This window comes from Nocardia sp. NPDC052254, assembly GCF_040679495.1.
GTDB lineage: Bacteria > Actinomycetota > Actinomycetes > Mycobacteriales > Mycobacteriaceae > Nocardia.
Map to the genome: position 1 here is coordinate 57,672 of NZ_JBFAUW010000015.1, position 57,671 is coordinate 115,342.

The following is a 57,671-nucleotide window of genomic DNA, read 5'->3' on the forward strand; positions in this document are numbered from 1 at the left end:
TGGCGCGAACAACTGGCCGGGTTGTCGCCGTCGACGGGATTGAGCGGGACCGGTGCTCCGCCCGCACCACAGCCGCATCGGGTCGGCGGACAACTACCCGAGACGACCGCGGAACGACTCGCGGCCGTGCGCGATCGCACGGGCGCCGGTTTCACCGAGTTGACCATCGCCGCCTTCGCCGCCTACCTCGCGGCGATGACCCACCGCGATGATCTCGTCGTCGCCGTCCCCATGGCGGTGCGCCCGACCGCGGCGTTGCGCAACTCCGCCGGATCGGTGTCGAACGTGGTTCCGTTGCGGCTGCGGGGGCTGGGCGAGACCACCGTGGGCGCGCTGACCGATCAGGTCCGCGTCCGGCTCATCGGCGCACTGCGGCATCAGCGTTACCGCTATGAGGACATGCAGCGGGATCGCGGTGAGAACCGGGTCGCCCGAGGAGGTTTCGGCCCGGTCGTGAACGTTCTCGGTTTCGTGGAACCGCTGCGCCTGGGGCCGGTCACCGGCGCGGCGGTGCTGCTGGCGCTGGGGCCGGTGGAGGATCTGCTGGTCAACGGGTATCAATTGGGCGCCGATGAGCGCACCGCCCGCATCGACCTGCAGGCCAATCCGGCGCTGTACTCGCGCGGTGCCGTGGTCTGGCACCATGAACGATTTCTGCTGTACTTCGATGAATTTCTCGGTGCGGCACAGGATTTCAGGGTGGCGAAGCTCGGGTCGGGCGCGATTGTCGACGCGGCGCCGAAGGGGGAGGTGACGCGGGTGGCCGCGCCGACCGTCGGGGAGTCGGCGGTCGGCGCCGAGCATCCGGGCGCGGCGGCGCGACCACGGGACCATCGGGCGTCGGATACGGGCCCGATCGCCGATGGCCCGCCGGATACGGTGCCGGTGAGTGGCGTTCCGGTGCTGTGGTCCGGGGGTGGCGCCGAGGTGGTCGGGCTGCTTCCCGAACTGTTGCGCTCTTCCGGTGCGCCGGACGCGGTCGCGGTCTGTGCGGGTGCGCGGCAGTGGACGTGCCGGGAGTGGAACGTGTGGTGTGCGCAGTGGGCGCGCGAGCTCCTCGAATACGGTGTCGGGCCGGGGGATTCGGTGATCGTGGCGGTGCCGCGCTCGGCGGAGTCGCTGATCGCGATCCGCGCGGTGGCGGCCACGGGCGCCGCCTTCGTCCCGGTCGATCCGGCGGATCCGGACGCGCGACTGGATACCGTGATCGCGAATTCCGGTGCACGCCTGGGACTGACGGTGGCATCGGTGCGGGAGCGGTTGCCGCTCGGGCCGCTGTGGCTCGAGCTCGACGATCCCGATCTCTCGCAGCGCGTATCGAGTCGGTCTGCCGCCGAGGTGCGCGATGGCGACCGGATCCGGCCGCTGCGTCCGGACCACATCGCCTACGTCATCCACACCTCGGGGACCACCGGACGGCCGAAGGCGGTCGCGGTGACCCATCGCGGTCTGAGCGCACTCACCGGATACATCGTCGAAACCTATGCCGTGCGGACAGATTCGAGGGTCCTGCACGCGCACGCACCCTCATTCGACGCCCACCTGCTGGAACTGCTTGCCGCGTTCGCCGGCGGTGCTCGCCTGGTCGTCGAACCGGATACCGTCGTCGCCGGTGCCGAGCTGGGCGATTTCCTGACGGCGAAGGCGATCACCCATTTCCTCACCACGCCGGCCGTGCTGGCGACTCTGGGGCCAGAGCGGTTGCCGGATCTGCGGGTGGTGGTCGTGGGTGGGGAGGCCTGTCCGGTGGAGCTCGCCCGGCGATGGAGTTCGCGTGTGCGATTGTTCAACGGATACGGGCCCACCGAGACAACGGTCATGGCAGCGCAATTCGAGATTCCACCACGACGGGGGCCGGCCGCGGTGGTGCCGATCGGGCCGCTGCTGCCGGGGGTGCGCGCGCGGGTTCTCGACGATCGTCTGCTGCCGGTGCCACCCGGCGGAATCGGTGAGCTCTACATCGGCGGAGACGGCGTGGCGGCCGGCTATCGCGATGATCCGGCGGCGACCGCTTCCTGTTTCGTCGCCGACCCCTCGGCGCCGGGCCGGCGCTGTTACCGCACCGGCGACCGGGTTCGCATCGATGCCGGGGGAGTCGTCGAATTCCTGGGCCGGGCCGATGCTCAGCTGAGTCTGCGCGGCCGCCGGATCGAGCCCGCCGAAATCGAATCGGCCCTCACCGAACTGCCGGAGATCGTGCAGGCCGTGGTCACCGTGGATCGTGCGCCACAGGGCGAGCGATTGATCGCGTATGTGGTGATGAATGCCGAAGCAGTTGCCACCGAAGACGATTCGATCGACTCCCATCGACTGATCCGCAGTCTGCGTGAACGACTGCCCGCCGCACTGGTTCCCGCCCAGCTGGTCCGGCTGCCGGCGCTGCCGGTGACCCCGCACGGCAAACTCGACCGCACCGCACTACCGCCACCACCGCCCGTGACGCATCGATACCGGCCCCCGGAAACGGCGGCACAGCGTCTGGTCGCCGCGAGTTTCGCCGCGGTCACCGGCGCCGACCGGGTCGGTATCGACGACGACTTCTTCGAACTGGGCGGCAATTCGCTGTCGGGAGTGGCCGTCGCGGCGGATATCGCGAACACCACCGGGCAGCCGGTCACGGTCCGGTGGCTCTATTCCACGTCCACGGTGGGGGAGCTGGCCGACCGGCTCGAGGCACCCGATCCCGATGACGGCGACGATGGTCTCGGTCCGATTCTGACTCTGCGCCGCAACGGAATACGGCCGCCCCTGTTCTGCGTCCACTCGGCGGTGCCATTGGCCTGGTGCTACAGCGGCCTCGCGGCCCATATTCGGGACCGGCCGGTGATCGGACTCCAGGCCCCGGTGCTCGATGATGCCGAAACTCCCGGCGCCGCAGTCGATATCGCGGATCTCGCCGATCGCTATATCGAGCAGATGCGCCGCGTCCGGCCCACCGGCCCCTACCATCTGCTGGGCTGGTCGCTGGGCGGGCAGATCGCGCATGCCATCGCGGTCCGGCTGCGCGAGCACGGCGCGGAGGTCGAAACCCTCGTGATGCTGGACAGTCTGGTGTTCACCGACGAGCTGCCGCCGCCACCGACCCCGCGGATGCGCGATCTGCTGACCCATCTGCTCGGGGACGAACCCGAGGACGCCGATCTGCTCGACGACGTCACCGCCGAACAGGCCGTGGACCGATTGGCCGCTGCGGCACCGTCGTTCGGCACCGGACTCTCGGCCGCTCAGCTGACCCGATTGCACCGCGCATACGTCGACGGCGTCCGGCTCTCACACAGGTATCGGCCCGGCGTCTTCGAGGGTGATCTGCTCTATTTCTCGGCCACCCGTGGGCCCACCGAACTGTTCGACGCCTCGCTGTGGCGCCCCTACGTCACCGGCGCCATCGTCGAACATCCCGTCGAGGCCACCCATGCCCAGCTCACCAACAGCGATGTGGTGGACCGGATCGGCCCGCTGCTGGCGGGCCATCTGCGTGCGGGGCGGTGATCCGATGGTCTCGGGTACCCGAACCGCGACACTGTGGTGGGACATGTACGGCGACGAAAAACGCTGGCACGATTGCCATCCCGACGCCCGCGTGTTGACCGACTGGATCGACTCACATCTGATGACGCCGCACCCGGATCTCGGCCGCGACGGCCCGGTCTGCCCGTTCGTGCAGCACAGTGCGGCCCGGCACGCACTGTGGGCTGCGATGGTATCCGGCGAAGCGACCGTCGCGGCGATGCACTCGGTGATCGACGACGCCATCGACGCGTACGGCGAACTGGTGGGTGACGGTCGTACCAACACCGCGCTGGTCACCGTATTTCCCGGCCTCACCGACTGCGGCCGCATCGACGATGTGCATCGCGCGCGCAAGACCGAGGTGGTGCGGCGCGGCTGGATGCTCGGCCAGTTCTATCCCGGCTGTATGGTCCCGGGGCTGTGGAATCGGCAGTTTCATCCGCTGGACGCGCCATTGCCGATGCTGGTCCTGCGGCCCATGATGAGCACCGATTTTCCCTTTCTGGTCGCCCGTGCCGAATGGTTGTACGCCTATCTGACCCGGCTGGCGCCGAATCTGCCGCGGCGATTGCGTTGGGAGATAGCCGAGCGGATGCGTATCACCGGGCCCGAGGCCGCCGATATCACCGCCTTACGGGCGCATGCGCCCGGTGAACACGCCAGCTGAGTGTGCTGCGGTGATCGTGACGGGGTGCGATACTCCACGCATGCACCGGCTACCACGCTGTTTTGCTGTCCTGCTCGCCGCCTCCGCCATGATTGCCGCCATTGTGCCCGCGGTCGCGTCGGCCGATCCCGGTGGTCCGGCCATCGTCGACGTGCGGCCGCTGGGTGGCCGGCAGTATTCGGTGGTGGTCTACTCCCCGGCGATGAACAAGGAGATCACGGTGTGGATGTCGCACCCGGATTCCGCGGCGCCGGCGCTGTATCTGCTCAATGCCGTCGACGGTGGCGAGGACGGCGGGCCGTGGACCAATCGCACCGACGTCGCGCAGTTCTTCGCCGACAAGCCGGTCAATGTGATCGTCCCGATGGGCGGGCGAGCCAGCTACTACACCGACTGGAAATCCGACGATCCGGTGCTGGGGCGCAACCAGTGGACCACCTTCCTCACCCGGGAGCTGCCGCCCCTGCTGGAGTCCCGCTTCCAGATGACCGGCCGCAACGCCGTCGCGGGAACATCGATGTCGGCCACCTCCTCACTCGACCTGGCGATCGAGGCACCCGGTCTGTACCAGGCGGTCGGTGCCTACAGCGGATGCCCGGTGACCGCCGGCGCCCTCCCGCAGGCGTACGTGTATTCGCAGCTGGGTGTTTTCGGCGCGAACGCCGGCAACATGTGGGGTGGCCCCACCGATCCGGCCTGGGCGGCGCACGACCCGGTCGCCAACGCCGACCGGCTGCGCGGCACCGCGCTCTACATCTCCTCCGGCAACGGAGCTCCGGGAGCACACGACACCCTCACCGATCCGTCGATCAACGGTGATGTGGGCAAGCTGATCAACCGTGTCACGGTGGGTGGAGTCATGGAGACCGTGGTGGCGGCCTGCACCCGCCAGCTCACCGATCGTCTTGCCGCCCTGGGGATCCCGGCCACCGTCGCCCACCACAACGGCACCCACGCCTGGGACTACTGGCAGGACGATCTGCACGACTCGTGGGCGGTGTTCGCCCCGGCGCTGGGTGTGTAGTTCCGGCGCGGGAGAGCGTTCTCGTGGCAGCAAGCTCCACCGATCGACCGGCGAGATCTGTTGCGGCCGCGGGGGGCCGGTATCGGGCGGTCAGTCCGCTGTGAGTGCGGTGTATGCCGCGGCCGCGGCGTTCTGCTCGGCTTCCTTCTTCGATCGGCCGGTGCCCTGGCCGTAGGGGTTCCCGGCGACCACCGCGGTGGCGGTGAACTCCTTGTTGTGATCGGGGCCGGTCGAGGTGATCTCGTAGCTGGGTACGCCCAGGCCGTGCTCGGCGGTGTGCTCCTGCAGGCTGGTCTTCCAGTCCAGGGCGGCGCCCATCTTGGCGGCGCGTTCGAGCAGGTCGGCGAACAGCCGCAGCACCACGACGCGGGCCACCTCGAGGCCGTGTTGCTGGTGCACCGCGCCCAGCATGGATTCCATGCCGTCGGCGAGGATGCTGTTCTTGTCGCGTCCACCGGTGAGCTCTTCGCCCCGGCCCAGCCGCAGATGTGCGCCCAGTCCGCCGGGGCCCAGTCCGCGCGCGACCTCCGCGCAGGCATGCATGTTCACCACGCGCGAGCGGATCTTCGCCAGATCCCCCTCGGAGCGTTCCGGGTACGTCAGATACAGGAATTCGGTGACGCTGAGCCCGAGTACCGAGTCGCCCAGGAATTCGAGTCGTTCATTGGTCGGCATCCCGCCCTGCTCATACGCGTAGGAGCGGTGCGTCAACGCCATGGTCAGCAGGCCCGTTTCGATCGGAACACCCAGGGCGGCAATCAGGTCGGCGTGCTCGTTCGGGTCGGCACCGTCGCCGGCCGCTGTCATAGCGGATGGCTCCAGGGCTCTCGAGCAGTGCCGGCTGCCCCTGTCCGAGCCGGCAACGGCATGACCATCCTCGGCGAACGCCTCCCAGTACCTTGCTGCACCGGCGGGAGCTTACCGGACAGACCGGTTGCTACAGCGCGAGGCAATGGCGTCGGCAACCCGATGCGCATGTGGCGGCCGTCGGGGGTGTGCGTGTTGCCGAGGACGCCGGAGTGTCCAGGTCGGGCGGCCGCGCCGTCGGCGGCGGCCGCGTCGCGAGATCTAGCGGCCGACTTGTCGGCGGTAGGTGAGTTTGTCGAATTCGCGGCCGTATTCGTCCACGGCGACGACATCCATTTCGCTGGAGAAGAAGCCGGGGCGTACGTCGACGCGGATGAACGAGTAATTGCGGAAGCGGACGCGCGACCACGGTGCGGCCTCGTCCTGTTTGCCGCCGGCCGGGGTCCAGACGTAGCTGTTGGGCACGGTCGTGTCGGCTACCTCGTGGCCGCGGTAGGTCTCGGGGGAACCGGGCTGGAAGCCGTAGCGCGGCCGGCCGCCGCCGCCGACCGTGTAGTAGACGGTGCCGTCGACGTCGGGGTAGACGATCGCGTTGTCGCCCGCCGCCTTGGTGGGCCGGCCGGCGCGGATCGGGTCGGTGCGCTCGAAGATGTGGTTGTGGCCCTGTAGCACCAGATCGACCTGGTAGCGGTCGAACAGGCCGCACCAGGCGTCGCGCAGACCACCGTCGCTGGCATGGGAATCGGTGGTGGAGTAGGCGCAATGGTGGAAGAAGCAGACGATGAAGTCGATATTCGGATTCGCCCGGTAGTCGGCGAGAGTGCGCTCCGCCCAACCGGTCTGGGTCCCGCCCGAATATCCGGTGTTGGCCTTGATCTCGTAGGAGACGTCGTTGGCGTCCAGTGACAGCACCGCCACGTTGCCGTAGGTGAACGAGTACGCCGACGGGCATCCGGCCGGACCGTTGCCCGGGAAGTCCAGGCGCGCAAGGTGTCCGCCGTAGCCGTGGCTGTCGTAGGCGGCCTCCATGTCGTGGTTGCCGGTGGCGAACATCCACGGCGTGGTCGAGGCGCCGGCCTCGATCGCGCCGAGATACACATCCCAGACGAAGGGGTTGAACTTGTCGAAGCCGCTCGGCGCGGTGCCGCCGGCGGCAACGTATTCGGGCTTCTTACCCGCACCCGACGGATCGGCGTAGGCGATGTCACCGGCGAGGACGTGGAAGTCCGGCTTGCACGCCACGATCTGGTTCAGCACGTTGTCCGCGTGCGGGACCGCCGGATCGTTGTCGGGCTTGTAGTACTTGTCGTCGTAGTCACCGGGCGCGACACCCGCCGGCTGCGCGGGGGTGGCATCGGTGCCCTGATCGCCCATCATGGTGAATCGGAAGGGCACCACGGCATTTCGCACACTCGGCATCGCGGTGGCGGCCGCGCGGATGTCACCGGTGAAGCCGTCGGAGGTGCGCCAGCGATAGAAGTGCGGAATCCGCCCGGGCAGACCGTCGACCGGCGCGTGCGCGTAGAACTGCTCGGCGGCGAGAACTCCGCCGTCGCTGGTGGGGATCTGGGTGACCAGATTGCGGACCTCGGCCTCGAGTGTCCCGCCGAGTGCGGGGGTGGGGCCGTGATCGAGGAAGACCTTGGTACCGGCGGGATTACGCGACAGCTGCGCGCCGAAGCGGAGCTGACTGGCGGCATCGCTCCCGAAGCCGACGTGCCGTCCGCCCACCGCGAGTTGAGCCTGATCGGCGTAGGCGCGGGCACCGAACGGTGTGGTTCCCACCGCCGCCACGGCCGCCGCGGCCGCCGAACCGCGCAGGAAGTTGCGTCGCGAAACCGACCGCGACCGTAGGTACCCCCGATGCCACTCGTGCTGTTCGGCCATCGTCATGGTGGCGGCCAGCGCCTCCGGAATTCCGGTATCGGGAATATCACCGGCAGGATTCAAGCGATTCCGCATGAGGTTGGATGCTGGTTCAACCTCGTGCCGGGAGCAACCGCTGCGGGTTCCCATAGGTGCAAATTCTCGGTGAATTCTTCGCTCCGCCGCGCTCGCGGTGACTCTGTCGGTGCCCGGAGGGACAATGCGGTATGGCCTATGACGAGGTGTTGGCCGATCGGATCCGGGACCTGCTCGGGCCCGCGGTGACCGAGACGGTCGAGAAGCGCATGTTCGGTGGGCTGGCCTTCCTGGTCGGCGGAAATATGGCGGTGGCGGCCAGCGGGAAGGGCGGGCTGCTGGTGCGGGTCGACCCGGCCGAGGCGGCGGAGTTGATCGACGGTGTGGCGGTGGCGCCGATGGTGATGGGTGGCCGTGAGATGCAGAACTGGCTGCATGTGACGGCGGAGCACCTGGCCGCCGACGAGACGCTGGGAGTCTGGGTCGAACGCGGCATGGATTACGCGCGTTCGCTGCCGCCCAAATAGCCGCCCGGGCCGCCGCTCATTCCTGCGGTGCCTGCAGGGCGGGGAACCAGATGTCGGTGAGGACGGCCGCGGCATCGGCCACGTCGACCTCGATCGTGCCCTGCATCGCCCAGCGGGTGAAGAAGCGCTCCAATTGCGCCACCAGGAGTTCGATGCGCAAGCGCGCCTCGTGGTGGCGCTCGCGCGGCCAGCGGGACAGATAATCCGGCATGCTGTCGGCGAGCTGCATGATGCCCTCGCGGGCGAGATCTCGGAACTCCGGTTCCAGTGCCGTCGCCTCGTCCCAGGCCGGCAGCAGATCCTTGTTGTCGACGAACCATTCGATCGCCTGGCGCACCCAGGTCGCGAACGCCTCCCGGGAATCGAGGCTCAGGACTCGATCCAGATCCCGGTAATAGAACTGGACACTGGTGAGCGTCCCTTCCTGGGCGATGGCTCGCAGCACCTCGGGCTTGCCCGTGAAATGCAGATAGAACGTGGCCCGGCTGCAGCCCACGGCCGCCGCGATGTCGTCCACGCGCACACCCGTGTAGCCCTCCCGGCCGAACAGACCCCGCGCTTCCTCGACGATGCGCTGACGTGTCGCGCGCTTCTGCTCATCGCGCAGCGACCCACGCCGGGCGGTCGATTCGGAAGGCATGCCCTCGATGATAGACGCATGATTACTCACTGGACGCCATGTCCAGCGAGTGCTACCGTGTGTGCCACGTCACGTCCGGCCGTGCGCCGAACAGGAGATCGACTTGGATACACGCGAACTGCCCCGGGTGTGCGTCATCGGCGCCGGTCCCTCGGGAATCACGGCCGCCAAACGGCTCGCCGAATACGGCATCCCCTTCGATTGCTACGAGGCCTCCGACGAGGTCGGGGGCAATTGGTATTACAAGAATCCGAACGGGATGTCGGCCTGCTATCAGAGCCTGCACATCGACACGTCGAAGTATCGGCTGCAGTTCGAGGACTTCCCGGCGCCGGAGGAATGGCCCGACTTTCCCCATCACTCCCAGTTGTTCGAGTATTTCAAGGACTACGTCGGACATTTCGGGTTGCGTGAGCACATCCGCTTCAACACGAAAGTGGTCGGCGCGCAGCGCGATGCCGACGGGCTGTGGACGATCACCACCGAATCGGGCGAGACCGAAACCTACGATGCGCTGATCGTCTGCAACGGGCACCATTGGAATCCGCGCTTCCCCGATTATCCGGGAGAATTCGACGGCGTGCTCATGCACAGCCACGCCTACAACGATCCGTTCGATCCGGTGGATATGCGGGGAAAGCGGGTCGTGGTCGTCGGTATGGGCAATTCGGGGCTGGACATCGCCTCGGAACTGTCGCAGCGCTTCCTGGCCGAGAAGCTGTTCGTCTCGGCCCGCCGCGGCGTGTGGGTGTTGCCCAAATATGTGAACGGCGTGGCCGCCGACCGGCGCACCACCCCGGCCTGGATGCCGCCGAAGCTGGCGCTGAGGCTGCGACAGCGCTTCATCCGCAAATTCCTCGGCGCGATGTCCGGCTACGGGCTGCCCGATCCGGATCATCAACCGCTCGAAGCGCATCCGTCGGCCAGTGAGGAATTCCTGCACCGGGCGGGCTGCGGCGACATCACCGCGAAGCCGGCGATCACCCGGCTGGACGGACCGCGGGTGCATTTCGCCGACGGCAGTGTCGAAGAAATCGATGTGGTGCTGTGTGCCACCGGCTATCACATCAGCTTCCCGTTCTTCTCCGATCCGGCACTGCTGCCGGACGAGGCGAATCGGATGTCGCTGTATCAGCTGATGATGAAGCCGGGCATCGACAATCTGTTCTATCTCGGTCTGGCGCAACCGCTGCCGACGCTGGTGAATTTCGCCGAGCAGCAGTCGAAGTTCGTCGCCGAATATCTCAGTGGCCGCTACCACCTGCCGGCCGCGCCGGAGATGGCGACCGCGATGGCCGAACGGGAGGCCCGGCGCGCTGCCCGCTACTACGATTCGCCGCGGCACACGATCCAGATCGAATTCGTGCCCTATGTGCGGGAATTGACCAAGGAGATGGAGCTCGGCGGCAAGCGCGCGGCCGCCGCCGGAAATGCGCTGCCGGTGCGTCCCCGGACCGCAGAGGGTGCCCGATGAGCAGCGCGGGGGTGTGCCTCGACGAATTTGCCGCTGTGCGTGCGGTTTTCGACGAGCGGCTCGACTCCGGGGCGGAACTGGGCGCCTCGCTGTGTGTCGTCCGTGACGGCGAGCCGGTGGTGGACCTGTGGGGCGGATGTGCCGACTCCGACCGCGAAACGCCCTGGGGTGCCGACACCCTGGTCAACGTCTTCTCCATCACCAAGACCATGACGGCCCTGTGCGCGCTGCTGCTGATCGATCGGGGAGAACTCGATCCGTACCGCCCGGTGGCCCACTACTGGCCGGAATTCGCCGCGGAGGGTAAGGGCGGCATCGAGATTCGGCATCTGCTCTCGCACACCTCCGGGGTATCGGGCTGGAACCGGCCGATCGAGCTGGCCGACATCTACGATGTGGAGGCCGCGGCCGCCCGGCTGGCCGCGCAGGCGCCCTGGTGGGAACCGGGGACGGCCTCGGGCTATCACGCCCTGGCCTACGGTCACCTGATCGATGCCGTGATCCGCCGGATCACCGGGCGCTCGCTGGGCCGATTCTTCGCCGGGGAACTGGCGGAGCCGCTCGGGGCGGACTTCCACATCGGCACCGGGCCGGAGCATTTCGGGCGCATCGCGACCCTGGTGCCGCCGCCGCGTCGAGCGGTCGATCGGACGAAGCTGGATCCGGACAGTATCGGGATCCGGACGCTGACCACCCCCGCGCTCGATATCGCCGAGATCTCCTCGCCGAGTTGGCGCCGGGCCGAATTGGGCGCGGTCAACGGACACGGCAACGCCCGCTCGATCGCGCGGGTGCAGTCGCTGATCTCCTGTGGCGGCGAACTGGACGGCCGGCGCCTGCTCTCCGAGCGCACCATCGAGCTGATCTTCGAACAGCAATCCGACGGTATCGATCTGGCGCTGGGAGTGCCGGTGCGCTTCGGCATCGGATACGGGCTGGCGCATCCGCGCACCACACCGGCGATGCCGCCCGGCCGGGTGTGCTGGTGGGCCGGTTACGGGGGAGCGCTGGTGGTCAACGATCTCGAACGCCGAATCACAGTGGGATACAGCATGAATCGAATGGGACCGTCATTGCTGATCGACGAGCGCGCCGACGCCTACCTGCGAGCCGTCTTCGCCGCGGCCGGGGTGTCGGCATGATGCGCGCACTGCAGCTGACCGGACCTGGCACCCTGCAGATGCGAGAGGTGCCCGTCCCGGAGATCGGCCCCGCGGATCTGCTGCTGAAGGTCGGCGCGGCCGGTATCTGTCATTCGGACTCGTTCGTCCTCGGCCTGCCCTTCGCGCTGCGTGCGGACCCGTTGACCATGGGGCACGAGATCGCGGGCACGATCGAGCGGGTCGGCAGCCAGGTCGAGGGCCGGCACGAGGGGGAGCGGGGGCTGGTGTACCTGTGCTGGTCCTGTGGTGTGTGCCGGGAGTGTGTGAGCGGTAACGAGAATGTCTGCCTGGCGGCCGGGCGCACCGCGATGCCGCCGTGCCCCGGACTGGGCCCCGACGGCGGGATGGCGGAATACGTTCGGATACCCGCGAATTCGTTCGTGCCGATCGGCGATCTGGACTTCGCCGCGGCCGCACCGCTCGCCGATGCGGCACTGACGCCGTACCACGCGATCCGTGGCGCGGCCGATCAGCTGCGGCCCGGAGCCACCGCTGTCGCGATCGGCATCGGCGGACTGGGGCATGTGGCGGTGCAGATCCTGAAGGCCGTCACCGCGTGCCGGATCATCGCGGTCGACATCGCCGCCGAGAAACTGGATCTCGCCACGCGATGCGGTGCGGACATCGCACTGACGGCCGATGCCGGCACCGCCGAGCAGATCCTCGAATGTACCGGCGGCCGCGGCGCGGAGGCGGTGTTCGACTTCGTCGGCAACGACGCGACCGCGAAGCTGGCCGTCGAATCGGTGGCACCCAACGGCGCCTATCGCATGGTCGGCCTCGACGGCGGTATCCCCGGTATCGATGCCGGACCCGCCGGTGGCCCGGGGCTGCCCTGGGGCGCCACCGTCCGAAAGTCCTACGGCGGCACCCGCGGTGATCTCCACGCCTCGGTCGCGCTGGCGCAGCGCGGCGCCATCGGGGTCGAGGTGGAACGCTTCGACCTCGCCGAGGGGCCCGCCGCCTTCGAACGTCTCGACCAGGGTCTGATCCGTGGTCGCGCCGTGCTCATCCCGTAGACGCAGAAAGTGGACGATATGACAGCCGCCGCCGACCCCCAGGCCATCGCCGCCCGGATCACGAACGACCTCACCGGACCCGGTGGGCCGTTCGAGATGAGTGTCGAAGAGGTTCTGGGCGCGCCGATTCCGCTCATGCGCACTCGGCGGCGCAGTATGGCCGAGCTGTTCCACGCGGGGACGGCATGGGGCGATCACGACTATCTCGTGACCGCGGACCGGAGCATCACCTTCGCCGAACACGGTGCTGCCGCGATCGCTCTGGCGCGGGCACTGGCCGACCGCTACGGCATCGGGAAGGGCGACCGGATCGGGATCCTGGCCGCGAACACCCCGGAGTGGGTGATGACCTTCTGGGCGGCCCAGCTGCTCGGCGCCATCCCGGTCGGATACAACGCGTGGTGGGCGCCGCGGGAGATCGCCTACGGACTCGAGCACACCCGGCCCACCGTGGTGGTGGCGGACACGAAACGCGCCGCGCTGCTGGCGGACGCCGGCACCACCATCCCGGTCCTGAGCATGGAAGCGGATCTGCCTCGCCTCATCGCCGAATATCCCGGCCCGGCACCTCGGACGGCGGTCGACGAGGACGATCCGGCCGTCATCCTCTACACCAGTGGCACCAGCGGGCAGCCCAAGGGTGTGGTGCATTCGCATCGAAATCTGCTGGCGGTCTGCGACTATCACCGGTTCACCGATGCCATGATGGCGGCCTTCCGCGGACAGCAGCTCGGCTCCGGGCCCAGTGCGCGGCGATTCCTGCTCACCTCACCGCTGTTCCACATCGCGAGCCTGCACAATCTGATCGTGCCCCGGCTGGCCACCGGCGCCACCGTGGTCATCCACACCGGCGGCTTCGACCCGGATCGGGTCCTGGCACTCATGCAGCAGCAGCGGGTCACCAACTGGGGTGCGGTGCCGACCATGGTGAGCCGCATGCTCGAGCGCGATCTGTCCCGCTACGACCTGTCGAGCCTGGTCGCCTTCTCGCTCAATGCCGCACCGTCCTCGCCCGCCTTCCATCAGCGGTTGCGCCGGGAGCTGCCGATGGCCGAGGTGGCGCTCACCACCAGCTACGGACTCACCGAAAGTGGTACGGCGGCAACGGTTGCCACCCCGCCGGTGCTGGCCGCGCACCCCGACACCGTCGGGACGCCGATCATCGGCGTGCGTGTCGAGATCCGCGATCCGGACAACGCGCCGCTGCCGGACGGGCAGGAGGGCGAGATCTGCGTGCGCAGCCCGTACGTGATGCTCGGCTACTGGAACGATCCCGCCGCCACCGCGAACGCCATCGACGCCGAACGCTGGTTGCACACCGGTGATTTCGGTGTCCTGGAGCAGGGACGGCTGCGGTTGTCGGGCCGGCGATCGGATCTGATCCTGCGCGGCGGCGAGAACGTCTATCCCACCGAGATCGAGAACGCGCTCGACGAACACCCCGACGTAGTGGAGTCGGCCGTACTGGGCGTGCCACACGAGGATCTGGGCCAGGAGGTGGCCGCGGTCGTGGTCGTCACCGATCCGGGCGCGGTCACCGAGGAACAACTGCGCGCGTTCACCGCCGACCGGCTGGCCTATTTCAAGGTGCCGGCGCGCTGGGTGATCACCGCGCAACCACTGCCGCGCAACGCGACCGGCAAGGTCGTGCGCCGCGAGATAGAGATCTGACCGCGCCCCAGCCCGGGGCCGGCGGGTGGAACAGGAGCAACGATGACCGACAGTCGCGTGGCGGGTCGTCGATGTGACCGGGTGCGGGTGTCCCGCAGAACAGAGGGAACTGGCATGTACGACAGCATCATCTCCGGCGGAACCTGGTTCGACGGTACGGGCGCACCGTCGGCGGTGCGCAACGTCGGAATCCGCGACGGACGGGTGGCCGCCGTGTCCGCCGAGCCGCTCGACGAATCCGGTTGCCGGACGGTCGTCGACGCCACCGGCAAGTGGGTGATCCCCGGAATGCTCGACATCCACACCCACTACGACGTCGAGGTGCTCCTGGATCCGTCGCTGTCGGAGTCGGTGCGTCACGGCGTCACCACAGTCCTGCTCGGTTCCTGTTCGCTGTCGACCGTCCACGCCGATGCCGAGACCGCGGGTGATCTGTTCGGCCGGGTCGAGGCCATTCCGCGCCGACATGTGATCGAGGCGGTCGACGGGGTCAAGACCTGGCACAGCGCCCACGACTACGCCGCGGCGCTGGATGCGATGCCGCTGGGACCGAATGTTGCCGCGTTCCTCGGGCATTCGGATATCCGCGCGGCCGAGATGGGTCTGGATCGCGCCACCCGGCCCGAGGTGAAGCCGACCGCCGGTGAACTCGCCGCCATGCGCCGGCATCTGGCGGAGGCTCTCGATGCCGGGTTCGTCGGTATGTCGTCACAGCAGTTGTTGTTCGACAAACTCGACGGAGACACCTGCCGATCCCGCACCCTGCCCTCCACCTACGCGACCATGCGCGAACGGCACCAGCTCAATTCGATCCTGCGGCGGCGCGGGCGCGCCCTGCAGGGCGGACCGGATGTGGCGCATCCGCAGAGCCTGATCGCGATGGCGCTGTCCAGCCTCGGGGTGGGACAGCCGCCGTTGAAGGTGAGTCTGCTCTCGGCGGCCGACATCAAGGCGATTCCGCTGGTGGCACATGTCTTTCCCGCGCTGGCGCGGGTGATCGACGCCCTCGGTGGTGATTTCCGGTTCCAGCATCTGCCGGTGCCGTTCGAGGTGTACGCCGACGGTATCGACCTGGTGATATTCGAGGAATTCGGTTCCGGTGCAGCCGCTTTGCATCTGGCGGAGCAGCTCGACGAGCGGCAGCGGATGCTGCGGAGCGAGAGCTACCGGCGCCAGTTCCGCAAGGACTACGACCGGAAATTCGGTCCGCGCGTATGGCATCGCGACTTCTTCGACGCCGAGATCGTGGAGTGCCCGGACCCCTCGGTGATCGGAAAGACCTTCGGGCAGGTCGGGATGGCGCGCGGCGGAGTGCATCCGGTGGATGCCTTCCTGGATCTGGTGGTGGAGTACGGGACCAAGGTGCGCTGGCGCACCACGATCTCGAATCACCGGCCGCGGGTACTGGATCGCTTCGCCACCGATCCCGGTATGCAGCTGGGCTTTTCGGATGCCGGGGCACATCTGCGGAACATGGCCTTCTACAACTTCGGATTGCGGCTGCTGCGCCGGGTGCGCGATGCCCAGCGGGCCGGGCAGCCGTTCATGACCGTCGAGCACGCGGTGCATCGGCTGACCGGCGAACTCGCCGACTGGTACGGACTCGACGCGGGGCATCTGCGGGTGGGTGATCGAGCCGATGCGGTGGTGATCGATCCGGCCGCCCTCGACGCCCGGCTCGAGCGGTACACCGAGCAGACGGTGCCGTACTACGGGAATCTGTCCCGGATGGTGAACCGCAACGACGAGACGGTGAGTGCGGTATTCGTCGGCGGGGATTACGTTTTCGGCGACGGTGCGGCGGCGTCCGGGTTCGGGACGCAGCGTTTCGGGAGGTTCCTCACGGCAGCATGAGGGCGCGTGGCCGGGCCGTGGTCAGGTGAGGGCGTCGAGTTTGCGGCGCAGGACGGTTCGTTCGCCTTCGTTGCCACAGAGTTCCATGGCTCGTTCCCATTCGGCGCGGGCCTGCTCGGCCCGGCCCATCCGGGCGAGCAATTCTCCTCGAACCGTCGGGAGCAGGTGCGAATTGGGCAGGGCGCCATCGGATCGCAGACGGTCGACGATCTGCAGGCCGGCGGCTGGGCCGTCCGCCATGGCGACCGCCACGGCCCGGTTCAGCTCCACCACCGGTGAGGGTGCGAGCCGGCCCAGCGCCGCGTAGAGCTCGACCACCCGCTGCCAGTCGGTATCGCTCACCGAGGGCGCGACGGCGTGACATTCGGCGATCGCCGCCTGTACGCCGTAGGCGCCGAGGCCGCGTCCCACCCGGGTGGCCTGTGCCAGCGCGGCCCGGCCGCGCCGGATCGCCGAGCGGTCCCAACGGCGGCGGTCCTGGTCCTCGAGCAGAATCGGCGCGCCGTCGGGCGCGGTGCGCGCCGGAAACCGGGCCGCGGTCAGTTCCAGGAGTGCGAGCAGCCCGTGGACCTCGGGTTCGTCGGGGACGAGCCGGGCAAGGACCCGCGCCAGCCGTTGTGCCTCGGCGGCCAGGTCGAAGCGGATCACATCCGAACCCGAACTGGCCGAGGAACCCTCGGTGAAGATCAGATAGAGCACGCTCAGTACCGAACCCAGCCGCTGTGCCCGGTCACCGGCCGGCGGAACCGCGAACGGGACATGCGCCGCGGCAAGGCTTTTCTTCGCTCGCGTGATCCGCGCCTGTACGGTGGCCGCCGGAACCAGGAAGGCCCTGGCGATCTCGTCGCTGGTGAGACCGCCGACGACCCGCAGGGTCAGGGCCACCCGTGCCTCGCGTGACAGGACGGGGTGGCATGCGGTGAAGATCAGCGCGAGCACATCGTCGTCGATGTGGTCGGGATCCCACAGCGGTTCGGTTCCCGCCGGCGCCGGACCCGTACCGGGACCACCGGTGAGTATGCCGCCCTCGCCCAGTCCGTGGGCCAGAGCGGCATATCGTTCGTCGAGTGCGCTGCGCCGGCGGAAGGCATCGATGGCCCGGCGCCGGCCCACCGTGAGCAGCCAACCGGCCGGATTACGCGGTGTTCCCTCGCGTGGCCAGGTCACCAGAGCCTCGGCCAGCGCCTCCTGGGCGAGATCCTCCGCGAGCGCGAAGTCGCCGGTGTAGCGGGCGAGGGCGCCGACGATATGCGCCGACTCGATCCGCCACACCGCGGCGACGGCTTCGCGACCGGTGGGATCGGCCACTACCCGGCCCGGCCGTTCAGAGCTGGCCGTTGGCCTCGCGCCAGGCCCGCTCCTTCTGAACCCACACATTGTCCTGCGGGAATTCGTCGATCGTGGGGACCCGCCGGATCTCGGTCTTGAAACCCTTCCCGAGTACCGGCATCCGCTTGGCCCATTCGACCGCCTCCTCCTGTGAGGCCACATCGAGAATGTAGAAGCCGCCGAACAGTTCCTTGGTCTCACCGTACGGGCCGTCGGTGACCACCGGGGTCTCGGAGTCGTAGTCGACGACCACGCCCTGGGCGGCGTCATCGAGGCCCTCGGCCGCGAGCAGGACACCGGCCCGGATCAGCTCGTCGTTGAACTTGCCCATCGTCTCGAGCATGGTGTCGAAGTCGATATCGCCCATGCTCGCGTAGGCCTCGTCGGTGGCCCGCATGATCAGCATGTATTTCATGGTGTGTCTCCTTCGGTTCACAGATCCTGTCCGGACCCTCTCGCACACAGGTCGAACGGGACCCACTGTGGATCGACACGGCGGCCGAAGTTTTTTCGAAAGAAATTTCCCGCCCGCGATTATCGCAGGTCAGCTCATTCGAATGCGATCGGCAGGGTGGCGTACCCGTGCAGGAAGTTCGAATACAACGGCCGCGGGGTCCCCGTGGCGACGATCCGGCGAGTGGTGCGGCGGAGTTCGTCCAGCACGATCGCGATCTCCAGCCGGGCCAGCGGTGCGCCGATACAGAAATGCGGGCCGTAGCCGAAGGCCAGATGCGGGTTGGGTCTGCGATCGAAGACCACCGCGTCCGGGTCCGGGAACCGGTTCTCGTCACGATTGGCGGACACGTTCCACATCGTGACCACCTCGCCCGTCCCGATGCGCACACCGTCGATATCGACGTCGGTCTTCGCGATCCGGCCGAAATGCATGGTGGGGGCGAAGCATCGGATGATCTCTTCGACCGCGGCGCCGAGATCGTCCACCGCGCCGAAGCGTTGCCACAGAGCCGGGTCGTCCGCGAACGCGTGCACGGCGTTGATCATGGTCAGCCGGGCCGTCTCGTCACCACCCAGAATGATGCTGTAGCAGTTGGTGACGATCTGGTCGTCGGTCAGCGGCGAACCCTCGAACTCCGCACCGATCAGCGCGGTGATCAGGCCATCGGCCGGACGCTGACGTTGATCCTGGACCTGGTCGAGCAGGCAGAGCAGGATCTCTTGGCGCGCGGCCAGTGCCTCGGTGCCGGTCTGCGCGGCATCGTCGGAGCTGAGGGCCTGTTTGGTCAGCGAGACCAGCAGTTCGTGCTCGCTGTCGGGAATGTCCAGCAGATCGCAGATGGTCCAGATGGGAATGCGGGAGGCGATCTCGTCCGCGAAGTCGAATCCCTCCGGACCGGCCTGCTCGGTGAGCAACCGCACGGTGCGCTCGCGAATCCGAGATGCCAACGACTGCACCGCCTCCCGGGTCAGCACGGGAGTCATCAGCCGCCGCAGCAGGTTGTGCCGCGGTGGATCGGTCACGGCCAGCATCTTTCCCGCGGCGTTGTCGCGTCCGGCCAGCAGTGTGAGCAGGACATTGCCCCGCTGTGAGGTGAACCGGGTGGCATCGCGGTAGATCCGCATCGCGGGGTCGTGGGTGGTGACGACCCAGAACCCGGGGTGGTGCGCGGCGGCCTCGTGCCAGAAGATCGGTTGCCGCGCCCGGCGATCACGCCAGAATTCGCCGATATCGCGCCGCAGATGAGTGGCGGGGTCGGTGAGATCCCAGGATCGCGTCTCGTCGCGGCTCGCCGCGGGGAGGGTGATCGTCATCGGCCGGTGACCAGGTGTGGCTCCGGAATCGACAGCAGTGCCGCCAATTGCGCGGGTGAGGGTGCGTCGAGCAGCATGCGCATCGTCATCTCGACACCGATCTTGCGGCGGATGCTGCGGGTGAGTCTCGCCGCCTCCATGGATTCGCCGCCGAGATCGAAAAAGCTGTCCGCCGGGTGATATTCGGGCAGATTCAGAATTTCGGCGAAGAGTTCGCAGAGCAGGCGTTCGGCCGCGGTCATCGATTCCGGGGCCGTGCGGCTCGAGCCGGGGGCACGCACCAGATCCGCCAGCGCGGCGAAATCGGTCTTCCCATGCGGTGTCCGCGGCATATCGGTCACGATCTCGAACCGGTCCGGCAGCAGATAGCCGGGCAACCGATCGGTGAGAAATCCGCGAATCCGATCCGCGTCGGTGCCCTCGTCGACGACCACGCAGCACACGAGTTGAGTTTCGGTCGCCACGACGGCCGACTGCCGCACACCGGCACAGCGCAGGGCGGCGACTTCGATATCGGCGGGTTCGATGCGGCGGCCGCGCAATTTGATGCGCCGGTCCATACGACCGAGGAATTCGAGTCCGCCGTCGGGCAATTGCCGGACCAGATCGCCGGAGCGGTAGAACCGGTCACCGGTCACCCGGTCGTCGATGAACGCCTTCGCGGTCTCGGCCGGCATTCCGAGATATTCGCGGGCCACACCGAGTCCCCCGATCCACAGTTCACCGGCCGCACCGGGTTCCACCTCGGCGCCGTCCTCGCCGACGATCCGCAGCGTGGTGCCCGCGATGGCATGCCCGATCGTGACGGGGCGTGCCGAGCCCGCCAATGGAGCGCTGATGGTGGCGCAGACGGTGGTTTCGGTCGGCCCGTAGGAATTGACGATGCGGTGCCGGGCGGTCCATTCCTCGACCACGGCCGGATTCGCCGCCTCACCGGCGATGATCATGCTCACACCGCCGGGAACCCGAGGCTCGGGGATCGCGGCGAGTACCGACGGCACCATGATCGCGTGCGTGATCCGTTGCCCGGCGAATGTTTCGGCGATCGCGATCCCGTCCGACAGCTGGTCGTGGCCGGCGAAGACCGCCGTGGCGCCGGCGCCGAGTGCCGAGGTGATCTCCGCGATCGACGCGTCGAAGGAGGCCGGTGCGAATTGCAGCATCCGGGCGCCGGGGCCCAGTTCGAGGCCCGCCGCGGTGGCATCGGCCATGGCGAGGATCCCTCGATGCGGTACCGCCACGCCCTTCGGCGCACCGGAGGAACCGGAGGTGAAGATGATGTAGGCGAGGCTCTCCGGATCGACGGCCGGATACCGCGGCCGGTCCACGACGTCTCCGGGCGACGGCACGGTGACCGTCGCGATCTGTTCGGGCAGCGCGGCGGGTTCGGCGTCGGGATCCAGCAGGGCCAGCCGGGTCGAGCAGGCCGCGACGATCTGGGTGATCCGGTCGCGCGGTTGATCCGCCGCCAGTGGCACATACACCGCACCGAGGCGCCAGACGGCGAGCATGGCCGCCGTCGTATGGGGCGTGCGTCGTGGTGGCGCCACCACCGCGATCGAATCCGCGGCGCGGACACCGGCTTCGATCAGTACGACACATATTCGATCCACCCACTGATCGAGTTCTCGATATGTCGATATCAATCGGCTATTTGTCAGCGCGACCTCGTGCGCGAACTCGGGAATTCGCTCTTCCAACCGTTGCAACCAGGTCCGATTCGGTGGTTGTAGCGGCACCTCATCGGGTGTTTGCACGTCGGTGACTGTAATTGAGCTATTCGACCGTCGTATTACGTGATCGCCAACAATGGGAACAGCTTCTCGTGTCCGGCGATCGGTGTCTCACCGGCCGGTGAGGAAATCGATCAACACACGGTCCACCTCCTCCGGCCGCTCCAGATGACCCAGGTGACCGCATCCGGCCACTTCGACGTACCGGGCGCCGGGAATGGCCGCCGCAACTTCGCGGCAATACATCGGGGGCGCCAGCTGATCATCGGCGAACCCGATGATCAAGCTGGGCTTGGTGATTCGGCCGTACTCGGCGAGCCGATCACGGGAATGGTCGATACCGAGTTGCGCTCGCACCCCGGCGGTCATCGGCGCGGAGGCCGCGAATTCGAAGGTGTCGAGCCATTGTTCGGCGTCATCGGGGTCGGCCAGGGTGCGTGGCGACAGGTGCAGTGCCGCCTCGACGGCCGCCTGATACCGGGCCGGGAGGCGAATGTCGTCGTCGTGGAGCGCGGCCTGACCGGCCTTGACGGCCAGCAGCATCGGATGTGGCCGGCCCGCGGTGGCCAGCATGACCGCATGATCGACCAGGTTCGGGTGGGCGAGGGCCAGCTCCTGGGCCACCATCGCGCCCAGCGAGGTGCCCACCACATGGGCCGGTGCGCCGAGATGTTCGATCAGCGCGGCCGAATCGGCCACCAGATCCTCGAGCGCGACGGTGCTGTCTCCGTGCGGTGAGATTCCGCGATTGTCGAAGGTCACGACACGAAATCCGGCACCGACCAGCGCGGGCACCTGGTAGGTACGCCACACCCGGCCGGGATTGCCGCTGCCCGCGATCAGCAACACCAATGGCCCGGTGCCGGACTCCTCATAACTCAACTGGATACCGTTGACGAGCGCTGTCGACATGGTGTTCAGGTTGCCGCCGATCGATGTCCCGGTGCTTCCCGGGGGTGGGAATCGGCGCATCGGAACGCCGCCTCAGCCCTTGTTGCCGGCGCGCAGGGCCCAGGCCAGGACGCCAAGGGCTCCGGTATTGGCCAGCGCCCGCACGATGTTGAGGGTGACCCACGGGCCTTCGAACTGCTGGCGCAGCGCGGCGAAATCGCCGGAGGACGTATCGGCCAAGGCGTTGTTGAGCGGCACATTGCCACCCGAGGTGATGAGGAAGCTGATCACGTTCAGAGCCAGGGCGAGCAGGACCCACCAGAGCACGGTGCGCTGGTCGGTGCGCCAGTACAGCACCGCGGCCAGCCCTGTGCAGGCGACCGAGCCGAGGAAGGAGAGCATGAAGATCGGGTTGACGATGACGGTGTTGATCCGGTTCATCACATCCACGAACGTGCGGTCGTCGAGCTGGCGCAGCGCCAGCATGACCGAACTGGCGTAGGCGTAGAACACCCCGGCCAGCAGGCCGGTGGTGACGGTCGCGCCGATGAGGGAGCCGGTGGCGAATCCGGAGGCGGTCGACGTGGTGGTGGCGGTGGTCGCTGTCATGTATTCAGTACACCGGGATTCGGTGAGCGTTCCCATGGTCGTGAAGCTCGATCGCATACGCGAGCGTCTACGGTCCGCGCCGTGACCGGATGTCACGGCGCGGACCGTCACAGGTATCCGCCGTCGCCCGCCATCGGAGCGGCCGGTGCGGCCTGGATGCGAGATCTGTTGTCGCGCAGTTCGATCAGCTCTGCCAGCGTCATGCCGTCGGGGCCGACCGGATGGGCCGGTGCGTCCGGCAGTTCACGGGCCAGCCAGGCCGTCGCCTCGGCGGTGGACAGCCGGCCGACCTCGAGCTGGGCCAGGCAGCGGCCCGGGCGAACGACGGCCGGGTGCAGGCGCGACAGGTTCTCGTTGGTGGTGATGGCGACGAGGACATCGCGGCCCTGACCGAGCATGCCGTCGGTGAGGTTCAGCAGGCGGGACAGCCCCTGTCCGGTGGTCTCTTTCGCCGATCCGCGGATCAACTCGTCGCAGTCCTCGAGGACCAGCAGGCGCCAGCGGCGCTTGGCCTCGTCGTAGGTGTCGACACCGATCGCCACCTCCATGAGGTAGCCGGGGTTGGCGAACAACGCCTCCGGATCGAGGACGCAGTCGACCTGGCACCAATCCGACCATTCCCGGGCCAGTGCGCGCAGCGCGGAGGTCTTGCCGGTGCCGGGCGGCCCGTGCAGCAGTACCAGCCGGCCGCGGACGTCCGCGGCGCGCACGGCCATCAGCCGCTGGATGGCCGCGCCCACCTCGGTGCCGTAGTTGCCGGTGATCTCCGGCCAGGACGCGGCCGAAATCGTGCGCATCCGACGGTTCGGACCGTGAGATCCGTTGTGCCAGAAGCCCATCGATACCTGGGTGTCGTCGACTTCCGGTTCCACCGTGGCATCGGCGGAACAGGTCTTGATCACGTCGGTGGCGAGTTCTTCGGTCACCGCCGTGACATCGAGCTGGGCGCTGCCGTTCTCGCGCCGCACCACGCGCAGGGTCCAGCCCGCACCGGTGGCGAGGACGACGCGTGTGCCGTCGTCGTCCACGGTACGCAGGACGCGCGCGTCACCGGGGAGCAGCGGCGCGTCGGGCTTCACATGCTCCAATTCCTTTGTCATCGCGTGTGGTTGGCTGCCGTCGAGGTACGGGGTGAGCGCGAGCGCGTCGATCACATCGCGCGGGGTATCGGCATCGTCGACGTTCATCACCCACGAGAGAGCCCCGGCCGCGGCGGCCGGTGACTCCTCGCGACCGATCAGCCTGAGACGTTCCTGGGTCGGATTCATGGCACCGATGATCCCGGCTTCGGCGCCGCCGATCCACCGAATTTCTCTGCGGCCGAGAAATATCCGGCATACGAACGAACGCCATCGAGCCGGAAATGAGCTGCGGAGTGGAGAAGTCCTCGGCTCGATCGACGCTCGGTCTTCAGCGGTCCGCTCGGGGGTGGTTCGCGGCGCCGGTCCACAGCCGCAGTTTCTCGGGGTTCCGGATCACCCAGATGCGGGTGATCCGGCCGTCGGCCACATCGAAGGCGTGGACCGAGATGATGGTGCCGTCCAGCTCCGCGGCCAGGCCCGGTTGACCGTTCACCGTACGCTCCAGCAGGGTCGCGGCGGAGTTGCGCGCGATCTCCAGCCAGGCGCGAGCGATCCGCTCGCCACCCACGATCGGGTCGAGGAAGGTCACCGCCAAGCCACCCCCGTCGGCGGTCGCGATCGCCTCCGGATCGAGTAGTCCGATGAGGGCCTCGATATCGCTCGTCTCCCAGGCACGCTTGAAATCCCGGACCACCTCGGCGCGCTCGGCGCCCGAGGGACGCTTCGAGGTGTCGATGCGGCGGCGGGCACTGGAGGCGAGCTGACGGCAGGCGGCGGGGGTGCGGCCGACGACCTCGGCGATGTCGGCGAACGGGTAGCGGAACACATCGTGCAGAACGAACGCCACGCGCTCGGCCGGTGTCATGGAATCCAGCACGATGAGAAAGGCCATGCTGATCGACTCGTCGAGCGTGACGCGATCGGCGGGATCGGCCGGGGCGGGCCCGCCGAATTCGTCGGAACGACCCGGCACCGGTTCCGGAATCCACTCGCCCACATAGCGTTCCCGTCTGGCGCGCGCCGAGCCGAGCAGATCGAGGCAGATCCGGCTCGCCACCGTCGTCAACCACGCACCGGGGGCGGCCACCTCCCGCCGTTGCCGCTCGGACAGTGCGTACCAGCGCGCATAGGTCTCCTGCACCACATCCTCGGCTTCGGCGAGGGAGCCGAGCAGTCGGTAGGCGAGGTTGATCAGCTGACGGCGTTCGCTGATCACCTCGGGCAGCTGCGGGTCGGTCATGGGGCGCTCCTTCGGCCGGTGTGTCCCTCACCGAGACCGACGAAACAGTGGGCCGGAATGTCAGCCACGCGAAGGCTGCGCAGTGGTGATCGGGACGTGGCCTGACATTCGGGACGGCTGCGTCGTCGGAAGGTCGAGACGGTTTCAGCTAACCAGGAGTTCCGGAAATGACAAGAATCGGCATCATCCTCGGCAGTACCCGGCCCAACCGGAGGGGACCGCAGATCGCCCGGTGGGTTCTGGACACGGCATCGCAGCGCGACGACGCCGAGTTCGAGCTGATCGACCTGCGCGATCATCCACTTCCACATTTCGACGAGGCGGTGCCGCCGATGTTCGGCCCGTCGGTGCACGAGCACACTCGCGCCTGGGCCGAGCGGATCGCCCCGTTCGACGGATTCGTGCTGGTGACCCCGGAGTACAACGGCGGCATGCCGGGAGTCCTGAAGAACGCCATCGACCACCTGGCCGCGGAGTGGACCGACAAGGCGGTCGGATTCGTCTCCTACGGCGTGAACGGTGGCGCCCGCGCCGTCGTGCAGCTGCGCACGGTTTGCAGCACGCTGGGCATGGCCGATGTGGGCTATCAGGTCGCGATCTCGGTGCTCACCGATTTCGAGAACAGCACGACCTTCGTCCCAGGTGAGGCGCACGGCGTCGCCCTGCACAGGACGCTGGATCAGCTCATCGCGTGGAGCACAGTGCTGGCGCCGCTGCGCAAGCCCGCTGTCACGGCCCCGAACACCACCCCGGAAGGAGTCGATCATGAAGACGCAGAACAGCTTTCGGGAACACGGTGACACCGTGAACGCCGAAGAAGCGGCGATCCGCCGGCGGCTCGACACGTTGACCGATGGACTGCGAGCCAAGGATCTCGAGGCCCTGAGACAGGGCTACACCACCGACGTCGTGTCCTTCGATGTCGAACCGCCACTGCAGCATGCCGGGGTCGCCGCGAAGCTGGACAACTGGGCGAAGGTGTTCCGGATCTTCCACGAGGTGGATTACGAGTTCCGCGACCTGAGGGTCACGGTAGGTGCCGATGTGGCCTTCGCGCACGGCTTCGGACGTCTGCGCGGCACGCTCGGCGACGGCACGGTCACCCCCGGGATGTGGGTCAGAGCCACGTTCGGCTTGCGGAAGATCGACGGTGTCTGGCTGATCGCACACGACCAGGTGTCGGTGCCGCTCGATATCGTCGGCGGTACAGGGGTTGTCGACCTCGAGCCCTGACAGGGGCCGGGAGGAGAGCTCTCCTCCCGGACCACCGGTCGCCGTTGCCGATCTTGTGGACCGGCGACAGCCGCGCCGCTAGGGTTGCTGCGGGTAAGCACCATTCGGAAGCGATCGAGCAAAGGTGGACGGATCCATGGCTCCGACCTTCGACGATGTCTACGGCGCGAGGTATCTGCTGCTGACCACCTTCACCAAGGACGGCAAACCCAAGCCGACCCCGGTGTGGGGCGTGCCCGAGGGCGACAAGCTGCTGATCATCACCGACGACGGATCCTGGAAGACCAAGCGGATCCAGAACACCCCGCGGGTCACCATTCAGAAATGCGGAGTGCTGGGCAAGGTGAAGGGACAACCGGTCGAGGCGACGGCGCGCATGCTGCCCGCGTCCGAGACCCGGCGCGTATTCGACAAGATCATCAAGCGCTACTGGAACCATGCGTTCTACTTCGTCCCGCAGGCGATCCTGCGGGGCGGCATCGACAAGGTGCACGCCGCCATCGAAGTTCAGGCGTTGCCACCCTCCGCCGAGGACTAGGGACCGTTCGGGGTCATTCCGCGACGAGCTCCGCTTGCGATTCCACCGCCCGCACCACCGGCTCCGGCACGCGCAGCGGGCCGGGGGTGTAGGTGATCGCGCGCAGGGTTCCGGTGTAGCGGAACGGCCCGCGTCGTTCACGCAGTTCCCAGGCGACCGGCCCGCGGGCGTCCACGCCGACCGAGATACCTGTCCACGGCGCCATTCCGACGAGCTGCACCTGCCCGGGCAGCGCCGCGACGGAGGTGCCGTCGAGAGTCAGTGCGAAATCCCAGCGCAGCCGCGGGCGCACGGTCGCGGTCAGGGTGATTTCCCGGGTGCCGGCGGCGATCGGCGCGGAAACCTCCGCGTACCGTCCGAACGCGTTGAATCCGAACGTGATTCGGCCATCTTCGACATAGAGCAGATACCCGCCCTGCGGATCGCCGTGCGCCACCAGTACGCCTTCGTCGTCCGCGCGGTAACCCGCGAGTTCGGCGGTGACGGCGAAGTCGCGGTAGGCGATCAGCCGCTGTGAGCGGTACCGCTCCAGTGTGGGGGTGCCGGGCAGGATGCGCACCGGTTCGGACAGCCGGGCCTCCTCCGGGCGCCGGCGCGCCAGATCCTGGCGGGTGAGCAGCGGGAAGACGGTGTTGCGCCAGCCCGCGTCGTCCCATGCCTGTGCCAGCTCCCGCACCTTCTCCGGATTGCCGGCCGCCACGTCGTGGAGTTCGGTGGGGTCGGTGCGGACGTCGAACAGCTGCCAGTTCGGGGCGTCCACATCGCTGCCGGGGTCGTGCAGGGCCAGCAGTTTCCAGCCGTCGCGGTAGAAGCCGCGGTGGCCGCTCATCTCCGAATACTGCTCCACGTGCCGCGAACGCGCATGCTCGACCCGCAGCACCTCCACCGCCGACACCCCATCGAATTCTTTGGCGGGCAACCCGTTACGAACCGCCGGGCGCGTGACTCCGGCCAACTCCAGCAGGGTGGGAGCGAGATCGGTGACATAGGTGTACTCGTCGCGAATCCGATTGGCGGGCAGACCCTTCGGCCAGGACACGATGAACGGCACCCGGACGCCGCCGGCGAAGGTCTGCCCCTTGTAGAAGCGGAACGGGGTGTTCGACGCCTGTCCCCAGCCGCGCGGATAGTGCACACCCAGCCGCGCGGTGCCGATCAGTTCTTCGTCGTGGGGTACGTCACCGACCCAGTCCGGATCATCGGTGTGCGCGAATTCGGCCAGGTAGCTGCGGGTGCCCACCGGTCCGCCCTCGGCCGTGCCCCCGTTGTCGGAGGTGAACACCACAATGGTGTCCTCGGTTTCGCCGAGTTGGTCGACGATATCCAGAATTCGCCCGAGGCTCTGGTCGATACTGTCGACCATCGCCGCGTACACCTCCATGTACCGGGCGAACCGACGCTGCTCCTCCTGGCTGAGCGAATCCCATTCCTGTGCTTCGTATCCCGGCTCGGTGTTGCGCGGTTGCTGTTCGGTGCCCGGCGCGAACAGTCCCTGCGCGAGCTGGGCGGCGAAGCGACTGCGCCGCACCTCGTCCCAGCCCTGGGCGTAGCGGCCGCGATACTTCGCCAGATCGACATCCTTGGCCTGCAGCGGCCCGTGCATGGCGATGTGCGCGAAGTAGAGGAAGAACGGCTTGTCGGCGTCGTGGGCGCGCAGGTCCTGGAGATACGAGATGGCCTTGTCGGTCAGATCGTCGGTGACGTAATAGTTCTCGGGGTACTCCTCGATATCGAGCGCCGAGGAGTCGGACACGATCTGATTCGGGTGGAAGAAGGAGTTGAAGCCCTCCAGCGACCCGTAGTATCGGTCGAAGCCGCGCTGGGTGGGCCACGAATCCCGGTGTGCCGCAGGGTTCATCGTGGCGTCGCGCACCAGATGCCATTTGCCGACCGCGTAGGTGGCGTATCCGCCGGCCCGCAAAATCTCCGGCAGCGTCAGCACATCGTCGGCCAGCTCCAGCCGCAGTCCCGGGTACCCGGGGTCGGCATTGGCGACGAAGCCGAATCCCGCTCGATGCGAGTTGAGCCCGGTGAGCAGGGCCGCGCGCGAGGGTGAGCACAGCGGCGTGGTGTGGTAGTTGGTGAGTCGGATCCCACGCTGCGCCAGTCGATCCAATGTCGGCGTCTCGATCTCGGAGCCGAACGGCCCGATATCGCTGAAACCCATATCGTCGACCAGCACCACGATGATGTTGGGTGAACCGGCGGGCGCGACGGGTGGACGCTTCCAGGCCGGGGTGGAATCCGCGGTGGTGCGGCCGATCTCGCCGGTGAAGGTCTCGTAGCCGCGGGCATGGTCGGGGACTGGCATGCCATCACACGATCCGCCTTTGTTGTCATGTCACCAGGGTTTGGCGCATGGTGCGCGCAACCGGTGTCCGCCCCGCGCCCGATTGTTACCGTCGGGGCATGTCGACCAGCCGCTGCCGCATGCACCGGATCGCAGTGCCCCGCCGTTGCTGTCGCTGACCGGCACGGGGGCGGCTGTTCGATTCTTTCGCTGATCCGCGCAGCGGGTCGTATCTCGAGGATTTACCCGATGAATGCAACCACCGGTGTTTCACGCCGGACCCTTTTGCGCGCCGCGGGCGTGACGGCGATGGCGGTCTTCGGCGCCGGCGGACTCGCGGCCTGCGCCTCGGCGGTGCAGGAGCAACGGGCAGCCGGTGACGACAACGCGGCACCGGTGCGTGGCGGGACGTTGAAGATCGGGACCACGGTCGATCTGGTACCGGCCAATCTGCTCACCAATACCGGTGCGGTCCCGTTGGTGATCGGCTTGGTCTACGAATCGTTGGTCCGCTATCCGCACGACGGCCTCGAACCCGCACCGCTGCTGGCGTCCTCGTGGACGCTCGCGCCGGACGGCCGATCACTGGAAGTGATACTGCGCGACGACGTGACCTATCACAGCGGCCGGCCCTTCACCGCCGCCGATGTGGAGTTCTCGCTGCGTACCTACGCGGATCCGAAATGGTCGGCGCAGCTCAAGAGCACGGCGGCCGCGATCACCGGCTACGAATACGATTCGCCACATCATCTCGTCCTTCGGTTCGCGCATCCGCTGACCAACATCTTCGATCTGCTCACCACCGTGCCGATGCTGGATCGCGAGACCCTCGGCGCGCCCGGCTCCGGCACCTTCGTCGGCACCGGGCCGTTCCGCCTGGCCTCCCGTGACCCCAACACCCGCATCGTCTTCGAGCGCAACGCGCACTACCGGATCGCGGACCGGCCCTATCTGGACCGGGTGGAGGTGTCCATCATTCCCGACAGCCAGGCACAGCTGAACGCGTTGCGTTCGGGGCGGATCAACATGGCCACCGGACTCAACTATCGCGACAACGAAAACCTCGCCCGCTCGGCGGCTTTCAAGACGATCAGCTACACCGGCGCCGAGTTGCAGGTCTATGTCGGGGCCGATGTCACCAATCCGGCACTGGCCGATATCCGGTTGCGGCAGGCGGTGGCGTACGCCCTGGACCGGAATCGGATCATCGCCGAGGTGTTCCGCGGTGCGGGCTATCCGCTGAATCTGCCGTGGCCGAAGTATTCACCGGCCTACGACGAGGCCCGCAACACCCGCTACGCCCGCGATGTGGACAAGGCTCGGCAGCTGGTGGCGCAGGTCGGCAAGCCACCTCAGCTGCTGCTGTCCTATCCCACCGACATCGCGTACTACGCCGATGTGGCACAGATCGTGCAAGCCGATCTCGCCGAGGCCGGCATCGATGTGAAGCTGGATCCCAACGAGCCGTCGACATTCGTGAAAAAGCTCATCGGAGGGCAGTTTCCGGGCCTGTGGGTGACCGATCACTCCTGGGCGCAGTTCGTTCCCTCGACTCTCAGTGTGAGCGCCTATCCGTTCAACGCGCGCAAGAACGCGTCGCATTACCAGTCCACCGCCTACACGGCGGCCGCTGACACCGCCTGGCAGATCGCTCCCGGCGCACCACTGACCCCGGCCTATTCGGAGCTGTCCGATCAACTGCTGGACGGACTGTTCCTCATCGAGATCGGCGTTCGGCTGCAACAGTTCTCGGCCGCCCGCCGCGTCCACGCGGTGTCGTGGACCAAGAGTCGTGAAACCCTGCTCACCGAGGCATTCCTGGCATGACCCGATACCTGTTGCGGCGCATACCGTCCGCGTTGCTGGTGCTGTTCGCGGCATCGATCCTGATCTTCCTGCTGCTGCGCTGGGTGCCCGGTGATCCGGCGCTGACGCTGGCCGGGCCGGATGCCACACCGGACTCGATCGCGGCCATCCGGCATCAACTGGGCCTGGACCGGTCGATTCCGGCGCAGTATCTGAGCTGGCTGGGCGACCTGTTCACGCTGAATCCGGGCCGGTCGTATCTGATCGGCGGGCAGATCTCCGATCTGGTCGCCGAGGGGCTCGCCAATACCGCCGTCCTGGCCGGTTCCGCGCTGCTGCTGGCGGTACTGGTGAGCGTGCTGGTCTCGCTGGCGACCGTGGCGTGGCCGAGCAGGTGGCTCGACGCCGTGGTGGCCGCGGTGAGTACGGTCGCGCTGGCCCTGCCGACCTTCGTGACCAGCGTGCTGCTGGTGCTGGTCTTCGCCCTCGCGCTGCCGGTGCTGCCGGCCGGTGGGTTACCGCCCGACGGGTTCATCGCCCGGCCCGATATCGCGGTCCAGTATCTGATCCTGCCCGCGGTCTGCCTCGCCCTGCCCGCCGCCGCGGCCCTGACCCGCTTCCTCACCGAGGCACTGCGGACCGAACTCGGCAGACCGTATGTGCTCACGGCGACCGCGCTCGGTATTCCGCACGCGCAGATCGTGATTCGCGGTGCGTTCCGCAATGCGCTGCCGGCGGCGCTGACCGCGCTGGGGTTGCAGGCCGGACAGTTGCTGGGCGGAGCGGTGCTGGTGGAGGCCGCTTTCGCCTGGCCCGGTATCGGGCAGTTGATCGAACAGGGGATCAGCCGCCGCGACTATCCGGTGGTGCAGGTGGTCATGTTGCTGTCGGTCGCGATCTTCGTGGTGATCCAGCTGATCACCGACCTCGTGCACGCGTGGCTGGATCCGCGCATCCGGATCGGAGGAGCGTCGTGACCGCCACCGCCGTCGAAGTGACACCCCGAGACGCCGCCGCACCGGCGCGTTCCTGGATCCGGTCGCTGCGTGACGCCCGGCTGCTGATCGGGCTGGCGCTGATCGCGATCGTCGTCGCGGCCGGGCTGGGCGCGGGCCTGCTGACCGATTACGATCCGCTGGAGCAGATCGCGGACGCCAATCTGCTGGGACCCGGCCGGGCGCACTGGCTCGGTACCGATCATCTCAATCGCGATGTGGCCTCGCGGGTGCTGCACGGTATCCGCGTCGATCTGCTGATCGTGTTCACCGCGGTGCCGCTGGGTGCGCTCATCGGCGCGCTGATCGGGCTGGCGGCCAGTGTGAACGTGGCCGCCGATGTGCTGGCGCAGCGGGTGTTCGACCTGATCCTGGCGTTTCCGGCGCTGATCTTCGCCATCGCGCTGACCGCGATCACCGGACCGGGCGCGCATGCGGTGTTCCTGGTGATCGTGGCCGCCGAGATCCCGATCTTCGGCCGCCAGATCCGCACCGCGATACTGCGGATCCGGGAACAGTCGTATGTGGAGGCGGCCGAGGTGATCGGCGCGGGCACCTGGTGGACACTGCGTAAACACATCCTGCCCAATGCGGTGGAACCGCTCGCGGTCCAGCTGTCGCTGTCGTTGTCGGTGGCGGTGTTCATCGACAGCGCGATGAGTTTCATCGGTATCGGGATTCGTCCGCCGCAACCGTCGCTGGGATCGATCATCGCCGAATCGATATCGAACATGGATGCCAATCCGGCCTTCGCCATCGGGCCGCTGGTGGTGGTCGCGGGGCTGACCCTCGGATTTCTGCTGATCGCGCAGGCCCTGGGCCGGGCGGGAAGGATCGAATGACGATGAGTACCAGTATCGCCGACGCCGCACATCCGGATGTCGAGGCGCGAGCGGACGAGACCGCGGCCGCCGGATCGGTTCTCGACATCGACGAACTGTCGGTGCATTTCGGCGACCGCACCGTCGTCGAGCGAGTGGGGCTGCGAGTGCACCGGGGCGAGGTGCTGGCACTGGTCGGTGAATCCGGGTCCGGCAAATCGCTGACCGCGCGATCGGTCCTCGGACTGCTGCCCTCCGGCGCGCGCGCGACCGGCTCGATCCGGCTGGCCGGGATCGAGATCATCGGCGCTCCCGCGGATCGGCTCCGCGAGATCCGCGGTACCCGCGCGGCGATGGTGTTCCAGGATCCGCAGACCGCGCTCAACCCGGTGCAGAAGATCGGGACCCAGCTGGTGCAGGCGTTGCGGGCACACGGCTCCACCGCGTCCGCTGCTCGTCGGCGCGCGGTGGAGCTGCTGGAACTGGTGGACATCCCGGAACCGCGACGACGCGTCGGGTGGTATCCGCATCAACTCTCCGGCGGTCAGAAACAGCGGGTGGTCCTCGCGCTGGCACTGTCGGGCGAACCGGATCTGCTGATCGCCGACGAACCGACCACCGCCCTCGATGTCACCGTGCAGGCCGAGATTCTCGACCTGCTGCGAGATCTGCGGCGCCGCAACGGAACCGCGATACTGTTCATCTCACACAACCTCGGTGTGGTGGCCGAACTCGCCGATCGGGTGGTGGTGATGCGGGCCGGGCGTGTGGTCGAACAGCGACCGGTGCGCGAGCTGTTCGCCGCGCCCGCACACGACTACACCCGGTCACTGCTGGCCGCGGTGCCCAGACTGCCCGAGACTCCGGCCGGATCGGGTGCCGGGCGTGTGGCCGGCCACGGCGATGTGGCCGCGGTGCCCGGAATCGGCCACCCGGGTGGTGTTCGCGCACCGGGCGGTTCCGGTGAACCGAGAGTCGACGACTCGGTGACAGGCGATGTGCGCGAGGTGAGCGGGGCGCGGCGGGCGGATGAACCCGTGCTGCGCGTTCGTGACCTCACCGTCGTCTATCGCGCCCGCGGCAAGCAGTTCCGGGCGTTGGACCAGGTGTCGCTCACCGTCGCGCCGCGCGAGGTGATCGGGCTGGTCGGGGAGTCCGGTTCGGGTAAGAGCACGCTCGGGCGAGCGGCGCTGGGACTGGTGCGAGCGCATTCGGGCGAGGTGATCCTGCGGGGAACATCGTTGCGAGGGTTGAGAACTCGTGAGTTGCGGGCGGCACGCAAGGATGTCGCGCTCGTTCAGCAGGATGTGGGCGCCGCCCTCGACCCCCGCCGCAGTGTCGGTGACTCGATCGGGGAGCCGCTGCTGGTGCACCGGGTGGCGACCGGATCGCTGGTGCGGGCGCGGGTGGGTGATCTCCTCGAATCGGTCCGGCTGCCACGCGATTACGCGAGCAGGCGGCCGAACGAACTGTCCGGCGGGCAGCGGCAGCGGGTGGTGCTGGCACGGGCTCTCGCGCTGGCGCCACGCCTGGTGGTCGCCGACGAACCGACCAGCGCACTGGACGTGTCGGTGCAGGCGCAGGTGCTCGAACTGTTCGCCGATCTGCGCGCGGAGTACGGCTTCGCCTGCCTGTTCATCAGCCACGATCTGGCCGTCGTGCACGATGTCGCCGATCGGGTCGTGGTACTGAGGTTCGGGCAGGTGGTCGAAACCGGTTCGGCTGGCTCGGTTTTCGCGCATCCGCGCGATCCCTACACGCGCCGGTTGCTGGCGGCGGTGCCGATCCCGGACCCGGCCCGCCGCGACCGGGCAGCCGTTGCCTGACCGGGCTCAGCCCTGCCCGGCCGCCATCGCGGTGAACGGCGCCATGTCGAAGTAGTCGCGCCAGGCCACGATCTTGCCGTCGCGGACTTCGAAACTGCCCATCACCGGCAACTCGACCATGTTCTCGCCGATCGTGAACCGATCGGTGCGCTCATTGAGCACCATGGCGCCGACCTCGGCCTGATGATGGATGTCGAAATCGATGTTGCCGAAGTTGCCGATGAATCCTCGCAGGAACTCGAGGATCGCGGACTTGCCGCGCAGCGGTTCCATCGGAATGTTGTGGTAAACGGCGTCGTCGCTGAAGTATTCGACGATCGACTCGGGCGTTCCGGTACGCCATTCGGCGCAGAAGGTGGTGACGAGCTCTGCCGGGGTGGGCATGGACGGCCTCCTAGATTTCTGGAACGTGTTACAGGATGCTCGCGGGCGCGAGGCCACGCAACCCCGGCGGGCTATTCCGGCAGCGGGAGATATTCGACCCGCGCGCCGTCGGCGGCTTCGGCCGGCACGATCACCAAAGCCTCGCGATCGAGTAATCCGGCCAGGTGAGCGGTGCGGATGGCGGCATCGCCGAGCCAGCCGTCCTCGACGGCACGGGCCGGCACGATGCGCGGCACCGGTCCGGAGATCTCGCCCGCATTGAGCAGCGGTGCGGACCGGACCCGGGGAGCGGTCCGGCCGGTCAGGCCGGACACGATGGCCGGGGCCAGTGCCGACAGTGTTGCCACGGCCGCGAAGGGATTGCCCGGCAGTCCGAGAATCAGTGGGCCGCCCGGCAATTCCGCGACCACGGTCGAGCCGCCGGGACGCATCCGCAAGCGGTGCACCAGAATTCGCGCCCGCGCCCGATCCAGTGCGGTACGCAGCTGATCGGCCGCACCGCCGCCGGTGGCCCCGACGATCACGAACAGATTGTCGTCGGACGGAGTGGTCAGGAGTTCGTCGAAGCCATGGGAGGTATCTCGCAGGTGGACCCGGTCGGTGGGTTCGATTCCGTACCGGGACAACAGATCCGGCAGCACCGGGCCGATCGAGTCCCGGGTCTGTCCGGCACGCAGTGGGCCGTCGCCGCGAATCTCGTCGCCGGTCATGACGATTCGTGCCCGCACCGGTCCGCGCACCCGCACGGTGCGCACCTCGGCGGCCGCCGCCACCGAGATCAGCGCCGCCGTCACCGGTGTGCCCGGGTGGGCGATGATGTCGCCGATGCGCCAGTCCTCGCCGCGGCGGCGGATGTCGTCACGGACGGGCGCCTCGGGCAGCCGGCGCAGGATGCCCTCGTCGACCCGGAGGTATTCGTCGCGGACCACGGCGTCGCTGCCCTCGGGAACATGTGCGCCGGTGGCGATCCGCACCGCCTCACCCGCGCGCAGGCCGGCCGGGCGTTCACCGCCGGCGAAGCCGATGTCGCCACGCAGGTGCCAGGGTTCGGTTCCCGCCACCGCACAGCCGTCCATGGCCGATACGTCGAAGCGGGGCAGGGCCTCGGCGGCCGTCAGCGGTTCCGCGAGTGCCGCACCCCGGACCGCGCCGATCGTGGCCTCGCGCACCGGCAATCGGGTCGGATCCGTCGCGAGGATCTCACGGGCCCGCTCCAGTGGCAGTGGCGGCACCGCGGCCTGCGCGGCGCGAACCTGTTCGGGGGTATCGCAATCGGCGATGCCGGTGAGCGCGACCATCACCGTGTTCGCCGGGACGAGCGCCTTCATGGGCTGATTCTCGACCGAGTCCAACCGCCGCAACGCGGTCAGCAAGGCCGCGCGCCGCCACACACCCACCAGATATTGCGGGCGGCCCGATTCGTCGGTCGCGAAGGCCGCGTCCGCGACCGAAGTCGTGACGTATTCGATCAATTCCTCGATCGTCGAGGCGGTGAGGAACGGCAGGTCGGCGGCGAGGAGTACGACGAGATCGGCCGGGTGCGGATCGTCGGCCAGGGCCCGGATTCCGGATTCGAGGGCCGCGACCGGACCCGATCCGGACGGAACCTCCTGTACCTGAAGGATTTCCGCGGGCAGTTCGGGCCGGGGCGGGCCGACCACCACGACACGGGCGCAGTCGGCGACCGCGGCGAGTGCGGTGCCGAGCATGGTGCGCCCGCCCACGGTGATCGCGGGTTTGTCCACACCACCCATCCGAGTGGCGCGCCCACCGGCCAGCACGATGGCATCGACGGTGGTCACCACGGCACGCCCGGCAGATTGATCATGCGCAGATCGTAGTGGGCGGTGCGCACGGCGGGTGCGGGGTCAATCGCCCGGTGTCGACAGCAGCCGGAAACGATTGGTGCCCGGATCGGTGAGAATCGCCTGGGCGGGCGGGTCCGCGCGCGCGGCGTCGCAGGTGACGGCACCGGCCGCGGTGAGCCGTGCGATCTCGGGGGCGGGGTCGCCGGCCGGGACGGCGACGATGTCCAGGTGCAGGCGATCGCATTCGCGGTCCGCGACCAGGGTGCGCAGGAATTCCAGCCACGGCCCCTGCCCGGTGGCCGAGCGGATACCGGCGTACCGGGACTCGTCGTGGGTCAGCGGCCAGCCCGCGGCGGCCGACCAGAATCGGGCCAGTTGCCCGGGATGCGGGGTGTCGACCACGATCGCCGCGACCGCGCCGGTGTCGACGTACTCCTCCCGTGGTTCGAGCACACAGAATTCGTTGCCCTCCGGATCGGTGAGCACCGACCATGGCACCTCGCCCTGACCGATGTCGACCGGCCGCGCACCCAGCGCTCGTGCCCGATCCACTTGGACGCGTTGATGATCCAGGGAATGGCCGACCAGATCCAGATGGATGCGGTTCTTCCCGGATTTCGGTCTGGAGGTCGGCAGGAACATCAGAGCCACATCGGCCGCGTCGGGATCGGGGGCGGCCACCTCGACCGACTCCGGACGATCCACGGTGATCTGCCAGCCGAGCAACTCCGCCCAGAACCTCGCCACGGTCCGAGGCCGGATCGCATCGAACACCACGCACGCCAGACGGGTGGTCATGACTCCACGGTAACCGCGGTTTCGCGCGAGCGGGCGGAATCGCCGTCAGGACGCGGACGGCAGTTCAGTTCCCGAAGCGGAAGCGAGCCGCGGCCAGGTCGACCCGGTCGCCACGCAGCGGGCAGCCCTCCTCGGCCAGCAGGCGCAGTTGCCGGTGCACCAGATGGGCGGCCGGGGTGCCGTCGGCGCGCAGCACCCGATGCCAGGGCAGATCCGCGGAATCGGTGCGCATGATCCAGCCGACCGTTCGCGGGGTCGACAACCCCGCCGCCGCGGCGATGTCGCCGTAGGTCGAGACCCGGCCGGGCGGGATGGCCGCGACCAGTTCCCGGACCCGCTCGATCTCGGCGTCGGTGGTGGCCATCAGAGCACCGACCGGACGATGTCGGCGGTTTCGGCCGGCCGGGCCTGGGCGATCATGTGGTCGCAGTCGAATTCGTGCAGCGTGAAGTCCGGGAGGGTGGCGAACGCGTCGACGGTGGCCGCCGTGACGAACGGCGCCTTGCCGGCGCGTACCAGCACGGTCGGTATCGACGGCGGGGGCAGGACGAGTTCGCGTGCCAGCTGCCCCCAGTACGAGGTGACCGCGGGCAGGTTCGTCCGCCACGTCACGCGGCCGTCCGCGGTCGGGACGAGGTGCTGGGCGAGTTCGCTCTCGAGCAGTTCGGGGGCCACGTCGGCCCAGGCGGTGTGCAGCTTGTCGTCGCGCGCCTCGGCGATGTCGGCGTAGTCGGGCCGGGCCAGACCGGCCGCGGCGATATCGGCGACCAGCTGCGGGTCCAGGCCGCTCGCCGGGTCGAGCAGCACCAGGGCCCGGACCTCGGCCGGATACCGGCGTGCCAGGTGGATCGCGACCGCGCCGCCGAAGGAGTGGGCGAGTACCACCGCCGGCTCGGTGAGCAGACCGGCCAGATCGTCGACGATCTGCTCGTAGGTCCACGGCGGGAGTGGACTCGCCAGGCCGTGACCGCGCAGGTCGGGGGCGACGATGCGGGCCTCGGGCAGATGTCGCTGGGCCAGATCGGCCCAGCGCAGGCCGTGTCCGGTCAGGCCGTGCAGGGCCAGGACGAGGGGGCCGTCGGCGGGGCCGAAACGGTGAACGTGGGCGTCGGGCACACCGATCATTGTGCCGCCGGAGGTTCCGGGAGGGGCGGGCGCCCGGCCCGGAAAGCGTTGGTGCCCAGCGCGAATGTCGGGCCGGATTCGGTGACCGCGATTGCCCGGGGCTGTCCGCAACGGGTGAACGGGCACCGAACGGGTGCGGCTGCGGAAATTCCGCGGCCCTATTCGCGGGGGCCGGGTGCGACGGCAGCGTGGCCTCGTCGCCGGGCCCTTCACCTGCGCATATGTGATCCGGTGCGCGGAACGCGGGAATTCGCCGAAATCACAACGGTGATCGCGGGCACCGATCACAGGTCGGACACATCACACGAACGGGGTGCGTTTGCTGTCACGGAATTCAATTGTGTCGGGGGTGTCTGTTGAAATAGCCGCTGTGATGCGATCGGATAGCTCGGTGCGACTGGTGCGCCGCAGTGAGACCGCACCCCGGCCACGCGAATGGGGTGCCGATGTCCGGACGTTGTTCGCGGGTGGGCCGGGCGCGGATACGGGCTGGCGGCCGTGGCAGGTACTGGGCGGGCCCGGCACCGGTAAGACCGCGCTGCTCACCGATCTGGCCGTCGACCGGATTCTCGCGGCCACCGACCCGGAGTCGGTCCTGATCCTCACCCATTCCAAACAGGCCGCCGTGCGGGTTCGCAACGCGCTCACCCGGCAACTCGGCGCGTTGGCGCCGGGCCTCGGCGGTGTGCCCGGCGTCAGTCGCGAGCCGATGGTGCGCACCGTGCACTCGTACGCGTTCTCGATCCTGCGCACCCACGCCACCTCCCGCGGCAATCCACCGCCGCGCCTGCTGACCGGAGCCGAACAGGATGTCGTCCTGCGCGAGATGCTGCGCGGTGAGCTGATCGACAGCACCGCCGGCGGGGAGGAGCTCTGGCCGCAACGCCTGCACGCCGCGCTCGGCACCGACGGCTTCGCCGTGCAGCTGCGGGACCTGATGCTGCGGGCCACCGAGCGCGATCTGGGGCCCGAGGATCTCGTCGAACTGGGCCGCCTGCACGACCGCGCGGAATGGGAGGCGGCCGGGGCGTTCGCGCTGCGGTACGAGCAGGCGATGCTGTTGCGCTGGTCGGTCGGTGTGCAGGCACCCGAAGCCAGCGCACCCGCCCTCGATGCCGCCGAACTGGTCGGTGCGGCCCTCGACGTGCTCATCGAGGACGAGGATCTGCTCGCCGCCGAGCGAGAACGGGTCCGTCTTCTGCTGGTGGACGATGCTCAGCACGTGGATCCACTTGCCGCGCAACTGATCCGGGCCATCGGCTCGGGCCCGGCGACGACCGTGATCGCCGGCGATCCGGATCAGGCGATCTTCACCTTCCGCGGTGCCGACCCCCGCTTCGTCACCGAACCCGATGGGCCGCCGCAGCGCCGGATCGTGCTGCACGACGATCATCGCTGCGCCCCGGCCGTCCACGCCGCGGTGGCACGCGTCGCCGCCCGGATGCCGGGACGTACCGCGCACCGGTTCGCGACGCACGGGGACGATCACCATCTGCTGGGCGACCCGGTCGTGGACGGGCAGGTGCAGGTGCGGGTGCTCACCACACCCGCCAAGGAAGCGGCCGTGATCGCCGATCATCTGCGTCGTGCCCACCTCACCGCCGACGTGCCGTGGTCGCGGATGGCGGTGGTGGTGCGCTCGGTGCCGCTGTCGCTGGGACCGTTACGGCGTGCGCTCACCGCGGCGGGAGTACCTGTCCTGCAACCGAAACCGGATGTCCCGCTGGCGCGGCGGCGGGGAGCGGTGTGGATGCTGCAGTCGCTGCGCGCTCTGCTCGTTGCCGAACGCGACCGGCCGGAGATCTTCACCGAGGACGATGCGCTCGACCTGCTGCTCGGCCCGCTCGGCGGCGCCGATCAGATCAGCCTGCGGCGGTTACGCCGTGGTGTTCGGCGGGCGATCATCTCCCGCGGGTACGTGATGGCGGAAACGAACACCGCCACGATGCCGGTCGAGTCCGGGCCGGATGAGGGGAGCGGGAGCGGTCACCCGGCCGCACCGCGACCGGCGACCGAATCGGCCCGGGATGCCGCCGGTGACGATGAGCCGGCCGAGCTCGCCCCCTACTCCGAACTCGACCGGTCCTCCGCCGTCGTGCTGCGGGATCTCATCACCGGTGTCGGTGACCGGACTCTGGTCGCGCATCTCACCGACGTCGAGGTCGCGCCACTGGCCCGGGTGCTGAAGGCGGTCGATCGCGCCCGCCGGGTGCTGCGGCGCGGGGCCGGGCTCGAGGATGTGCTGTGGGCGCTGTGGACCGCGTCCCGGCTGGAGAAGCGGTGGATGGCGCAATCGGAGCGTGGCGGTCCCGGCGCGGTGCAGGCGGATCGCGATCTGGATGCGGCCGTCGGATTGTTCGATGCCGCCGCCGCCTACGTCGACCGGCTGCCCGGCGCCGCCGCCGACGGATTCGTGGAATATCTGGAACAGCAGGAGATCAACCAGGATTCCGCGCCGCTCACCGACCCCGGTGACGCGGTCGCGATCGTCAGCGCGCACGCCGCGGCCGGGCGGGAATGGGATGTCGTCGCGGTTGCCGGTGTGCAGGAGGGGATCTGGCCGAATCTGCGCTCACGAGGCACCCTGTTGGGGGTGGAGGAACTGGTCGATCTGGTGGGCGGGGTGGCCGATCCCGGTGAACAGGTCAGTCGCTCGGCGCCGATTCTGGCCGAGGAACGCCGGCTGTTGCTGCTCGCCTGCAGCCGCGCCCGGCACAGCCTGCTCGTCACCGCGGTCGAATCCGTGACCGGCGACCGCGATCTCGTCCCGTCCCGCTTCCTGGCCGAACTCGATCCGGAGGCCGATCCTGGTGAGCCGGGCCGCATTCCGGCGCCGGTCGATCCGGGCCGCGCCCTCATCGCTCGAGCGCTCATCGCCGAATTGCGCGGTGTGGTCTGCGACGACACCGGCGATCCGGCCCGCCGCGAGCGCGCCGCCACCCAGTTGGCCCGGCTCGCGCGCGCGGGTGTGCGCGGCGCACACCCCGACGAGTGGTACGGCACGGCTGCGCAGAGTTCCGAACTGGCGCTGTGGGACGACGGCGACGGGCCGGTCGCGTTGTCGCCGTCGACGGTGGAACTGCTGAAGACCTGCCCGCTGCGCTGGGCCCTGGAACGCCACGGTGGCGACGACGGTGACAACCCGCACGCGGTCAAGGGCAATCTGGTGCACACCCTGGTGCAGGCGCTGGCGGGCCGCGTCACCGAGGAGCAGGTGAAAGCCGCCCTGGTGAAGGCGTGGAAGGCGGTCGACCCGAGTTCGGGTGCCGACGGTCCGCACAGCTGGCATTCCCGGCTGGAACTGCGCCGCACCGAATCGATGGTCGACACCTTCCTGGCCTGGTTGCGCAATACCCGCGACGAACTGGCCGAGGTCGGCGTCGAGGTGCCGGTGGACTGTGTCCTGCCGGCCCGCGATCCGGACGAGGTGCCGGTGCGGATTCGTGGCCGGGTCGATCGGGTGGAGCGAGATGCGCAGGGCCGCTTCGTGATCGTCGACATCAAGACCGGAAAGACCCCGATCTCCAAGCAGTCCGCGCAGGACCACGCCCAGCTGGCCACCTATCAGGTCGCCGCGGGCGCGGGCGCGTTGTCCGCCGAGATCGACGGACAGACCGTGGAACCCGGCGGGGCCCGTCTGGTCTATGTGGCCAAGCCCAGCCGCGGCAGCGCCACCGAGCGGGTGCAGACCGCCCTCGACGACGAGGGGATCACGCGGTGGCGCAGAACCGTCCACGATGCGGCCGCGGCCACCCGTGGCCCCGGTTTCCTGGCCATGCGCAATGACGGCTGCCGGCACTGCCGGGTGTCGGGTAGCTGCCCGGTGCAGGATGCGGGCCGGCAGGTGACGGATCCATGAGCATCACGCCGGGGGAGCTGGCTCAGACCCTCGGCCTGCCGCCACCCACCGACGAACAGGCCGCCGTGATCGCGGCGCCCGCGGGCCCGACCCTGGTGGTGGCCGGCGCGGGCGCCGGGAAGACCGAGACCATGGCCGCCCGTGTGGTGTGGATGGTCGCCAACCGGCTGGTCGCCCCGGACGCGGTGCTGGGGCTGACCTTCACCCGAAAAGCCGCGCAGCAGTTGACCACCCGAATTCGCACCCGGCTGGCGCGGCTGGCGGGATCTCCTCTGGTACGGGAGATCGACAGCAGCGGCCGGTTACGCGCCGCCCTCGCCGGCTCCGAACCGGAGATCAGCACCTACCACTCCTATGCGGGCCGGTTGCTGTCCGAACACGGTCTGTTGCTGCCGGTGGAACCCTCGGCCACCCTGCTCACCGAGACACAGCTGTGGCAGCTGGCGCATCGCGTGGTCACCGGCTGGGACGGTGACCTCGACACCGAACGCACCCCGGTGTCGGTCACCGAGGCGGTGCTGGCACTGTCCGGGCAACTCGCCGAGCATCTGGTCGAGCCCGAACAGCTGGTCACCGCGCATCGGGAGCTGGAGCGGCTGGTGGAGACGTTGCCGGCCGGTCCACGGCAGCGTGGTGGCCCGACTCGGGAACTGCGCTCCATCGTGGCCGCACAGCAGGACCGGGTGGCGCTGCTGCCGCTCGTGCAGCGTCTCGGAGCGGAGTTACGCCGCAGGGGCGCCTTGGATTTCGGCTCGCAGATGTCGCTGGCGGCGCGGCTGGCGGCCACCCACCCCGAGGTCGGGGTCGCGGAATGCGAGCGCTTCCGGCTGGTCCTGCTCGACGAATACCAGGACACCGGCCATGCCCAGCGCATCCTGCTCACGGCGCTGTTCGGGGAACGTTCCGTCGTCGATATCGGCACCCGGACCCCGGTACCCGGTGTGGATTTCGCGGGCCGCCCGGCGGTGACCGCGGTCGGCGATCCGATGCAGTCCATCTACGGCTGGCGCGGGGCCTCGGCCGCCAATCTGCCCCGGTTCACCACCGATTTCCCTGCCGCACCGCGGGTTCCGGCGCCGGTGCTGCCGCTGCTCACCAGCTGGCGCAATCCGCCGGAGGCGCTGGATCTGGCCAATCTGGTCGCCGCCCCGCTGCGTGATGGCGGGGTGCGGGTCGATGCGCTGCGTCCCCGGCCACAGGCTACCGCCGGAACCGTGGCACTGGCGCTCACCGAAACCGTTGCCGACGAACGTGATTGGACTGCCGAGCAGATTGCCGCGGAGTGGGCACGCGCGGTCGCCGCGGACCACCCGCCACCGACCTCGGCGGTGCTGGTGCGGCGTAATGCCGACGCGGCGCCACTGGCCGAGGCACTGCGCGCGCGGGGACTACCGGTGGAGATCGTGGGTCTGGGCGGACTGCTGGCCACTCCGGAGGTGGCCGATGTGGTGGCGACCCTGCGCCTGATCGCGGACCCGTCCGCCGGTAGCGCGGCGATGCGGATCCTCACCGGCGCCCGCTGGCGGCTCGGCGTGCGCGATCTGGCGGCGTTGTCGGCCCGGGCGCGGGAGTTGTCCATCATCACTCCGCAGGGCCGGACCGAATCCATCACCGATACCGCGGCCCTCTCGGAGGCGCTGCGCGCGGTGGCACCCGAACCCGCCGAACAAGCGAGTCTCGCCGACGCGATCGCCGATCCCGGCCCGCCGGAACGCTATTCGGATCCGGGATACGCGCGCATCGTCGCGCTGGGACGAGAACTGGCGGCATTGCGCGAGCGCGGCGGTCAGTCTCTGCCCGAACTCGTCGCCGATGTGGAACGGACCATTGCGGTGGGGGTGGAGTCCCAGACCCGCCGGGCCGCGGCCGGTGGCGGTGCGGGCCGGGAACATCTGGATGCCTTCGCCGAGGTGGTCGCGGGGTACGCGGGGGACCACCGTGCCACCCTGTCCGGTCTGCTGAGCTTCCTCGCCGCCGCCGAAGAGGTCGAGAACGGTCTGGAGCCAGGCGAAGTCGAGGTCGCCCACGACCGCGTGCAGATCCTCACCGTGCACGCCGCCAAGGGGCTCGAATGGGAAGTGGTTGCCGTACCCCATGTGTCGCGCGGGCTGTTCCCCTCCGGAACAGCCGCCGGCACCTGGCTCGGTGCGCTCGCCGAACTGCCCACCGCCCTGCGCGGGGATCGGCAGCGTGAACCGGAAACGGGCGCCGCCGATTCCGTCCGTGACGGGGTACCGGTACTGGATCTGAGCGACCTGTACGACCGCAGCGATCTGGAACAGGCGATCAAACAGCACAAGGAGGCGCTGAGCCGTCGACGCCTCGATGAGGAGCGTCGCCTGTTCTATGTCGCGCTCACCAGAACCGAACGCGCACTGTTCGTCTCGGCCCACCACTGGGCCGAGACCGGAACCACGCCGAAGGGTCCGTCGGATTTCCTGCTCGAATTGAAGCGGTGGACCGAACATCCGGAATCACCGGGTCACGGCACGGTCCACATCGACAGATGGGACGATGCGCCGCCGCCGGATGCCGTGAACCCGTTCACCGACGATCCCGCCGTGGCGGCCTGGCCGCGAGATCCGCTCGGGGCCAGGCGCGGCGCGGTCGAAGCCGGCGCCGCACTCGTGCGCGCGGCGCTGTCGGATCTGCCACCGGAGATCGACGCGCGTCACGTTTCCGCCGCGCCGGCCGGCGTGACTCGCACCGACCGTGGCCGGCGCCGTGCGGCGAACCGGCCGGGGCCTGCCGTGGAACCCTCGGTCGGCGAGGACGCGGCGGCCGGGTCTTCGGGTGCTGAACCATCGAGTGCCGAGTCCTCGAGTGCCGGCCCACCGGGCACAGAGCCGGCTCGTCAGCTGGACCTGTTCGCCGATATCGGCGGCGAATCCGGCACTGCCACAGCACGATCGGATGCCAACGGAATCGTCGATGGTGCCGGCCCGGCGTCGAAGGAATCGGATCACGACGCCGAACCACCGCGTCACACCGGTGATCCGGGGCGGGCGAGCACTTCCGGGACGAGAGGCGACGCGGCTGATCCGGCCGCCGCAATCTCCGATCCCGTACCGGACGAGAATGATTCGGAGTCCGATCCCGAGGGCTGGGCCGCGGATGTGGATGCGCTGCTGGCCGAGCACTTCGCGACGGCCGAGGGCATCCGCGAGGTGGAACTGCCCGCGCAGCTGCCCGCGACCGCCCTGGTCGACATGCGTGCCGACCCGGCGAAACTGGCGGCCCGATTGCGTCGCCCGCTGCCCTATCCGCCGAGCCCGCTTGCCCGGCGCGGCACCGCATTCCATGCCTGGCTGCAGCGCTGGTTCGGTGCTGTCGGCCTGCTCGAGTTCGACGAACTGCCCGGCGCCGCCGACAGTGGAGCGCGCGACGGAGATCTGGTCCGGCTGCAGGAGGCGTTCCTGGCCTCCCCGTGGGCCGACCGCAATCCCATCGATGTGGAAGTGGGGTTCGAGACCAGTATCGGTGGCACCGTGATCCGCGGCCGGATGGACGCGGTGTTCAGCGAATCGGGCGGGCGCTGGCTGGTCGTGGACTGGAAGACCGGCGCGGAACCGACCCGCGCCGAGGAGCGGTCGGTCGCGGTGCAGCTGGCGGTCTATCGCGTCGCCTGGGCCCGCATGATGGCCGCGCGCACCGGCGAACCGGAAGACCGGATTCTCGAAAGAGTCGGCGCCGCGTTCCATTACATACGCAGCGGCCGCACCGTGGCGCCCGCGGAACTACCGGGTCCCGACGAGCTGGCCGACCTCATCGCCACCGCGGCCCCGAGACAGGTACCGGCAGACCTGCCGCCCGAACCCGATCCCGGCGTCGATCCGGAGCCGGGATCCGAGTGGGAGCGGTCATGGGACCCCGAGCCCGCGCCCACTCCCGATTCACGCACCGATCGTGCGGCCGTGTCGGATCGGGAGGTGCCCCGCGACCGTGCACCGGGGCCGGACCCGGACCTGATACTCGAATCCGATATCGCACCGGACCCCGGCGACCGTCCGGATCCGGGCCGGCCGTCGTGAGAGTCGTCCGCGCTCAGGCGGCGTCGCGGCTGATCCGCAGTGCCTGGGTGATCATCGGGATCTGCAGCGGCAGCCGCAGCACCGATACCCACGTCAGTGGTGCGGTGGTACCGGACTTGCGCAGGGAGTCCGCCGCGAGTTGGACGTTGGCGGGAAACACCGCGATGAACAGCAAGGCCGCCAGCCGTCCGCCCAGGCGGCGGGTCCGCGGCGCCGCCAGCGCCGCCGCGACACCGAGTTCGGCGACTCCCGACGCGTAGGTGTAGGTACGTGCCTTGCCCGGCAGTGCGGGCGGCACGATGGAATCGAACGGTCTGGGGACCACGAAATGCAGGGTGCCCATGCCGAACAGTGCCGCACTCATCAGAACCGCGCGTCGTTGGGAGCCACGGCCGACGTCACTCATGTTCATCCATCCCTTCCGGCGTCCGGTCCTTCCGGCAACAGCCGATGGTGGGCAACGTCCGGTGCCGCTGCGCCCACTCGAGCCACTGTTCCACTTGCGTGCCCGGTCCGTCGAGTCCGCATTCGGCCGGTACGCTGCGCAGCTGTGGCACAGTTGGGCGACGACATGACCGGGGGACACCGTGTTCGGTGAGGGCTCACGAGGTCTGGGCCGATTGACCGAGAGACCCGATTACGCGCTGGTCGGTATCCTTCGCATTCCGGAACTGCGCATCAGCCCCTGGGTCTCGCTGACTCGCCGGGTCCTGTTCGCGGTCCTGCTGCTGGTAGCGGCCACACTTGTGGTCTATTTCGGTCGCGCCGGCTATCACGACAATCGCGGCGAGGAGTTGACCCTGCTCGATGCCGCCTATTACTCGACGGTGTCGCTGTCGACGACCGGCTACGGCGACATCACCCCGATCACCGAGAACGCGCGGCTGATCAACACGATCGTCATCACCCCGCTGCGTGTGCTCTTCCTGATCGTCCTGGTCGGTACCACCCTGCAGGTGCTCACCGAGCGGTCACGTCAGGCGTTCAAGATTCAGCGATGGAGGCAGAGGGTGCGCAATCACACCGTGATCGTCGGGTACGGGACCAAGGGCCGCACCGCGGTCGACGCGATGCTCGGTGACGGGGTACAACCGGCGGAGATCGTGGTCGTCGACACCGACGCCACCGTGCTCGAGACCGCGGCCAATGCGGGCCTGGTGACGGTGCACGGATCGGCGACGAAGTCGGATGTGTTGCGGCTGGCCGGAGTTCAGCACGCGTCGTCGCTGGTGGTGGCCGCCAATCGGGACGACACCGCGGTGCTGGTCACCCTCACCGCGCGGGAACTCAATGCCAAGGCCAAGATCGTCGCCTCGATCCGGGAGGCGGAGAACACCCATCTGTTGCGCCAGTCCGGCGCCGATTCGGTGGTGGTTTCCTCCGAGACCGCCGGGCGCCTGCTCGGTATCGCGACCACCACTCCGAGCGTCGTGGACATGATCGAGGATCTACTCACGCCGGAAGCGGGTTTCGCGATCGCCGAACGCGATGTGGAATCCGACGAGGTGGGCGGCTCGCCCCGGCACCTGCGCGATATCGTGCTCGGCGTGGTGCGGGAGGGAACGTTGATCCGGGTCGACGAACCGGAGGTGGACGCCCTCGAAACCGGCGACAAACTGCTCTATATCCGCCGCGTGCACAAATGACCCGGAGGGATAGTCTCGAAGTCGTGTCGGTATTCGAACTGAATGGTGTTCCCCTGTTGTCGCGTTCGGCCCTCGACCGCGCCGAGACGGCGCGTTCGGACGAACAGTCGCTGAAGCAGGGCTGGTCCAGCGCGAAGCTGCTGCGGATGAACAGGCGGGGCCAGGTTCGTATCGACGGTGATCAGGTGGTCCTGGACGAGGCGGTGACGTACTCGGCCGAACCGGCGCCGGAGGCGGTATTGCTCGGTGTCGTCGAGGGTGCGCACATCTGGGCCGTCCGCGACAACGAGCTCGACGGTCAGCTGATGGATCTGCGAGTGGTCGGCAGCAACGTTCATCTCGACGATGTGACCCTGGGCATTCTGTCCACCGCGCTGGCACTGCTGAACTGGCATGATCGCGCCGGCTACAGCGCCGTCGACGGCAGCCCGACCACGATCTCCAATGCCGGTTGGTCGCGGATCAACGGCTCCGGGCACGAGGAGTTCCCGCGTATCGACCCGGCCGTCATCTGCCTGATTCACGACGGCGGCGACCGGGTGCTGCTCGGCCGCCAGACCACCTGGCCGGAGCGGATGTTCTCCCTGCTCGCCGGATTCGTCGAGGCGGGCGAATCACTGGAACGCTGCGTGGCGCGTGAGATCCAGGAGGAGGTCGGCGTCGAGGTCTCCGATATCCGCTACCTGGGCAGCCAGCCCTGGCCGTTGCCCCGGTCCCTGATGCTCGGTTTCGCGGCGGTCGCCGATCCCGAGGCGCCCCTGTTCTTCTCCGATGGTGAGATCGCCGAAGCGCACTGGTTCACCCGCGAGGAGGTGCGCACGGCGCTGGCCGCCGGCGCGTGGGGGTCGGTCACCGGGGAGACCGGACAGGCCGAGCAGCAACGGCTGCTGCTGCCGGGGTCCATCTCCATCGCCCGTACCATCATCGAATCCTGGGCCGCCGCAGCCTGATTCGCGATGCGCGGCCGGTTCGTCGCCGGCCGCGCCGCGGTACTCAGCCGATCGCGGCGAGGGCCTGCTTGACCTGCGCGAGGCTCGGATTCGTCGCGGTCGACCCGTCGGCATACTTCAGGGTCGGCACCACATGGTTGCCGCCGTTGACGCGTCCGACGAACTCGGCCGCCTCCGGATCCTGTTCGATGTCGACCTTGGTATAGGCGATACCGGCCTCCTGGAGTTGCTTCTCCAAGCGGCGGCAGTAGCCGCACCAGGTCGTCGAGTACATGGTCAGGTCTGTAGCAGTCACGCTTGATTGAACATCGAACGGGTTTTGCGTGTTCCCGTGGGGGTTGTGATCCAGGTGGTGAGTGCGCACACCCGGCTGGACGGTCCGTTCGCCCGAGGGGGCGAGGGCACCTTGAAGCCCGAGGGCGGACCCGAGGCGCCGTTCGTGGTCGAGCGGCTGACCGGCGAGGAATTCGTCGACGTCTCCCAGCGGTGCGCGGCTGGTCTTCGCGCATCGGGTGGCCGAAGCCGGCGGTGGGTTGTGAGGTATCGGTCACCATGAGCGGTCCGCAGGGGGTTGCGGCCGGCGCGCATGGGCGGCGGCCCGGCCCGTCCGATCGACCGGGATCCGACGGCGCCGGTGGCGACCGCCGAGGCGCGGCGGTCCAGGGGAGTTGTTCCGGGACCGTCCGGCTGAGCTCCCCGGTCACGCGATACCGGCCACCGCCGTGAACCCACGCCGCCACGGATGTCGGTGGGCCCTGTCATGATGGTTCGCGTGCCTGTTCCGACCCCACCCAGCCTGCGGCTCGACGGGCTCGATCCGGAGCAGGCCGCGGCGGTACGGGCGCCGAGAGGTCCGGTGTGTGTGATCGCCGGTGCGGGTACCGGTAAGACGCGCACCATCACCCATCGGATCGCGCATCTGGTGTCGGCCGGACATGTGCGCGCCGATCAGGTCCTGGCGGTGACCTTCACCGCGCGCGCGGCCGGTGAACTTCGTGCCAGGTTGCGCGCCCTCGATCTCGGCGGTGCGGCGAATACCGTGCAGGCGCGCACCTTTCACGCGGCGGCGCTGCGTCAGCTGAAGTACTTCTGGCCGCAGGTCGTCGGCGATGTGCCGTGGAAACTGATCGACTCGAAATTCGCCGTCGTCGCCCAGGCCGCTCAGCGGGTGGGGCTGCCGACCGCCACGGACAGTGTGCGCGACCTCGCGGGCGAGATCGAGTGGGCCAAGGCGTCGCTGGTCGCGCCGGAGGACTATGCCCACGCGGCCCACCTGCACCACCGCGACATCCCGTATCAGGCGGACAAGATCGCGGCGGTGTACACCGGCTACGAAACGCTGAAGAACACCCCCGACGGCCTGCTGCTGGATTTCGACGATCTGCTGTTGCACACCGCGGCCGCGCTGGAGGACTATCCGGCTGTCGCCGAGGAGTTCCGCGGCCGTTACCGCTGCTTCGTGGTCGACGAGTACCAGGACGTCACCCCGCTGCAGCAGCGGGTACTCGGCGCCTGGCTCGGCGATCGCGACGATCTGACCGTCGTCGGCGACGCCAATCAGACGATCTATTCGTTCACCGGTGCCAGCGCGTCCTATCTGCTGGATTTCTCCCGGCGGTTCCCGGACGCGACAGTGGTCCGGCTCGAACGCGACTACCGGTCCACCCCGCAGGTGGTGTCGCTGGCCAACCGGGTCATCGGTGCCGCGCGCGGACGCATCGCCGGCACCCGGCTGCAATTGATCGGCCAGCGCGCCGACGGTCCGGAACCGAAGTTCGCCGAATATGAGGACGAGACGGCCGAGGCCACCGGGGTTGCCAAGCGGATCGCCGCCCTGCTCGGCTCGGGAGTGCCGGCCGCCGAGATCGCCGTGCTCTACCGCATCAACGCCCAGTCCGAGGTCTACGAGCAGGCGTTGACCGAGGCCGGGATTTCCTATCAGGTCCGCGGTGGCGAGGGCTTCTTCCAGCGGCCCGAGGTCCGGCAGGCGGTGCAGGCGCTGCGCCAGGCCGCGGTCCGTGAGGATCTGCCCGACGCCCGCGGAACCGAGGTGGTCACGCTGGTCCGCGCGGTGCTGGCGCGTCTCGGACTGACCGCCACCGAGCCCGCGGGAACGCAGGCCCGGGAGCGCTGGGCCGCACTCGTCGCCCTCGTGGAGCTCACCGAGGAACTGGCTGCCCACGATCCCGAACTCGAATTCCGCGGTCTGTTGCGGGAATTGGCGGCCCGCGCCGAAGCCCGGCATCCACCCACCGTGCAGGGCGTGACATTGGCCTCATTCCATGCCGCCAAGGGCCTGGAATGGGATGCCGTGTTCCTGGTCGGGCTCACCGACGGCACGCTGCCCATCGCGCACGTCCTCGGCGACGGCGGGTCGGTGACCGACGAGGCCGGTCTGGAAGAGGAGCGGCGGCTGCTCTATGTGGGTGTCACCCGCGCGCGCGAACATCTGCGACTGTCGTGGGCGCTGGCCCGCGCCGACGGCCGGCGCCGCAATCGGCGCCGCAGCCGGTTCCTCGCCGGTCTGGTGCCCGAGGATTCACCGGCGTCGACGGTCGCGGTCAGGTCCGGTGTGCGCGAGCGCAAACTTCCGACCTGCCGCGTCTGCGGGCGGTCGCTGCTCAATTCCACCGACACGCTGCTCGGCCGGTGTTCGGCGTGTCCGGCCGAGGTGGACACCGATCTGCTCGCCGCGCTACAGGAGTGGCGCCGCGAACGGGCAGAGGAATTGCGAATCAAGCCCTTCGCGGTGGTCAGCGTCAAAACACTGACCGCGATCGCCGAGCAGGTGCCGACGGACGAGGATGCGCTCGCCTCGATTCCCGGCTTCGGCCAGCAGAAGTCGCAACAGTACGGCCTGGAGTTGCTGGCGCTCATCCGTTCGCGACTGCGCGACCGGTGATTCGCCGAGCGGTCCGCGTAGCGCAAAACCGCAGGTGAAAAATAGGTTGTGCGGTTATGTACCGCACCCGTAGTGTGGTGATCACGCACCGGGGAGGGTTCCGGCGCGCACAGTGATCAGTCGGACAACGAGCAGGAGGGAGGTAGACAAAATGAACAGCATCGTGACTCTCGCTTCGAGAAGCGTTGTGGCACCGGTGGTTCCGAACATGTCCACCTCCCGGGGGGTCCTCGCTATGCAGGGGACCGGTCTGTGCGTCGCAAGCATTATCGGTGCTCGTTCGCAAGCGCCGTCTTATGCAATTGCCGCAGACAAGTCCGAGTGGGGTTGGCATCAGGCACACCTCGGTTTCCACACCGAGGCAGCCGGCGCCTTCGCAGCCGAAGCCGATCGTGAGACGGCAGAGCTGCAGGCAGACCGCCCCCGCAATGCACACCCAGCGACCGTGATCAGTAGCCGACACCGAAGTCGACTCAGGTAGCACCGCTACAGCCTCCTGGCCACGGATCGCCCGACGCGAAACCGTGGCCATAGTTTTATCCGGCCTCCAGCCACCGGCACCGGTTTCGTCGAGAAACGAAACGACTGCTGTACGAGCTGAAGGAGCAATACGTGTCCACCGCGACAGTTACTCGCGTGACATGCCGATCGACTCAGGTCCCGAGGCCGGCCCGCACCCGCGGCGTCGTCCTCGCACTGCCCTGCCGAGTCGGTGACCCGGACCTGTGGTTCGCCGAGAGCCCCACCCAGCTGGAAGAGGCCAAGGAATTGTGCGCTTCCTGCCCGATCCGCTCGGGCTGCCTCGCGGCCGCCCTGGATCGTGGCGAGCCCTGGGGAGTCTGGGGTGGTGAGATCTTCGAACAGGGCGCTGTGATCGCCCGCAAGCGGCCGCGTGGCCGCCCGCGCAAGGTCGCACTGGCGTGACAGGCGTCGAATCGGGCCGCGGGCACATCCGCCTCGGCCGTCATCGGGAACGCGAACGAGCCCCGCACTTCACGAAAGGTGCGGGGCTCGTCCCGTATTCGGCCGGAGATCGCGCGTGGCGCGGACGATCAACTGGCGCTGCGGTATTCGGCGTAGCCCGGCACCCAGTCGTGCATCAGCTTCATGAACGGCACCTCGGCATCGAGCTGTGCGCAGATACCGATGGAGCCCATCAGCACCCGGAACACCATGATGTGCTCGGCCGGAAGCTGCAGTGACATGCCGGTTTTCATCTCCGGTCGGCTCACATCGGTGGCCTTGCCCGCTACCCGCTGCATCCACCTGCGAGTGAAGTGGAACGAGTCTTCACGAATCGGATCGGTGAACGGACGCAGATAGTCGGCGATTTCGGCATGGGTGACGGTGCGACCCGGAATGACCCAGCCCTTGGAGTACATCAGCTCGGTCAGTTCCTCGAAGCGATCCTCGACCGCCAACGCGACCATCTGCCCCAGGATCGGCGGGAATCCGTCCGGCAGGGGCGCGCAGGCGCCGAAGTCCAGCACCGCCAGGCGGCCGTCCTCGAGCATCATGAAGTTGCCCGGATGCGGATCGGCGTGCAGCGACCCCGCCAGTGCGGGGGAGGAGAAGTGGAACTCGCCCATCAGGGTGGCCACCTGATTGCGCAGCGCCACCGTGCCTCCCGGATCCTCGGCGCCGCGCTGGATGATTTTCGACACAGCCGTGCCGTCCAGCCACTCGGTGACGATCACCTTCGGTGCGCCCGCCACCACCTTCGGCACCAGGAATCGCGGATGCCCGTCGAAGGCCTTGGCGAAGCGCCGCTGATTCTCGGCCTCGGTGCGATAGTCCAGTTCTTCCTCGGTGCGCTCGGTGATCTCGGCCAGGATGGGCTTGACGTCGGCACCCGGGATGACGGCGCCGATCATGCCGGCCATCCGGTTGAGCGTCTTCAGGTCGGCGCGCAGGGCCTCGTCCGCGCCGGGGTACTGCACCTTCACCGCGACCGTCCGGCCGTCGGACCATTCGGCCTTGTGGACCTGTCCGATACTCGCCGAGGCGGTGGGGTTGTCATCGAAGGTGCGGAAGCGCTTGCGCCAGGCCGTGCCGAGCTGCTGATCGAGAACGCGGTGGACAGCGGCGGCCGGCAGCGGTGGCGCGGCGGCCTGTAGTTTCGTCAGCGCCTCGCGATAGTGCTCACCGAACTCCTCGGGCACCGCGGCTTCCATCACCGACAGGGCCTGCCCGAATTTCATTGCCCCGCCCTTGAGTTCGCCCAGGACGGAGAAGAGCTGTTCGGCCGCTTTCTGATTCAGTTCGGCATTGATCTCGCCCTTGTCGCCGCCGGCGAGCTTGCGCCCGAATCCCACCGCGGCCCGGCCCGCGATTCCGAGCGGGATCTTGGCCAGCTTGGCATTGCGGGATGAGCTACGGCGCACAATCTCAGACACACACCCATCATGGCTGACCCGAGGTGCCGCGTGCCATGTGAATTGGGTGAACTCTGACCTCGTGGCCGTACGTGTCATCGGTCACAGTGCGACCGGACGGGGGCTCCCGTCGTGGTATCTGCCGTGGTCGCGGGTTCGTGTGGCGCGGCGTTCCGGGGATGCCCACTAGTTTTGGTCTAGTGGACAAAAAGTTGCCCGGGACCATGGCGGCGTTTGTTTTAGTCGTTTAGACTAAAACAATGATGACGATGCGAGACGCGATGACGGCTCTCCGGGAGGTGCGATGCCCGGAGGATCTCTTCGGTGCCGGGGCAACCGATCCGGAGTCTCGTCGCGCCGGGCATCGGGTCTATCTGCGGCTGGCCGCCGCGCTTCATCCGGATCGGGTGCCGGCCGCGCAGGCCATGGCCGCGACCGACGCGTTCGTCCGGCTGGGGCGGCTGTACCGCGGCTGGCTCGCTGCCGCATCGGTGAGCGAAGCCTTCGAGGTCGTCGGTGCGCACGGGCGGTACCGGCTCGGTGCGGCGCACGCCCGCGGTTCGGTCGCCGATGTGTTCCGGGCGGAACCGGATGTGATCGTGAAGCTCGCCCGCCGCCCCCTGGCGAACCGGCTGCTGGCCGGCGAGCGCACCGCGCTGACCGATATCGCGGCCTGGGCCACCGGCCACTCGTGGCCGGCTCCGTACTTCCCGCGCCTGCTGGACGCGGTCGACCACACCGACTCGGCGGCCGGCGACGTCCGCGCGATCAATGTGCTGAACTCGCTGACCGATGGTTTCGTGACGCTGGCGCAGGTCCGCGCGGCCCATCCGGACGGAGTCGACCCGCGCGACTACGCCTGGATGCACCGGCGGCTGCTGCGCTTCCTGGCCGGTGCCGCGGCCGCGCAGTGGGTGCACACCGCCGTCACCGCCGAGAATGTGCTGGTTCATCCGCGCCTGCACGGTGTGGTCCTGATCGGCTGGTCGTTCGCGACCCGTCCCGGCCGCCCCGCCGCCGCCACCCGCACGACGATCGATTACCCGCCGGAGATCGGTGAGGCGGTGAGCCCGCGGACGGATGTGTATCTGGCGCATCGGCTCATGCTCACCATGCTCGGCGCCCGTGCCCCCGCACCCATGCGGGCCTTCGCCGAGGGGTGCCTGCAACCGGCGGCGCGGCTGCGGTCCGAGGCGCACACGCTGCTCGACGAATTCGACGACCTGCTCGACCGGATGTACGGCAGACGCCGCTTCCGGCCGTTCCATCTGCCGGAAGGACAGTGATCACCATGGGTTACGGAAACTGGGACGACAGTGCTTACGACGCGGCCCGTACCTTTCGCTCCGCGCGCGGACTCGACGATTTCGGCTACACCGCCGATATGCGGACCAGACCCGGCGCCGAATGGGTCGCACACGCCGAGCTCGATCCGTGTGGCGTGGTGATGCGGGAATCGCGCGATTCCGCGGATCATGGTGCCGCGCTGCCGATCGCGGTGTTGTTCGATGTCACCGGGTCGATGGGGGTGGTGCCACGCATCATGCAGGAGAAGCTGGCGACACTGCACGGACTCTTGCAGCGCAAGGGGTATGCGGAGGATCCGCAGATCCTGTTCGGCGGTATCGGCGACGCCGACTGCGACCGGGTACCGCTGCAGGTCGGCCAGTTCGAATCCGACAACCGGATGGACGAGCAGCTGCGGCTGATCCTGCTGGAGGGCGGCGGCGGTGGGCAGAAGTCCGAGAGCTACGAGCTGGCGGCGTATTTCATGGCCCGCCACACCGCGACCGACGCGTGGGACAAGCGCGGGCGCAAAGGCTATCTGTTCATCGTCGGAGACGAGTTGAACAAATCGCGGCTGGCGGCCACCCATGTCCGGCGCGTCATCGGTGACGAGGTGGCACAGGATATTTCGGTGCCCTCGATCTACCGGGAACTGAGCGATCGGTGGAACGTCTACTACATCCTGCCCAAGCAGTCGCACTACTACGACGATCCGGACATCACCGAGCACTGGCGGGGAGTGCTGGGCGAACGAGTGCTGCGACTCGAGGATCCGGCAGCGGTCTGCGAGCTCATCGCGCTGACCGTCGGTATCGGGGAGGACCGGATCGATCTCGGCGCCGGGCTCGCCGATCTGCGCGATATCGGCTCCGATGCCGCCGAGGTGGTCGGTGCGGCACTGGCCCCGATCGACGGCCCGGTGCGTGGCCGCGGTGCCGGTGCGTTGCCGGCTGCCTCGGGTGGCGACGACGACGTCCGCTTCGGATGACGACCGTGGGGAATCGGGACGCGGCCCAGCGAATTCGGCAGGGAAGGAACGGGGATGTTCGGCGACCGGCATGTGATCGTGGTCGATCTGGGGTTCGGTGACGCCGGTAAGGGTGCCACGGTCGATTGGCTGTGCTCGCCGCAGGCCGCGTTGGACGTATCGACGGTGGTGCGGTTCAACGGGGGCGCCCAGGCCGCGCACACCGTGATCGACGGAACCCGGCGGCACACCTTCCGGCAGTTCGGATCGGGGACGCTGTCGGGGGTGCCGACGCTGCTGTCCCGGCACGCCCTGGTGGACCCGATCGCCCTTGCCGCCGAGGCCCGGGCGCTGGCCGCCCTCGGTGTCGGCGCCCCGGTGGATCTGGTGTCCGTCGACGAACGAGCGCTGCTCACCACCCCGATCCACGGGGCCGCCAACCGCTGCCGGGAGGATGCGCGGGGTACCGGCCGGCACGGTTCGTGCGGGATGGGCATCGGTGAGACCGCGCGCTACGCCCTCGATCACGACGCGCCACGAGTCCGGGACTGCCGCGATCCGGATGTGCTGCGCCGCAAGCTGGCCGATCTCGAGCGGTACTACGCGCCGTTGCTCGCCGCCGGTCGCCACCATCATGATCCGGTCGACGACCTCGTCGCCGCCTACAGCGAATTCGCGCGCGCGGTGGCGGTGGTGCCCGCTGGCCGGCTCGCCGCCCTCGCGCGGACGGGGCGGCTGGTGTTCGAGGGTGCGCAGGGCGTGCTGCTGGACGAGTGGCGCGGCCTGCACCCCTACACCACCTGGTCGACGGTGGAACCGCGCCGGGCCCGCGCCATGCTGGCGAAGATGGGCGAACCCGGTGCGGTACTGGGCGTGACGCGCGCCTACCAGACCCGCCACGGCGCGGGGCCCTTCCCGACCGAGGATGCGGCGCTCGCGATTGCGGAGCCCGACAACACGACCGGGCGATACCAGGGTGCGTTCCGGGTCGGGCACCTCGATCCGATCCTGCTGCGTTACGCCGTGGACGCCTGCGGGGGAGTGGACGCACTGGCGGTGAATCACCTCGATGTCATCGCCGGGCGCGGTGACATCTGTACCGCCGCAGGATATTTCAT

45 protein-coding genes (2 of these 45 cut by a window edge) are annotated in these 57,671 nt (G+C 68.5%); 25 read left to right on the top strand and 20 right to left on the bottom strand.

Annotated elements, in window-relative coordinates:
* The 3 genes in view from AB0L57_RS27915 to AB0L57_RS27925 are tightly spaced (at most 40 nt apart) and all read left to right on the top strand, a layout consistent with a single transcriptional unit that may run on beyond the window.
* Nucleotides 1-3,489 carry the 3' portion of an amino acid adenylation domain-containing protein gene (locus AB0L57_RS27915; RefSeq protein WP_364968191.1) on the top strand. The gene continues 627 nt to the left of window position 1, outside the view, so only the last 3,489 of its 4,116 coding nucleotides appear in the window; its start codon lies off the left edge, out of view; it ends in the stop codon at nt 3,487-3,489.
* A gap of 4 nt (nt 3,490-3,493) precedes the next feature.
* Entirely contained in the window at nt 3,494-4,177 is a 684-nt protein-coding gene (locus tag AB0L57_RS27920; RefSeq protein WP_364968192.1) for a DUF6875 domain-containing protein, read from the top strand.
* A gap of 40 nt (nt 4,178-4,217) precedes the next feature.
* Nucleotides 4,218-5,201 (top strand): alpha/beta hydrolase family protein, encoded by a 984-nt coding sequence (locus tag AB0L57_RS27925; RefSeq protein ID WP_364968194.1) that lies wholly within the window; start codon nt 4,218-4,220, stop codon nt 5,199-5,201.
* Between the two features lie 90 nt (nt 5,202-5,291).
* On the opposite strand, the gene rnc is transcribed toward AB0L57_RS27925, so the two are convergent.
* Nucleotides 5,292-6,008 carry a ribonuclease III gene (gene rnc, locus AB0L57_RS27930; protein WP_364968196.1) on the bottom strand — a complete coding sequence of 239 codons (717 nt, stop codon included), beginning with the start codon at nt 6,006-6,008 and terminating at the stop codon, nt 5,292-5,294.
* 261 nt (nt 6,009-6,269) lie between these two features.
* Nucleotides 6,270-7,970: a metallophosphoesterase gene (locus tag AB0L57_RS27935; protein ID WP_364968199.1), complete on the bottom strand. Its 1,701-nt coding sequence runs from the start codon at nt 7,968-7,970 to the stop codon at nt 6,270-6,272.
* 131 nt (nt 7,971-8,101) lie between these two features.
* Between AB0L57_RS27935 and AB0L57_RS27940 the strand changes: the two genes are divergently transcribed.
* A complete protein-coding gene (locus AB0L57_RS27940) occupies nt 8,102-8,437 on the top strand; it encodes a TfoX/Sxy family protein (RefSeq protein ID WP_364968202.1) in 336 nt (111 codons plus the stop codon).
* 16 nt (nt 8,438-8,453) lie between these two features.
* On the opposite strand, the gene AB0L57_RS27945 is transcribed toward AB0L57_RS27940, so the two are convergent.
* On the bottom strand, nt 8,454-9,077 hold the full coding sequence (locus AB0L57_RS27945) for a TetR/AcrR family transcriptional regulator (protein ID WP_364968203.1): 624 nt from the start codon (nt 9,075-9,077) through the stop codon (nt 8,454-8,456).
* A gap of 103 nt (nt 9,078-9,180) precedes the next feature.
* On the opposite strand from AB0L57_RS27945, the gene AB0L57_RS27950 reads away from it, so the two are divergent.
* The 5 genes from AB0L57_RS27950 (at nt 9,181) to AB0L57_RS27970 (ending at nt 16,258) form a co-directional block, all read left to right on the top strand.
* Nucleotides 9,181-10,551, top strand: coding sequence for an NAD(P)-binding domain-containing protein (locus tag AB0L57_RS27950; protein WP_364968204.1), 1,371 nt, complete (start codon nt 9,181-9,183; stop codon nt 10,549-10,551).
* Entirely contained in the window at nt 10,548-11,693 is a 1,146-nt protein-coding gene (locus AB0L57_RS27955; RefSeq protein ID WP_364968207.1) for a serine hydrolase domain-containing protein, read from the top strand. The genes AB0L57_RS27950 and AB0L57_RS27955 overlap by 4 nt, the downstream gene beginning before the upstream one ends.
* Nucleotides 11,693-12,733, top strand: a complete 1,041-nt coding sequence (locus AB0L57_RS27960; protein WP_364968306.1) for an NAD(P)-dependent alcohol dehydrogenase — start codon at nt 11,693-11,695, stop codon at nt 12,731-12,733. Before AB0L57_RS27955 ends, AB0L57_RS27960 begins: the two co-directional genes overlap by 1 nt.
* Nucleotides 12,734-12,751: 18 nt before the next feature.
* Nucleotides 12,752-14,404, top strand: coding sequence for a class I adenylate-forming enzyme family protein (locus AB0L57_RS27965; protein WP_364968209.1), 1,653 nt, complete (start codon nt 12,752-12,754; stop codon nt 14,402-14,404).
* 114 nt (nt 14,405-14,518) lie between these two features.
* Nucleotides 14,519-16,258 (top strand): amidohydrolase family protein, encoded by a 1,740-nt coding sequence (locus AB0L57_RS27970; RefSeq protein WP_364968211.1) that lies wholly within the window; start codon nt 14,519-14,521, stop codon nt 16,256-16,258.
* 21 nt (nt 16,259-16,279) lie between these two features.
* Here AB0L57_RS27970 and AB0L57_RS27975 read toward each other — a convergent pair whose 3' ends face one another.
* From AB0L57_RS27975 to sigJ, 8 genes are all read right to left on the bottom strand, one after another.
* Nucleotides 16,280-17,566 (bottom strand): RNA polymerase sigma factor, encoded by a 1,287-nt coding sequence (locus tag AB0L57_RS27975; RefSeq protein ID WP_364968213.1) that lies wholly within the window; start codon nt 17,564-17,566, stop codon nt 16,280-16,282.
* Nucleotides 17,567-17,582: 16 nt separating this feature from the next.
* Entirely contained in the window at nt 17,583-18,002 is a 420-nt protein-coding gene (locus AB0L57_RS27980) for a YciI family protein (protein ID WP_364968216.1), read from the bottom strand.
* A gap of 134 nt (nt 18,003-18,136) precedes the next feature.
* Nucleotides 18,137-19,357, bottom strand: coding sequence for a cytochrome P450 (locus tag AB0L57_RS27985; protein WP_364968218.1), 1,221 nt, complete (start codon nt 19,355-19,357; stop codon nt 18,137-18,139).
* A complete protein-coding gene (locus tag AB0L57_RS27990) occupies nt 19,354-21,114 on the bottom strand; it encodes a non-ribosomal peptide synthetase (RefSeq protein ID WP_364968221.1) in 1,761 nt (586 codons plus the stop codon). The genes AB0L57_RS27985 and AB0L57_RS27990 overlap by 4 nt, the downstream gene beginning before the upstream one ends.
* Nucleotides 21,115-21,201: 87 nt before the next feature.
* Nucleotides 21,202-22,002 (bottom strand): alpha/beta hydrolase, encoded by an 801-nt coding sequence (locus AB0L57_RS27995; RefSeq protein ID WP_364968223.1) that lies wholly within the window; start codon nt 22,000-22,002, stop codon nt 21,202-21,204.
* Nucleotides 22,003-22,074: 72 nt separating this feature from the next.
* Nucleotides 22,075-22,590, bottom strand: a complete 516-nt coding sequence (locus tag AB0L57_RS28000) for an anthrone oxygenase family protein (protein WP_364968226.1) — start codon at nt 22,588-22,590, stop codon at nt 22,075-22,077.
* Between the two features lie 107 nt (nt 22,591-22,697).
* Nucleotides 22,698-23,858 carry a DUF5925 domain-containing protein gene (locus tag AB0L57_RS28005; protein WP_364968228.1) on the bottom strand — a complete coding sequence of 387 codons (1,161 nt, stop codon included), beginning with the start codon at nt 23,856-23,858 and terminating at the stop codon, nt 22,698-22,700.
* Between the two features lie 142 nt (nt 23,859-24,000).
* On the bottom strand, nt 24,001-24,912 hold the full coding sequence (gene sigJ / locus AB0L57_RS28010; RefSeq protein WP_364968231.1) for an RNA polymerase sigma factor SigJ: 912 nt from the start codon (nt 24,910-24,912) through the stop codon (nt 24,001-24,003).
* A 167-nt stretch (nt 24,913-25,079) separates the two neighbouring features.
* On the opposite strand from sigJ, the gene AB0L57_RS28015 reads away from it, so the two are divergent.
* The 3 genes from AB0L57_RS28015 to AB0L57_RS28025 all read left to right on the top strand — a co-directional run bounded on the left by AB0L57_RS28015 (nt 25,080) and on the right by AB0L57_RS28025 (nt 26,683).
* A complete protein-coding gene (locus tag AB0L57_RS28015) occupies nt 25,080-25,712 on the top strand; it encodes an NAD(P)H-dependent oxidoreductase (RefSeq protein WP_364968233.1) in 633 nt (210 codons plus the stop codon).
* Nucleotides 25,678-26,145, top strand: coding sequence for a nuclear transport factor 2 family protein (locus tag AB0L57_RS28020; RefSeq protein ID WP_364968235.1), 468 nt, complete (start codon nt 25,678-25,680; stop codon nt 26,143-26,145). Before AB0L57_RS28015 ends, AB0L57_RS28020 begins: the two co-directional genes overlap by 35 nt.
* A gap of 136 nt (nt 26,146-26,281) precedes the next feature.
* Nucleotides 26,282-26,683 carry a PPOX class F420-dependent oxidoreductase gene (locus AB0L57_RS28025; RefSeq protein ID WP_364968237.1) on the top strand — a complete coding sequence of 134 codons (402 nt, stop codon included), beginning with the start codon at nt 26,282-26,284 and terminating at the stop codon, nt 26,681-26,683.
* A gap of 13 nt (nt 26,684-26,696) precedes the next feature.
* On the opposite strand, the gene AB0L57_RS28030 is transcribed toward AB0L57_RS28025, so the two are convergent.
* The gene (locus tag AB0L57_RS28030) at nt 26,697-28,994 is read right to left on the bottom strand and encodes an arylsulfatase (RefSeq protein ID WP_364968239.1); all 2,298 of its coding nucleotides are present in this window, start codon (nt 28,992-28,994) and stop codon (nt 26,697-26,699) included.
* Between the two features lie 228 nt (nt 28,995-29,222).
* On the opposite strand from AB0L57_RS28030, the gene AB0L57_RS28035 reads away from it, so the two are divergent.
* From AB0L57_RS28035 to AB0L57_RS28050, 4 genes are read left to right on the top strand one after another with little or no spacing between them, the layout of a single operon-like run.
* Nucleotides 29,223-30,800, top strand: a complete 1,578-nt coding sequence (locus AB0L57_RS28035; RefSeq protein WP_364968241.1) for an ABC transporter substrate-binding protein — start codon at nt 29,223-29,225, stop codon at nt 30,798-30,800.
* Nucleotides 30,797-31,756 carry an ABC transporter permease gene (locus AB0L57_RS28040; RefSeq protein WP_364968243.1) on the top strand — a complete coding sequence of 320 codons (960 nt, stop codon included), beginning with the start codon at nt 30,797-30,799 and terminating at the stop codon, nt 31,754-31,756. Before AB0L57_RS28035 ends, AB0L57_RS28040 begins: the two co-directional genes overlap by 4 nt.
* Before the next feature lie 56 nt (nt 31,757-31,812).
* The gene (locus AB0L57_RS28045) at nt 31,813-32,616 is read left to right on the top strand and encodes an ABC transporter permease (RefSeq protein WP_364968308.1); all 804 of its coding nucleotides are present in this window, start codon (nt 31,813-31,815) and stop codon (nt 32,614-32,616) included.
* A 2-nt stretch (nt 32,617-32,618) separates the two neighbouring features.
* Nucleotides 32,619-34,421: an ABC transporter ATP-binding protein gene (locus AB0L57_RS28050; protein ID WP_364968246.1), complete on the top strand. Its 1,803-nt coding sequence runs from the start codon at nt 32,619-32,621 to the stop codon at nt 34,419-34,421.
* A gap of 6 nt (nt 34,422-34,427) precedes the next feature.
* On the opposite strand, the gene AB0L57_RS28055 is transcribed toward AB0L57_RS28050, so the two are convergent.
* From AB0L57_RS28055 to AB0L57_RS28075, 5 genes are all read right to left on the bottom strand, one after another.
* A complete protein-coding gene (locus AB0L57_RS28055) occupies nt 34,428-34,805 on the bottom strand; it encodes a limonene-1,2-epoxide hydrolase family protein (protein WP_364968248.1) in 378 nt (125 codons plus the stop codon).
* Between the two features lie 71 nt (nt 34,806-34,876).
* Complete coding sequence (locus AB0L57_RS28060) at nt 34,877-36,607, bottom strand: NTP transferase domain-containing protein (protein WP_364968252.1); 1,731 nt, start codon at nt 36,605-36,607, stop codon at nt 34,877-34,879.
* A 66-nt stretch (nt 36,608-36,673) separates the two neighbouring features.
* Nucleotides 36,674-37,411 (bottom strand): VOC family protein, encoded by a 738-nt coding sequence (locus AB0L57_RS28065; RefSeq protein ID WP_364968254.1) that lies wholly within the window; start codon nt 37,409-37,411, stop codon nt 36,674-36,676.
* Nucleotides 37,412-37,475: 64 nt separating this feature from the next.
* The gene (locus AB0L57_RS28070) at nt 37,476-37,775 is read right to left on the bottom strand and encodes an MGMT family protein (protein ID WP_364968256.1); all 300 of its coding nucleotides are present in this window, start codon (nt 37,773-37,775) and stop codon (nt 37,476-37,478) included.
* Nucleotides 37,775-38,536 carry an alpha/beta hydrolase gene (locus AB0L57_RS28075; protein ID WP_364968258.1) on the bottom strand — a complete coding sequence of 254 codons (762 nt, stop codon included), beginning with the start codon at nt 38,534-38,536 and terminating at the stop codon, nt 37,775-37,777. Before AB0L57_RS28075 ends, AB0L57_RS28070 begins: the two co-directional genes overlap by 1 nt.
* A gap of 373 nt (nt 38,537-38,909) precedes the next feature.
* On the opposite strand from AB0L57_RS28075, the gene AB0L57_RS28080 reads away from it, so the two are divergent.
* Both AB0L57_RS28080 and AB0L57_RS28085 read left to right on the top strand, forming a co-directional pair.
* Nucleotides 38,910-42,395 (top strand): ATP-dependent DNA helicase, encoded by a 3,486-nt coding sequence (locus AB0L57_RS28080; protein ID WP_364968310.1) that lies wholly within the window; start codon nt 38,910-38,912, stop codon nt 42,393-42,395.
* Nucleotides 42,392-46,426: a UvrD-helicase domain-containing protein gene (locus AB0L57_RS28085; protein WP_364968260.1), complete on the top strand. Its 4,035-nt coding sequence runs from the start codon at nt 42,392-42,394 to the stop codon at nt 46,424-46,426. The genes AB0L57_RS28080 and AB0L57_RS28085 overlap by 4 nt, the downstream gene beginning before the upstream one ends.
* Before the next feature lie 13 nt (nt 46,427-46,439).
* Here the strand turns inward: AB0L57_RS28085 and AB0L57_RS28090 are convergent, their stop codons facing one another.
* Nucleotides 46,440-46,832, bottom strand: a complete 393-nt coding sequence (locus AB0L57_RS28090; protein ID WP_364968263.1) for a hypothetical protein — start codon at nt 46,830-46,832, stop codon at nt 46,440-46,442.
* Nucleotides 46,833-47,046: 214 nt separating this feature from the next.
* On the opposite strand from AB0L57_RS28090, the gene AB0L57_RS28095 reads away from it, so the two are divergent.
* Both AB0L57_RS28095 and nudC read left to right on the top strand, forming a co-directional pair.
* A complete protein-coding gene (locus AB0L57_RS28095) occupies nt 47,047-48,072 on the top strand; it encodes an NAD-binding protein (RefSeq protein WP_364968265.1) in 1,026 nt (341 codons plus the stop codon).
* A 23-nt stretch (nt 48,073-48,095) separates the two neighbouring features.
* Nucleotides 48,096-49,022 (top strand): NAD(+) diphosphatase, encoded by a 927-nt coding sequence (gene nudC, locus AB0L57_RS28100; protein WP_364968268.1) that lies wholly within the window; start codon nt 48,096-48,098, stop codon nt 49,020-49,022.
* 43 nt (nt 49,023-49,065) lie between these two features.
* Here the strand turns inward: nudC and AB0L57_RS28105 are convergent, their stop codons facing one another.
* On the bottom strand, nt 49,066-49,317 hold the full coding sequence (locus AB0L57_RS28105; RefSeq protein WP_364968270.1) for a mycoredoxin: 252 nt from the start codon (nt 49,315-49,317) through the stop codon (nt 49,066-49,068).
* 468 nt (nt 49,318-49,785) lie between these two features.
* Here AB0L57_RS28105 and AB0L57_RS28110 point away from each other — a divergent pair, with 468 nt between their 5' ends.
* Together AB0L57_RS28110 and AB0L57_RS28115 are read left to right on the top strand one after the other, a co-directional pair.
* Entirely contained in the window at nt 49,786-51,924 is a 2,139-nt protein-coding gene (locus AB0L57_RS28110) for an ATP-dependent DNA helicase UvrD2 (protein ID WP_364968312.1), read from the top strand.
* 636 nt (nt 51,925-52,560) lie between these two features.
* A complete protein-coding gene (locus AB0L57_RS28115) occupies nt 52,561-52,848 on the top strand; it encodes a WhiB family transcriptional regulator (protein WP_364968271.1) in 288 nt (95 codons plus the stop codon).
* A 128-nt stretch (nt 52,849-52,976) separates the two neighbouring features.
* Here the strand turns inward: AB0L57_RS28115 and AB0L57_RS28120 are convergent, their stop codons facing one another.
* Nucleotides 52,977-54,320 carry an AarF/UbiB family protein gene (locus AB0L57_RS28120; protein ID WP_364968275.1) on the bottom strand — a complete coding sequence of 448 codons (1,344 nt, stop codon included), beginning with the start codon at nt 54,318-54,320 and terminating at the stop codon, nt 52,977-52,979.
* A 239-nt stretch (nt 54,321-54,559) separates the two neighbouring features.
* On the opposite strand from AB0L57_RS28120, the gene AB0L57_RS28125 reads away from it, so the two are divergent.
* The 3 genes in view from AB0L57_RS28125 to AB0L57_RS28135 are tightly spaced (at most 54 nt apart) and all read left to right on the top strand, a layout consistent with a single transcriptional unit that may run on beyond the window.
* Nucleotides 54,560-55,585 (top strand): hypothetical protein, encoded by a 1,026-nt coding sequence (locus tag AB0L57_RS28125; protein WP_364968277.1) that lies wholly within the window; start codon nt 54,560-54,562, stop codon nt 55,583-55,585.
* Between the two features lie 5 nt (nt 55,586-55,590).
* Nucleotides 55,591-56,574: a hypothetical protein gene (locus AB0L57_RS28130; protein ID WP_364968280.1), complete on the top strand. Its 984-nt coding sequence runs from the start codon at nt 55,591-55,593 to the stop codon at nt 56,572-56,574.
* A 54-nt stretch (nt 56,575-56,628) separates the two neighbouring features.
* Nucleotides 56,629-57,671, top strand: the 5' portion of a protein-coding gene (locus AB0L57_RS28135) for an adenylosuccinate synthetase (protein WP_364968283.1). It continues 220 nt past the right edge of the window; the window shows 1,043 of its 1,263 coding nt (coding positions 1-1,043); the start codon lies at nt 56,629-56,631; its stop codon lies beyond the right edge, outside the window.

Coding starts and splice junctions, on each gene's coding strand:
- AB0L57_RS27920 (WP_364968192.1), top strand. CDS start 3,494: ATGGTCTCGGGTACCCGAACCGCGACACTGTGGTGGGACATGTACGGC.
- AB0L57_RS27925 (WP_364968194.1), top strand. CDS start 4,218: ATGCACCGGCTACCACGCTGTTTTGCTGTCCTGCTCGCCGCCTCCGCC.
- rnc (WP_364968196.1), bottom strand. CDS start 6,008: ATGACAGCGGCCGGCGACGGTGCCGACCCGAACGAGCACGCCGACCTG.
- AB0L57_RS27935 (WP_364968199.1), bottom strand. CDS start 7,970: ATGCGGAATCGCTTGAATCCTGCCGGTGATATTCCCGATACCGGAATT.
- AB0L57_RS27940 (WP_364968202.1), top strand. CDS start 8,102: ATGGCCTATGACGAGGTGTTGGCCGATCGGATCCGGGACCTGCTCGGG.
- AB0L57_RS27945 (WP_364968203.1), bottom strand. CDS start 9,077: ATGCCTTCCGAATCGACCGCCCGGCGTGGGTCGCTGCGCGATGAGCAG.
- AB0L57_RS27955 (WP_364968207.1), top strand. CDS start 10,548: ATGAGCAGCGCGGGGGTGTGCCTCGACGAATTTGCCGCTGTGCGTGCG.
- AB0L57_RS27960 (WP_364968306.1), top strand. CDS start 11,693: ATGCGCGCACTGCAGCTGACCGGACCTGGCACCCTGCAGATGCGAGAG.
- AB0L57_RS27965 (WP_364968209.1), top strand. CDS start 12,752: ATGACAGCCGCCGCCGACCCCCAGGCCATCGCCGCCCGGATCACGAAC.
- AB0L57_RS27970 (WP_364968211.1), top strand. CDS start 14,519: ATGTACGACAGCATCATCTCCGGCGGAACCTGGTTCGACGGTACGGGC.
- AB0L57_RS27980 (WP_364968216.1), bottom strand. CDS start 18,002: ATGAAATACATGCTGATCATGCGGGCCACCGACGAGGCCTACGCGAGC.
- AB0L57_RS27985 (WP_364968218.1), bottom strand. CDS start 19,357: ATGACGATCACCCTCCCCGCGGCGAGCCGCGACGAGACGCGATCCTGG.
- AB0L57_RS27995 (WP_364968223.1), bottom strand. CDS start 22,002: ATGTCGACAGCGCTCGTCAACGGTATCCAGTTGAGTTATGAGGAGTCC.
- AB0L57_RS28000 (WP_364968226.1), bottom strand. CDS start 22,590: ATGACAGCGACCACCGCCACCACCACGTCGACCGCCTCCGGATTCGCC.
- AB0L57_RS28005 (WP_364968228.1), bottom strand. CDS start 23,858: ATGAATCCGACCCAGGAACGTCTCAGGCTGATCGGTCGCGAGGAGTCA.
- sigJ (WP_364968231.1), bottom strand. CDS start 24,912: ATGACCGACCCGCAGCTGCCCGAGGTGATCAGCGAACGCCGTCAGCTG.
- AB0L57_RS28015 (WP_364968233.1), top strand. CDS start 25,080: ATGACAAGAATCGGCATCATCCTCGGCAGTACCCGGCCCAACCGGAGG.
- AB0L57_RS28020 (WP_364968235.1), top strand. CDS start 25,678: ATGAAGACGCAGAACAGCTTTCGGGAACACGGTGACACCGTGAACGCC.
- AB0L57_RS28025 (WP_364968237.1), top strand. CDS start 26,282: ATGGCTCCGACCTTCGACGATGTCTACGGCGCGAGGTATCTGCTGCTG.
- AB0L57_RS28030 (WP_364968239.1), bottom strand. CDS start 28,994: ATGCCAGTCCCCGACCATGCCCGCGGCTACGAGACCTTCACCGGCGAG.
- AB0L57_RS28035 (WP_364968241.1), top strand. CDS start 29,223: ATGAATGCAACCACCGGTGTTTCACGCCGGACCCTTTTGCGCGCCGCG.
- AB0L57_RS28040 (WP_364968243.1), top strand. CDS start 30,797: ATGACCCGATACCTGTTGCGGCGCATACCGTCCGCGTTGCTGGTGCTG.
- AB0L57_RS28050 (WP_364968246.1), top strand. CDS start 32,619: ATGAGTACCAGTATCGCCGACGCCGCACATCCGGATGTCGAGGCGCGA.
- AB0L57_RS28055 (WP_364968248.1), bottom strand. CDS start 34,805: ATGCCCACCCCGGCAGAGCTCGTCACCACCTTCTGCGCCGAATGGCGT.
- AB0L57_RS28065 (WP_364968254.1), bottom strand. CDS start 37,411: ATGACCACCCGTCTGGCGTGCGTGGTGTTCGATGCGATCCGGCCTCGG.
- AB0L57_RS28070 (WP_364968256.1), bottom strand. CDS start 37,775: ATGGCCACCACCGACGCCGAGATCGAGCGGGTCCGGGAACTGGTCGCG.
- AB0L57_RS28075 (WP_364968258.1), bottom strand. CDS start 38,536: ATGATCGGTGTGCCCGACGCCCACGTTCACCGTTTCGGCCCCGCCGAC.
- AB0L57_RS28080 (WP_364968310.1), top strand. CDS start 38,910: ATGCGATCGGATAGCTCGGTGCGACTGGTGCGCCGCAGTGAGACCGCA.
- AB0L57_RS28085 (WP_364968260.1), top strand. CDS start 42,392: ATGAGCATCACGCCGGGGGAGCTGGCTCAGACCCTCGGCCTGCCGCCA.
- AB0L57_RS28090 (WP_364968263.1), bottom strand. CDS start 46,832: ATGAGTGACGTCGGCCGTGGCTCCCAACGACGCGCGGTTCTGATGAGT.
- AB0L57_RS28110 (WP_364968312.1), top strand. CDS start 49,786: ATGGTTCGCGTGCCTGTTCCGACCCCACCCAGCCTGCGGCTCGACGGG.
- AB0L57_RS28125 (WP_364968277.1), top strand. CDS start 54,560: ATGATGACGATGCGAGACGCGATGACGGCTCTCCGGGAGGTGCGATGC.
- AB0L57_RS28130 (WP_364968280.1), top strand. CDS start 55,591: ATGGGTTACGGAAACTGGGACGACAGTGCTTACGACGCGGCCCGTACC.